Here is a 56,533-nt window from a genome sequence, read left to right as displayed (position 1 = left end):
CGATCGCCGGCGCCGGTCCCCTCGTCGGACCCGTGCTCGCCGCGCAGATGGGCTACCTGCCCGGCACGATGTGGATCATCATCGGCGTCGTCTTCGCCGGAGCTGTGCAGGACTTCCTGGTGCTCTGGATCTCGACTCGCCGTCGCGGCCGCAGCCTCGGTCAGATGGCCCGCGAGGAGCTCGGCGTGGTCGGCGGTATCGCCGCCCTCATCGGCGTCTTCGTCATCATGATCATCATCATCGCGGTGCTCGCGCTCGTCGTCGTCAACGCGCTGGCCGAGAGCCCGTGGGGCGTCTTCTCCATCGCGCTGACCATCCCCATCGCCCTCTTCATGGGTGTCTACCTGCGCTACCTGCGCCCGGGCAAGGTCTCCGAGGTCTCCCTCATCGGCGTCGTCCTGCTGCTGCTCGCCATCATCTCCGGCGGCTGGGTCGCCGAGACCGAGTGGGGCGCCGACTGGTTCACGCTGTCCAAGATCACCGTCGCGTGGTTGCTCATCGCCTACGGTCTCGCCGCGTCGATCCTCCCCGTGTGGCTTCTGCTCGCCCCGCGTGACTACCTGTCGACGTTCATGAAGATCGGCACCATCGTGTTGCTCGCCGTCGGCATCCTCATCGCTCGACCCGTCCTGCAGATGCCGGACATGACGTCGTTCGCCAGCGAGGGCAACGGTCCCGCGTTCTCCGGCTCGCTCTTCCCGTTCCTCTTCATCACCATCGCCTGCGGCGCGCTCTCCGGTTTCCACGCGCTGATCTCCTCGGGCACCACGCCGAAGCTTCTCGAGAAGGAGAAGCAGATGCGGATGATCGGCTACGGCGGCATGCTCACCGAGTCCTTCGTCGCCATCATGGCTCTGGTCACCGCCTGCATCCTCGATCAGCACATCTACTTCGCGCTCAACGCACCGACGGCACTCACCGGTGGAACACCCGAGACCGCTGCGACGTACGTCAACGGGCTCGGACTGTCGGGCGGGGACATCAGCGCGGCCGAGCTGTCGCAGGCCGCGACGGACGTCGGCGAGGAGTCGATCATCTCGCGCACCGGCGGCGCCCCCACACTCGCGTTCGGTATGTCCGAGGTGCTGCACCAGGTCTTCGGCGGCGAGAGCTTGAAGTCGTTCTGGTACCACTTCGCGATCATGTTCGAGGCGCTGTTCATCCTCACCACCGTCGACGCCGGCACGCGTGTCGCCCGTTTCATGCTGTCGGACTCGCTCGGCAACCTCGGTGGCGGCGCGAAGAAGTTCCGCGATCCGTCGTGGCGCGTCGGTGCCTGGATCTGCTCGGTCATCGTCGTCGCAGCCTGGGGCGCCATCCTGCTCATGGGTGTCACCGATCCGCTGGGCGGCATCAACACGCTCTTCCCGCTGTTCGGCATCGCGAACCAGTTGCTGGCCGCCATCGCGCTCACGGTCGTCCTGACCGTCGTGGTGAAGAAGGGTCTGCTGAAGTGGGCGTGGATCCCCGCGCTGCCACTGGCCTTCGACCTCGTGGTCACCATGACGGCGTCGTACCAGAAGATCTTCTCCGACGTTCCGGCCATCGGTTACTGGGCGCAGCACAGCGACTTCAAGGAAGCGAAGTCGCAGGGGCTCACCGAGTTCCGGTCCGCCGCCACCCCGGAGGCCATCGACGCCGTCATCCGCAACACCTTCATCCAGGGCACGCTGTCCATCGTCTTCGCGGTGCTCGTCCTCGTCGTCGCGCTCGCCGGGTTCACCGTCTGCTTCAAGGCGATCCGAGCCGGTGGACTGCCGAGCAGCGAGGAGGAGGACGTGCCGTCGAAGCTGTTCGCGCCCAGCGGTTTCCTTCCCACCGAGGCGGAGAAGTCGGTGCAGGCGGAATGGGACGTCCTCATCGCCGACGGCACGGTCCGTCGGCCGGGAACGGGCCACTGACATGAATGCCGTCCTGAAGTCCGTCCGTGCCGCCACGTGGTGGATCACCTCCGTCATGGGTGATCACGACTACGAGCGCTTCGTCGAGCACCGGAACCGGGTCCATCCCGGGCATCCGGTGCCCACCGAGCGCGAGTACTGGAAGGCACGTCATGCGGAGGCGGACGCGAATCCGGGCGCACGCTGCTGCTGAGATCATGACTGGGTGACGTCGCCGCGCTGGACCCTCGACACCTCCGAGCTGCCGTACTCCGCTCCGTACGACACGGGGTGGATGCGGTGGTTCCTGGCGGGTCACGCGGTTCCGGGCATGGAGACCTTCACGGACGGTGTCTACCGCCGGGCTCTGCGCCTCGATCATGGCCCCGCCGTCGTGACGTGCCGGTTCGTCCCGGGTGCGGGCGGTGCGGGAGTCGTCCGGGTGGAGACGCGAGCCCGGGACGAGTCGGACGTCCCCACCGCGCTGTCCCGAGTGCGGCGGGTGCTGGCCCTGGACGTCGACGCGGCTCCCGTCGACGCTGCGCTCGCGGCAGACCCGGCGCTCGCTGCGTCGGTGGCCGCGGCCCCGGGGATCCGCGTTCCCGGGGCGTTCGATGCCGCGGAGGTGCTGCTTCGCACGATGATCGGACAGCAGATCTCGCTCGGAGCCGCGGCCACGCACACCGCCCGGCTCGTCGCGGCCCTCGGAGATCCGGTGGGCGACGACGAGGGCGAGGCCGAACACGGCATCACTCACCTGTTCCCCACTCCCGAGGCCGTGGCCGCACGCGGCACCGAGATCCTCACCGGTCCGGCGCGGCGGGTCGCCGCGATCGCGTCGACGGCCGACGCAGTGGCATCGGGCGCCGTGGACGTGCGCCACGACGGCGACGCGGCCACCCAGGAGCGGGCACTACTGGCCCTGCGCGGTGTCGGTCCGTGGACCGCCCGCTACGTGTCGATGCGGTTGCTGGGCGACCCCGACGTGCTTCTCGACACCGATCTGGTGGTCAGGCAGGGCGCGGCCCTCCTCGACATCGACCTGTCGGACACCACCCACTGGGCACCGTGGCGGTCCTACGCCTCGATGCACCTGTGGCGGACCGCCCTTCTCGCCCGCGGGCTCACCATCGGGTAGTCCCTCCGTCGCCCTGCGTGCGGGACCGGCTTCCCGGGTACAGTCACAGCGCGTTCGACTCTGCGTTCGCCGCACCATCGTCAGACGAGAGGACACACGTGAGCGAGAACGCGCCCACCACATCCGGCGGCTCCGCGTCGAGCCGTGATCGCAGCGACCTGTTCGGCGCCGGCGGACTCTGGCTGGCCAAGTGGTCCGCGGTGCTGCTCGTCGTCTCGGCGGCGCTGTGGATCGCCGGCTGGTTGGTCGGCCAGCTGTGGGTGATCATGCTCCCGGTTCTGCTGGCCCTGGTGGTCGCGACGGTGCTCTGGCCGCCCACCAGGTTGCTGCGCCGCATCGGCTTCCCGCCCGCGCTCGCCGCACTGACCACACTCGTCGGCTTCCTCGCGGTTCTCGCCGGTGTGGTCGCATTCATCGTCCCCTCCGTCATCAGCCAGGCTCCCGATCTCGCGGACAGCGCCACCCTCGGCGTCTCGCAGGTCCAGGAATGGCTCGAGGGCCCGCCCGTCAATCTGGACGACGAGCAGATCGACAACGCCGTCCAAGCCATCGTCACGCAGCTGCAGGACAGCGGCACGGCGATCGCCTCGGGTGTCTTCGCCGGCGTCGCCACCGCCGGGTCGATCCTGGTCACCCTCGGTCTGGTGCTCGTCCTGAGCTTCTTCTTCATCAAGGACGGCCCGCGCTTCCTCCCCTGGCTGCACGGACTGGCCGGACGCAAGGCCGGTGGTCATCTCGCCGAAGTACTCCGACGAGTGTGGGACACCCTCGGTGGCTTCATCCGTACCCAGGCCATCGTCAGCGCGATCGACGCGATCTTCATCGGCATCGGTCTGTTGATCCTCGGCGTACCGCTGACCCCGGTGCTGATGACGCTCACCTTCCTCGGTGGCTTCATCCCCATCGTCGGTGCCTTCGTCGCCGGTGCCCTCGCCGTCCTGGTCGCGCTGGTGGCCAACGGTTTCACCACCGCGGTCATCGTCCTGGCGATCATCCTGGCCGTGCAGCAGATCGAAGGCAATGTCCTGCAGCCGATCCTGCAGAGCAAGTCGATGAACCTGCATGCCGCGATCGTGCTGCTGGCCGTCACCGCCGGCGGTTCCATCTTCGGCATCATCGGGGCATTCCTCGCGGTCCCGGTCGCCGCGGCCACCGCGGTGCTGCTGCGCTACATCAACGAGCAGATCGAACTGAGGTCCGACGAGGACCCCGGCGCGAACGACATCGCCGAACGCATCCACGACGATCTCGGCACCCCCGGTGACGACGCGCCCGTCGTCGTCCACGACGAGAAGACCCGGTACGCGCCGGCGCCCTCGGACCAGTCCGACGACGTGGCACCGACTCCGATCGACGTCGACGCGCACGAGGACGGCGAGAAGAAGGACGACTGAGCGGTCACACTCCCGCGTGCACTCGTAGCGTGGATCCGTGACGTTCGCGGATCACCTCGAGGCGTGAGGGCACCCGGTCACGGATCTCGTCGACGTGACTGACGATGCCCACCGTGCGCCCACCGGACCGGAGTTCGTCGAGCACTCCCATGACGGCGTCCAGTGATCCCGAGTCGAGGCTTCCGAACCCCTCGTCGATGAACATCGTGTCCAGGGTGATGCCGCCCGCCTCGGCCGCCACGACATCGGCGAGACCCAGCGCGAGCGCGAGCGACGCGCAGAACGCCTCGCCGCCCGACAGGGTGCCTGCCGACCGGACCACCCCGGTGTAGTCGTCGCGTACGTCGAGACCCAGCCCGCCTCGGGTGCCTCGGGGGCCCACGTCGTCGGAGTGCACGAACTCGAACCGACCCTGCGACATCAACCGGAAGCGCACGGACGCCGCGGTGGCGACGTCCTCGAGCCTCGCGGCCAGCACGTAGGACCGCAGCGACATCCGACGCGCGTTGGCGCCCTTGCCGGCCACCACCTCCGCCAGCTGCTCGAGTTCCGCGTGCTCGAGGTGGGCGGGTCCCAGACGGTCCGCAGCGGCCCACAGTTGGGCGACGAGGTCCTCGAGCATGCGCAGCCGACTGTCGGCGTCTCCGGCCGAGGCGATGGCCTCGTCCAGCAACCCTCGCAGTCGGATCTCTTCCGCATCGACGGCAGCGGTGTCGACGACGTCCCCCGCCATCGCCTCTGCCACCTCCGGCTCCGCGAGGACGGCCGCGGCCGCGGAGCGCTGCTTCTCGGCATCGAGAACGGCGTTCTCCAGCACCGTGCACCGAGCCCTGTCGCGGACAGCAGCGAGAGCGTCGGTCACCTCGGTGAATCCGTGTTCGCGCGCGCATTCCGCCAGGTCGGTCTCGAGCCGCGTCACCGCCTGATCGGCCGAGTCGGCGTCGCGTCGAGCGTCGCGCCACGCCACCGCGGCTGCGATGGCCGCGTCGAGTGCAGCACGCCGTTCCGCCACGGTGGACGTCGTCCCCACGGCGGCCGTGATGCGCGCCGTGGCCTCCGCGATCCGAGTCTCCAGCGCCTCCGTCCGCCCGCGAGTGACGCCCAGTTCGGCGGTGATCGCATCAGCCCGCACCCGCAGACCAGCGGTCTCCTCGTCCAGTGCCGCCAGCGCGGTGTCGATCGCCGTGAGACGATCCGCGGCGCGACGCGCCTCCGCCAGTGCCGTCGTGGCTTCGTCCAGTTCGGCGGCGAGTTCGGCTGCGGTGCGATCCGCGCACCGGGTCGCGAGCTCGTCCACACGCTGTCGGCAGCGCTGCACCGCGGCGTCCGCCGTGGTGCGCTCCACCTCGGCTGCAGAGACCCGCTGTCCCGCGCGATTCTCGTCGTCCTTGGACACCCGCCCCGCAGTCGGTGATGCGGGCGCCGGATGTTCCGTCGCGCCGCAGACTCCGCAGGGGGCGCCGTCCTCGAGTCCTGCAGCCAGCTCGGCGGACATCCCTTCGAGACGTCGTTCCCGCAGGTCCAACCATTCGGTGCGCAGATCGTCGTATCGGGTCCGGGCACGCTCGGCCGTCGTGACGGCCGCAGCGAGGCGCTCGGACTCGCGAGCCCACTCGACGTGTGCGCGGGCAGCGTCCTCGGCACCCTGATGCCGCGCCTCCAGGCCGGGGAGACCCGCACGAGCCGCGACAGCTACCCGATGGTCGGCGTCCAGTCTCGCGCGTTCCGCAGGCACCGCGTCGAGACGTACCCGTACCGCCCGCAGGTCCGTCTCCAGACTGCGCACCCGGGCAAGGGCACGTTCCCGGTCGGCCACCGCCGTCCTGCGATCGGACTCGTCGCCCGCGACACTGTCGAGCACCGCACGCTCGCCGCTCCACCGGTGCACCGCGGCATCGAGCACCTCCGCATCGGCGGGACGGGGCGGCCACGACAACGTCCCGACCAGCACGGCGGCGTCGGTCTCCGCAGCTGCCTGCTCCCGGCGCCGCATCGTCGCGGCGGCGACGGCCGCGCGCTGACGGTGCTGGTCGAGGGTGACGGCACGATCGCGCACCGGCAGCGCTCGACGCGCACGGTCCAGTTCGGCGATCTGCTCGGCGCGCTCGGCGTCACCGTCCGCCAGCACTGCGAGCCGCGCTGCTGCCGCGGCCCCACGCTCGCGTGCCTCCCGGCGGCGGTGCGCGAATCGAGCGGTCTCACGAGACACCGCGTGTTCGGCGCGCGCTGTCCGCAGATGCTCCGTGCGCGCACGAGCCTGCTCTCGCGCACCGTCCAGCAGATCGGTCCCCCACTCCACCACGTCGGTGCCCGTGAAGAGGTCCACGCCGGCGGCGGTGGCCACCTGTGCGGCCAGTCTGTCGACGGACTCCGATCGCCCCGCCAGACGCTCCGCGCTGGCGCGACGCTGGTCCTGGAACCACGTCTCGATGTCGCGGAACCGATCGGTGTCGAACAACTGCTCGAGAAGCGCGCCCCGTTCCTCGTTGCGCGCCCGCAGGAACCGCGCGAAGTCCCCCTGCGGCAACAGGACGACCTGGAAGAACTGGTCCACCCGCATGCCGAGCAGGCGCTCGACCTCGAGCGCGATCTCGTCGATGCGCGTGAGGTTCTCGCCCCGACCGTCGTGCCACGTCAGCGTCGCCTTGGCGTTCTGTTTCGTGGTTCCCACCCCGCGCCGCTTGGGGCGCAGGAACTCCGGCTGCCGAACGATGGTGAGGCGCCGGCCACCCAACGTCGCGTCGAGTTCGACACACGGAACCACACCCGGCGCAGCATGATCCGACAACAGGCGTCGACTCTCGCGCCGCGAGCCGGGGAGGACGCCGTAGAGAGCGAAGGCGATGGCGTCGAGGACGGACGTCTTTCCCGCTCCGGTGGGGCCGTGCAGGAGGAACAGGCCGTCGGCCCCGAGATGGTCGAAGTCGACATCGACCGTACCGCCGAACGGCCCGAACGCGGTGACCGACAACGCATGCAGTCTCACGCCGAGCGCACCCACTCGTGCTCGACGGGCGATGCGGACGTCGAATCCTGCTGACCCGTGACGTTCTCGACCGCACGATCGAGCAGCTCGACCTCGGACGACGAGGGCGCGCTTCGCACGTCCGCGAGGAAGCTGTCGAGCACCTCACGATCCGACCTACCCTGCACCTTCTCGCGGTAGCTTCCGGAATCGACACCGGCCGGGCGCTTCCACTCGAGATGCACCGCATGGGGAAATCGCTCCTGCAGACGGCGCATCGCGTCGACGGGCCGCACCGCATCGGTGAGCACAGCGGAGACGTAATGCTCTGTCGCGAAATCGAACCGGTCCTCCGTGCAGAGATCCTCGAGCGTTCCCTCCAGGACGGACAGGCCCCGCACCACCGGTAGATCGACGCGTGTGACGACGCGGCCACCCGAGCCGTCGATGTCGACCAGCCACGCAGCCTTGCGATGCGAACGCTCACCGAACGAGTACGGCAGCGGCGATCCCGAGTACCGGATGTGGTCGTCGATGGTCTGCGGAGAGTGCAGGTGCCCCAGCGCGACGTAGTCGATGCCGCCGAAGAGCGAGGCCGGCACGGTCTCGACGCCACCGACGGAGATCGAACGCTCGGAACCCGTACCCTCGCCGCCGATCACGAAGGCGTGCGCCAGCACCACCGAGCGGACCGACGAGTCGCGCGTCGCCAGATCGGCCGCGATGCGGCCCATCGCCGCCTGCAACACCGCGGCGTGCGAACGAGCGCCGGGTACTCCGAGCTCGGTGCGGGTGGCGTCCGGCTCGAGGTACGGAATGCCGTAGAACGCCACGTCGCCGTGCTCGTCCGTCAACACGACCGGTCGATCGACGGCGTCCACGGTGGTGAACAGATGCAGACCGCCGGCAGCGGAGAACGCCGAGCCGGCACCCAGCCGGGCGGGCGAGTCGTGATTGCCCGACGTGGCGACGATGACGGCCCCCGCGTCGCGGATGGCCTCGAATGCCTTGTTGCACAGCCGGACCGCGTCCGCATTGGGCACAGCACGGTCGTAGATGTCCCCGGGGACCACGACGACGTCCACGCTCTGCTCCCGGACGACGGTGGCGAGAGCCTCCAGGGCACGACGCTGATCGGCCAGCAGGTCGACACCGTGGAAGGTGCGCCCGATGTGCCAGTCCGAGGTGTGCAGGATTCTCATGTCGCCGACGCTAACGGAGACCTACGACAAAGACGCTCGGGCCGAAGGTGTGTCGGTACCCCGGTTCATAGTGAGCCTCATGACCGCCCTCACTGCCGTGACCACCCTCGTCACCCTTCTCGTCGGCCTGGCGTTGGGCTGGTGGTTGCGTGCCGCGCGCGGCGATGTCGAACTCGCCCGCGCGGGTGAGCGGCTCGCAGTCTCCGCAGACAACGAGGAGACGTTGCGGCGCTCGTTGTCCCTGCTCAACGAGGACTCCGCGCGGCGCCATTCCGGTGCCATCGGCCAGCAGGTCTCCCATATGGTCGACCCGCTGCGGGAGGCGGTCGACGCGCTCGAGGAACACGTCCGGCTCGTCGAGCGCGATCGTGTGCACGCGTACGCGGGACTGACGGAGCAGGTCGCCGGGATGCACCGCGCCTCGCGGCAGCTGGCGTCGCAGACGGACCAGCTCGTCACCGCGCTGCGGGCGCCGCAGATCCGCGGCCGGTGGGGTGAGATCCAGCTCGAGCGGGTCGTGGAGCTGGCCGGCATGACGCGCCACTGCGACTTCGACACCCAGGTCGCCGCGCCCGGCGTACGCCCCGATCTGGTGGTCAAGCTCGCCGGTGGCAAGCGCATCGTCGTCGACGCCAAGGTTCCGCTCGTCGCCTTCCTCGACGCGAGCGCCGAGCAGGATCCCGAGACCATCGATCGGCATCTCGAACGCCACGCCAAGCACCTGCGCACACACGTCGACCAGCTCGCCGACAAGAAGTACTGGCACGCGTTCGACCCGTCGCCGGAATTCGTCGTCCTGTTCGTTCCGGGCGATCCGTTCCTCGACGCCGCGTTGACGCGCGACCGCGGCCTGCTCGAACACGCCTTCTCCCGCAACGTGGTGCTCGCCACCCCGACGACTCTCATCGCCCTGCTGCGGACCGTCGCGTACACGTGGAAGCAGGACGCGCTGGCCGAGGACGCCGCTCGCGTACGCGTGCTGGGCCGTGAACTGTACGAGCGCCTCGGCACGGTCGGCGCCCACGTCGATCGACTGGGATCACAGCTGGGCAAGGCCGTGGACTCGTTCAACGCGGCGGCAGGATCGTTGGACGCCCGGGTCTTCGTCACAGCACGCAAGCTGCACGAGATGTCCCTCTTCGACGGTGAACCGCCGCAGGTCACGAGTGTGGATCAGCGGCCACGCACCATGACCGCGACTGCGATGGAGAGCACCTCCTCGACGTGTCGCGAGCATGCCGACGACGCAAGTCGTTGAATAAACGCTAACCTCGCTGTGTGTCTTCCCCCCAACGCGCACGCTCGGGAGTGCCTCTCGACCAGCGCTCGGCTGTGCCGTCGGTACCCGGTATCCCCGCATGGGGCGCCGTCGCGGTGGCAGTGGGCGCAGCCGTCCTGGGCTTTCTCGTCGATGCCATGCGTGGTGACGAGCTGGGATCGACGTTCGCCGTCCTGTACGTGCTCGGTGCACTCATCGCCGTCGTCGCGGTCCGCCATCGTGGACTCTTCACCGCCATGGTGCAGCCGCCGCTCATCATGTTCCTCGGCGTTCCCATCGCGTACCAGATCCTCACCGACGGAGCGGGCACCTCGATCAAGGACATCGTCCTGACCGTCGCCGTGCCGCTCGTCGATCGCTTCCCGCTCATGGCGCTGACCACGCTGTTGGTTCTCGGGGTCGGTGGCGCCCGGCTGGCGCTCGATCGTCGGCCGACGCCGGTCCGGAAGCCGGCGCGCGCAGCGCGACCGGCCGCGGCGGCGCGCGACGCCGCACCCCGGCGGTCCCGCTCCGAACGCCCCGCCGCTCGCGAGACGGCAGGACGAGCGGACGACCGCCGCAGGGCGCGCCAGGAACCGCGGACCGTGTCACCCGACGCTCGACACGAGCGCACCCGGCGGGCACGGCCCGCCGCACCGCAGCCGCGCGAAGAGTCGCGCGCTGCTCGGCCCGCCCCTCGCGCCTACGAGGGCCAGGTCACGGCCTCCGACACCGGTCGCCCGCGGGAGGCTCGCCCCCGGTACGAGGCGACACCGTACGAACCCAAGCAGTACGAGGCCGCGCCGTACGAACCCCGTCGCACCGGTGCGGAGAATCTGTCGCCGTACCCGGCGCCACGAGTGCGTTACCGCGACCGGGACTGAGCCGGCCGCGGTCGGTTCACACCCTGCTGGTGGTTCGCAGCTCGCGAGGAAGCGCGAAGACCAGCGTCTCGTTGGCCGTCGTCACCGACTTCACGTCACCGAAGCCATGCGTCTCGAGCAGATCCAGTACTCCCCGCACCAGCACCTCCGGCACGGACGCGCCGGAGGTGATGCCCACCGTGCGGGCGCCCTCGAGCCAGGCGAGATCGATGTCCTTGGCGTAGTCGACCAGGTAGCTCGCCCGCGCGCCCGCGGCGAGCGCGACCTCGACCAGGCGCACCGAGTTCGACGAGTTCGTCGAGCCGACCACGATCACGAGATCGCATTCGGGTGCCATCGCCTTGACGGCGACCTGACGGTTCTGGGTGGCGTAGCAGATGTCGTCGCTGGGCGGATCCTGCAGGTTGGGGAACTTCTCCCGCAGTCGGGCGACGGTGGTCATGGTCTCGTCGACACTGAGCGTCGTCTGTGAGAGCCAGATGACGCGGTTCTCGTCCCGGACGGTGACGGCGTCGACGGAGTCCGGCCCGTCCACGACCTGCACGTGGTCCGGGGCCTCGCCCGCGGTGCCCTCGACCTCCTCGTGACCCTCGTGGCCGATGAGCAGGATGTCGAAGTCGTCGCGTGCGAACCGCTTGGCCTCCTGGTGCACCTTCGTCACCAGCGGGCACGTCGCGTCGATGGTCCGCAGGTTCTTGGCGGCCGCGGACTCGTGGACCGCCGGTGAGACACCGTGTGCGGAGAACACGAGGAGTGCCCCGTCCGGCACCTCGTCGGTCTCGTCCACGAAGATGACGCCCTGATCGGACAGTGTCTCCACGACATGGCGGTTGTGCACGATCTCCTTGCGCACGTAGATCGGGGCGCCGTGCTTCTCGAGCGCCTTCTCGACCGTCTCCACCGCTCGGTCCACGCCGGCGCAGTACCCGCGCGGCTCGGCGAGCAGGACGCGCCGCGGGCCGTCGTACACCTCACCGGTGACCGCCGGCCGGGCGATACCCAGCTCGAGCGGGATGGCGGAGGAGGTGGTGGAAGACGAGGACACCGGAAGAGCCGAAGACATACCACGAGGATACGGGTAGTCGGGCGGGCGTCGCTTCCCGCGCACGTCGACTGGGAAAAATGCGCGACGTGGGGCACTCTGTGAGACATGATCCGTCCACCCTTCGCCGCCCGCGTCGCGCTCGGAATCGCCGTGACCGTCGTCGAGGAGGCCCGGCGTCTTCCCACCACCGCCATCTCCCTGCCGATGACCGCCGTGAGCGAGGTCCTCCAGACCGCGATGCGTCTGCAACAGACCGTCACCGAACTGGCCATCAAGGGCGACCAGGTGTTCTCCCTGATCGGTTCACGCCCGGTCGAGACCGCGGAGTGGGCGACCTTCGACGACGACGCGGACGTCGCACCCGCGCGGTACACACAGGTGCCGCTGTCCACCGAGCCCGAGCAGGTCGGTGACCCGGCAGGAGAGATCGACGTGCCGGAGCCCGGTGCGCCCGCGGGGCGGTTCGCCCTGTACTCGACCCCGCCGTCGGAGATCGAGACGACCGAACCCGTCCCGGCCCCGGCTCTCGCGACCGCGCCGACCGCGACTCCCGAGATCGTGGAGTACCTCGACTACGACGCCCTGACGCTGGCCCAGCTGCGTGCGCGACTGCGGTCGCTGTCGGTCGAGGACCTCACGTCACTTCTCGAGTACGAGACGTCGGCCTCGGACCGCGCGCCGTACCGGACCATGCTCGAGAACCGCATCACCACCGCCCGAGCGAAGTGATTCTCGGACCACGATGACCACGGCCGCCACCAGCACCGCGGAGAACCCGCTCCCCGTCCGCACGGTCGCGACGAAGGTCGCCGGGTGGATCGATCGCCTCGGTAGCGTGTGGGTCGAGGGCCAGATCACGCAGATCTCGGTGCGTGCGGGAACGCGCACGGCGTTCCTGACGCTCCGCGACCCGTCCGCGGACATGTCGCTGTCCGTGACGTGCTCACCGATGCTCATCCAGAACTCCCCCGTGCCGTTGACCGAGGGCGCTCGCGTCATCCTCTACGGCAAGCTCAGCTTCTTCACCGGTCGCGGCACACTGTCGTTGCGCGCCACGGAAATTCGAGCGGTGGGAGTCGGCGAGCTCCTCGCCCGCATCGAGCGCCTGCGCGGTCTTCTCGCGGCCGAGGGACTGTTCGATCCGCGGCTGAAACGGCCGCTCCCCTTCCTGCCTCGCGTCGTCGGGCTCATCACCGCACGCGCCAGCGCCGCCGAACGCGACGTGCTCAGCGTCGCGGAGCGACGGTGGCCCGCGGTGCGCTTCGAGGTACGCAACACTCCCGTGCAGGGCCCGTCGGCGGTACCCGGAATCCTGCGGGCGCTGGCCGAGCTGGACGAGGACCCCACGGTCGACGTGGTGATACTCGCCCGTGGCGGCGGCAGTGTCGAGGATCTGCTGCCGTTCTCCGACGAGGCGCTCTGCCGCGCGATCTCCCGTGCGACGACGCCGATCGTGAGCGCCATCGGACACGAACCGGACAGTCCGCTCAGCGATCACGTGGCGGATCTTCGTGCCGCCACCCCCACCGATGCCGCCAAGCTCGTGGTACCCGACGCCGTGGCCGAACGGGAACTGGTCACCGAGCTGCGGAGCCGCAGCGCCGCGGCGCTGCGCAGCTGGGTGCAGCGCGAGGCGCGCGCCCTCGACGCCCTGCGGCACCGGCCCGTGCTGGCCGATCCCCTCTCCGCTGTCGCCCGCCGCGAGGAGGAGATCGCCGAGATGCGCCGCGTCGTCCGCCGCGACGTGGAGCGGGCGGTGTCGCGAGAGGCGACCACCGTCGAGCACATGCGCGCGCGTCTGACCACGCTCGGACCGGCGGCGACCCTGGCCAGGGGCTACTCGGTGGTGCAGCGCATGGTCCCCGGATCCGACCCCGAGGTGCTCCGGTCGGTCGACGACGCCGCACCGGGTACACAGCTCCGGGTCCGCGTCGCGGACGGCGTGGTCACGGCCGTCACGATGGGTCGCAGTTCCGCCACCTGACTCGTCCGCTGTCGGACTCTCGAGGCAGCATGGGGACTCATGAACGAGACACCGATCGCCGAGCTGGGCTACGAGGACGCGCGCGACGAGTTGGTCGACGTGGTCAAGCTGCTCGAGCAGGGCGGCCTGGATCTCGATGCCTCACTGGCGCTGTGGGAGCGCGGCGAAGCACTGGCCACGCACTGCGAGCAGCACCTGGCCGGCGCGCGCACGCGCATCGAGAAGGCGCTGGCCCGCGACGAGGAGTGAGCGAGCGCGTCAGCGCTTGTCGAGGACCGGAGCCGTCGCCGTGGCGGACGCCAGCGCGACGAACTCCTCCTGCGACCCGGATCCGGTGAGCATCGCGCGGGTGTCGCCGAGATCGGCCACCCAGTACGGCTCCGTGTCGTCGTTGCCGTAGACCACCCAGTTCAGACCGGCGATGGCCTCCGCGCCGCCGGCGGACACCCGTGACCCCTCGGTCCTCGAGCGGACCAGCTCGTCCTCGGAGGCATCGCTCTGGGAGAGCGAGAGGAAGTTGCCGTTCTCGGTGACGAAGCCGACGGTGCTGGACTGGAACTCCGAGCCGGAGACCGGGCCACGGTTCGCCGAGTTCGGGATCCACTGGTCGGGGACGTCGGGACTGCGCACCGGGAAGGCCAGTGCGTTCGCGTCCGCCTGCAGGGACGCCCCCAGATCGATGCGAGGAACCTCACCCGCCTCGGGGCCGCCCACACGCAACGAACACTGACCGGCGATGGCCGCGATCACCAGGCATGCGAGAAGAAGCGGGATCAGGGACCAGGCCATGTCCTTGTTGTTCTGCAGGTACCTGGGTTTCTTGTCGGCCACCTCTCCAGTATCGCACCGAGCGCGCGGGGGCTCGCCATCCGCGCAGCTCCGCGCTTCCCCCGGCAGGCCGGGGCCGTACGACTAGTGCGACAATCACGCCGAGTCTTTTTCGCCCGAGTCGATGTTCATTCCGTGCGGACGACGCCCGTCAGTCGGGCTGCGAACCGCGCCATGTGCAAGGAGGCACAGCCCCATGACGGCCAACACCGACGTTCCCACGCAGATGGCGCCGGATCGAAACCTCGCGCTCGAACTCGTCCGCGTCACCGAGGCCGGGGCGCTCGCGTCCGGGCGTTGGGTCGGCCGCGGCGACAAGGAGGGTGGCGACGGCGCTGCCGTGGACGCCATGCGCCAGCTGGTGAGCTCGGTGTCGATGCGCGGCGTCGTGGTCATCGGAGAGGGCGAGAAGGACGAGGCGCCCATGCTCTACAACGGCGAGCAGGTGGGCAACGGCAACGGTCCCGAGGTCGACTTCGCCGTCGATCCCGTCGACGGCACGACGCTGATGGCCAAGGGCATGCCCAACGCGATCTCCGTGCTCGCGGTGGCGGAGCGCGGTGCGATGTTCGATCCGTCGGCCGTGTTCTACATGGACAAGATCGCCGTCGGCCCCGACTACGCCGATGCCATCGACATCACTGCTCCGGTCGCCGAGAACATCGCCCGGATCGCGAGGATCAAGAAGGGGTCGTCCTCGGACGTCACCGTGTGTGTGCTGGACCGTCCCCGCCACACCGAGCTGATGCAGCAGATCCGGGACACCGGCGCCCGTATCCGGCTGATCTCGGACGGTGACGTCGCCGGCGCCATCGCGGCTGCCCGTCCCGATTCGGGCACCGACATCCTGATCGGTACCGGCGGCACGCCCGAGGGCATCATCGCCGCGGCCGCCATGCGCTGTATGGGTGGAGCACTGCAGGGCCGGCTCGCCCCGACGGACGACGACGAGCGCCAGAAGGCGGTGGACGCGGGCCACGATCTCGATCGCATCCTGAACACCAACGACCTGGTCGCCGGGGAGAACGTCTTCTTCACCGCGACCGGCGTCACCGACGGCGATCTGCTGCGCGGAGTGCGCTACTCCGGCGGCGGTGCCCACACGCAGTCCATCGTCATGCGCTCCAAGTCGGGCACCGTGCGGATGATCGACGCGTACCACCAGCTGAACAAACTGCGGGAGTATTCGTCCGTGGACTTCGACGGGGACACCTCCGGCGCCGTCCCGTCCTTCTGACACGCACTCCGACTTCCCGACCCATCTACCGAGGCACGAGGTACATGACAGACAACGATCAGCAGTTCCGCATCGAGCACGACACCATGGGAGAGGTTCGCGTACCCGTCGACGCGCTGTGGCGTGCGCAGACACAGCGCGCCGTCGAGAACTTCCCCATCTCGGGCCGCCCCCTCGAGCGCACCCAGATTCGTGCGATGGGGCTGCTCAAGGCCGCATGCGCACAGGTCAACAAGGACCTGGGTCTGCTCGATGCGGACAAGGCCGACGCCATCATCGCGGCTGCCGGCGAGATCGCGGACGGCAAGCACGACGATCAGTTCCCCATCGACGTGTTCCAGACCGGCTCGGGCACCAGCTCCAACATGAACGCGAACGAGGTCATCGCGAGCATCGCGAAGAACGCGGGCGTCGAGGTGCACCCCAACGACCACGTCAACATGTCGCAGTCGTCCAACGACACGTTCCCCACCGCGACGCACGTCGCCGCGACCGAGGCCGCGGTCACCAGCCTGATCCCGGCCCTCGAGTACCTGCACACCGCTCTGGCTGCCAAGGCGACCGAGTGGAAGACCGTCGTGAAGTCGGGCCGCACCCACCTCATGGACGCGGTGCCCGTCACGCTCGGCCAGGAGTTCGGCGGCTACGCACGTCAGATCGAGGCCGGCATCGAGCGCGTGCAGTCCACGCTCCCCCGCCTCGGTGAACTCCCCATCGGCGGCACCGCCGTCGGCACGGGTCTGAACGCTCCCGACGGCTTCGGCCCGAAGGTCGTGGCCGAGCTGGTGAAGTCGACCGGTGTCGACGCCCTCACCGCGGCGAAGAACTCGTTCGAGGCCCAGGCGGCTCGTGACGGTCTGGTCGAGGCGTCGGGCGCGCTGCGCACCATCGCCGTCTCGTTGACCAAGATCGCCAACGACATCCGCTGGATGGGGTCGGGTCCGCTCACCGGTCTCGGCGAGATCCGGCTCCCCGACCTGCAGCCCGGCAGCTCGATCATGCCCGGCAAGGTCAACCCGGTCCTCCCCGAGGCGGCCACCCAGGTGGCGGCGCAGATCGTCGGCAACGACGCGGCGATCGCGTGGGGCGGCGCAGCCGGCGCCTTCGAGCTCAACGTCTACATCCCCATGATGGCGCGCAACCTGCTCGAGTCGTTCACGTTGCTCGCCAACGTCTCCCGCCTGTTCGCCGACAAGTGTGTCGACGGCCTCGTCGCCAACGAGGAGCACCTCAAGCAGCTCGCCGAGTCGTCGCCGTCCATCGTGACGCCGCTCAACAGTGCGATCGGCTACGAGGAGGCTGCGGCCGTGGCCAAGCAGGCCTTGAAGGACAAGAAGACCATTCGCGAGGTCGTCCTCGAGCGTGGACTCGTCCCCGAGAAGCTGTCGGAAGAAGAGCTCGACAAGCGCCTCGACGTCCTGGCGATGGCCAAGGTCCAGGACTGACCCAGCACTCCCCGCCTCGCATCACGGCGAAACGCCGTGGTGCGGGGCGATCAGGAGGAGTGTGACGTGTCATGAAGAGAACTGCAGTGACACTCCTGGGCTGCACCGCCGCGATCGGCGCAGCGTTGGCCGCCCCGGCACTGGCGTCCGCCGGCCCCGTTCTCGACGGCGTCTACGTCGGCACCACGCCCGAGGGCGCTCCCGTCCCGCTGTGGGACGGCAAGACCATCACCGGCGACACGACAGTGAATCGGCTTCTCGGCGTGAACGCGATCCCGGGCGACGTCTACCGCGCCCCGAGCATCGCCACCGGGGCCGATGTGGTCCACGTCGACTATTCGCGCCTGTCCCCCGCCTTCGGAGCCGTCTTCCACGACGAGATGACGCTCGATGCCGTGAACCCGAACCGCTGGAACGGCACCGTGTACTTCGTCGGTGCCGGTCAGCCCGTGGTGGTGGGCGGGTTCGCGATCACGCGCTGATCAGGAGGCGGCAGTGGCGAGCGCACTCTCGAGCTCCGCGCGGGCCGCGAGGCCGTCCTCGCCGAGGCCGTCGAGGGTGAACACGTTCCACGCCTCGAGCAGTGGCTTGATCACCTCTTCGGTCTCGATGGTGCGGTCGTAGAGCCCGATGCCGGCGAGCAGTTCGGCGCTGCCGCCGCGGCCGGGGAGATCGACGGTGGGGACCGAGAAGGACGCGACGGTGTCGGCGATGGCGCGGACGGCACCGTCGGCGTCGATGCGGATCGCGGCGGAGACCAGGTCGGTGAAGAGCGTGGTCTGCAGCTCGTCGTCCTCGGCGATGCGGTCGAGGATGCTCGACAGGAGAGCGTCCTGCGACGATGCGGAGGCACGACGGTGGCGCACGGCCGCTGCGCGCTCGTCGAAGGCGAACTTCGCGAGAATGTGCAGCACGTGGAGCGACGGTGCGGAGTAGCCGGTGGTCATGTGCTCGATGCGCACGCGCTCGAGATCCACCGGGTCGACCGCGCGAGTGGTCATGAGGTAGTTGCGCAGCACGATGGCGTGCCGGTTCTCCTCCGCGGTCCACCGGCCGATCAGCTTCCACCAGACGTCGCTGCTCCGGAGCGCGAACGCCAGGTCGCGGTGGTACTCGGGCAGGTTGTCGGCGACCAGCACGCTGACGGTGGCACCGACGACCTCCGCGTCGCCGAGCGTCACCTGCTCCGGAGACCAGTCCTCGCCGCCGAGGAACGCGAAATTGCGGCCCGAGTCCCACGGAACGTAGTCGTGCGGCTGCCAGTCCCGAGCAGCGTCGATGTGCTTCTGCAGCAGGTGCGCGGCATCGGCTTCGAGCTCGCTCAACAGGTCCTGGTCACTCTTCGGCATCACAGCAGCATAACGGCCGTAGGTGTCCACTCCGAACCTTCGGACCTCGCGACGCGGATTCCGGTGATCTCCCTGACAAAGAGGGCAGTGATAGTTCGGCGTCACATCGCGCCGGGCGGTACGTGTCGCCCGGCGCGAACGGTGACTCAGGCCGGCCCGAACTCCTCGAGCATCTCGGTGACCAGTGCCGCGATGGGCGAACGCTCCGAGCGGGTCAACGTGATGTGGGCGAAGAGAGGATGCCCCTTCAACTTCTCGATCACGGCAGCGACACCGTCGTGGCGTCCGACCCGCAGGTTGTCGCGCTGCGCCACGTCGTGCGTGAGCACCACGCGCGATCCCGTACCGAGCCGCGAGAGCACGGTCAGCAGGACGTTCCGTTCCAGCGACTGCGCCTCGTCCACGATGACGAACGAGTCGTGCAGCGACCGTCCGCGGATGTGCGTGAGCGGCAGCACCTCGAGCATGCCGCGCGCGGTGACCTCCTCGATGACCTCCGGGCTCGCGAGACCGTCGAGCGTGTCGAACACCGCCTGCGCCCACGGACCCATCTTGTCGCTCTCGCTGCCGGGGAGGTAGCCGAGCTCCTGGCCGCCGACCGCGTACAGCGGCCGGAACACGACGACCTTGCGATGGGTCCGTCGTTCCAGGACGGCGTCGAGGCCGGCCGTCAACGCGAGTGCGGACTTGCCCGTCCCCGCCTTGCCGCCCAGCGACACGATGCCGATGCTCTCGTCGAGCAGCAGATCCAGGGCGACGCGCTGCTCGGCGGACCGGCCGTGCAGGCCGAACGCCTCACGCTCGCCGCGCACCAGCTGAACCTGCTTGTTCGCCGTCACCCGCCCCAACGCGCTGGACGTGCCGCCGAGCAGTCGAACTCCGGTGTGGCACGGCAACTCTCGTGCTTCGTCGATGTCGGCGAATCCCTCGGCGAACAGGCCGTCGATGGTCGCGCGCGACGCCTCGATCTCGGCCATGCCCGTCCATCCCGACGGGACGACGTCGTGAGCGTGGTACTCGTCGGCCGGCAGGCCCACCGCACCGGCCTTGACGCGCAGCGGGATGTCCTTGCTGACCAGCACCACGTCCTTGCCCTCGGCGGCGAGGTTCAGCGCACACGCGAGGATCCGCGAGTCGTTGGAATCGGTCCGGAAGCCGACGGGGAGCACGGCGGGGTCGGTGTGATTGAGCTCGACCTGCAGGGTGCCGTTCTCGGTGCCGATGGGCACGGGCTGATCGAGACGCCCGTGGCGGATCCGCAGGTCGTCGAGCATCCGCAACGACTCGCGCGCGAACCACCCCAGTTCGTGATGATGCCGCTTGCCCTCGAGCTCGCTGATGACGACGAGTGGAAGGACGATCGCGTGCTCGGCGAACCGAGTCACGGCCCAGGGGTCCGAGAGCAGAACCGAGGTGTCCAGCACGTAGGTGCGGACGGAAGTACCGGAGCGAGCTGCAGTCACGTGGGGCTCCTAAGGACGCGCGGTCACCGCGCATCCGTCGATCGCTGGACCGGTCGATCCCGACACCGCAGGGACCGGGGCCGGCCCCTCCCGACCGAATGACTCAGTCATGTGTGAGGACCTCCCGTACGGACGGCTTCCCCGCCACCCGCACTGCTGACGCTAGACCGGATCGGGGGCGCAGGCTCGGCGACACGTGGGGACGTGTGGGTGAACTCTGCGTTACACGCCCGTGCGCCTTTCGCGCATCCAGGAGTACGCAAAAGGCGCACGGGGCCGCAGGCCACGGTGTTAACTTCGGCCGATGCAGAACGCGCAGGAAATGCAACAGCTCAGGGGAACCCACGGCACCGTCGCCTACCGTTCCTGGCCGTCCACCACCCCGGGATTCGTCGCGCTGCTCGCGCACGGGTACGGCGAGCACTCGGGCCGCTACGGTCACCTGGCGTCGACCCTCACGTCGGCCGGTGCGGCGGTGTACGCCCCCGACCATCACGGTCACGGGCAGTCCGACGGGACGCCCGCGGAGATCTCGGACGTGGACGGCATCGTCGCCGATCTGCACTCGATCGCGGACATCGCCCGCGGCGAGCACCCCGATCTACCGGTGATGCTGCTGGGCCACTCGATGGGCGGTCTCATCGCCACGCGCTACGCGCAGACCCACCCCGGCGAGCTGGCCGCACTCGTGCTGTCCGGCCCGCTGGTCGGGCAGAACCCGGCGTTCTCGATGCTGCTGTCGATGGACGAGATCCCCGAGATCCCGATCGACCCGTCCGTGCTGTCCCGCGACCCCGAGGTCGGCGCCGCGTACCAGGCGGACCCACTCGTCTTCCACGGCCCCTTCGCGCGCGTCACCCTCGAGACCTTCACCGCCGCGGTGGAGACGGTGGCGTCCTCCGGCACTCTCGGCGACCAGCCGACGTTGTGGCTGCACGGCGGCGACGATCAACTGGTGCCGCTGGAGCCGACGACCGAGGCGATGCGCACGCTGCGCGGCCCGTCCTTCGAGGAGAAGGTCTACCCCGGTGCGCGGCACGAGATCCTGAACGAGACCAACCGCAGCGAGGTCGAGTCGGACATCCTCGACTTCCTGGGCCGCGCGGGCCTGCCGCTCACTCGCGACTGAGGTCGCGGACGATCGACGAGTAGAGGCCGGGGCGGCGGTCCACCAGATACGGGTTGTCTCGATGGGCCGCCGCCACGACGTCGGTGTCCACCGTGCCGAGAATCAGGCCGGTCTCCTCGTCGAGCCGGTCGATCACCTCCGCGTCGGGGCCGACGATGCTGCTGTGGCCGACGTAGGTGGTGGCACGCTCGGTTCCGACGTGGTTGACGTACGCGACGTAGAGCTGGTTCTCCCACGCGCGCGTGCGGATCACGACGTCGGCCACGAACGTGAACGGCACCATCTGCGCGGTGGGAACGAGCAGGGCGTGCGCGCCCGCGAGGGCCGCGGCACGGACGTTCTCGGGGAACTCGACGTCGTAGCAGATCATCAGACCGAGCCGCACGCCGCGGAAGTCGACGACCGTCACCGCGTCGAGCCCGGGCGTGTACCACTCCCGGTCGAGCTCGCCGTAGAGGTGCGACTTGCGGTGCTGCGCAACCAGACTGCCGTCCGCGTCGACGAGTGCGACGGTGTTGTACACCGCTCCCGCCTCGGTCTCCGGCAGACCCACGAGCAGCGCGATGCCGCGGCGGCGCGCCAGTGCGCACACCTCGGACAGAAGGTCCCGTGACGTCAGTTCACCGAGGCGGTCGCCGATGTCGTACCCCGTCAGGAACATCTCGGGAGTGACCAGGAGGTCGGCTCCGCGCGCCAGAGCCGCCCCCGCGGCACCGTCGAGTTCCGCGAGGTTGGCGTCGGCGTCACCGGGTGACCCCGCCGTCTGCAGACCCGCCACGGTGAGCCGCATGTCGGATCAGCCCAGCAGTCCCCAGCCCTCGAGTCCCTCGTACAGCGGGAAGTCGTGGGCGAGCGTGCTGACACGACCGCGCAGATCGTCGGTGGCCTCACCGGTGGCGAGTGCCGTCGCGATGATGTCCGCCACCTCGGTGAACTCGGCCTCGCCGAACCCACGGGTCGCGAGCGCCGCGGTACCGATACGCAGACCGGAGGTGACCATCGGCGGGCGCGGATCGAACGGCACCGCGTTGCGGTTCACGGTGATGCCGACCTCGTGCAGGAGATCCTCGGCCTGCTGGCCGTCGAGCTGCGAGTTGCGCAGGTCCACCAGCGCGAGGTGGACGTCTGTTCCGCCCGTCAGCACCGAGACACCCTTGTCGGAGACGTCGGCGCCGGTCAGTCGCTCCGCGAGCAACGATGCACCGAGCAGGGTGCGCTCCTGACGCTCCCGGAACTCGGGGGTGCCGGCGATCTTGAAGGCGACGGCCTTGGCCGCGACGGCGTGCATGAGCGGACCGCCCTGCTGGCCGGGGAACACCGCGGAGTTGAGCTTCTTCGCCCACTCCCTCTTGGCGAGGATGATGCCGGAGCGGGGCCCGCCGAGGGTCTTGTGGACGGTCGAGGACACGACGTCCGCGTACGGCACCGGCGACGGGTGCACACCGGCCGCGACGAGTCCGGCGAAGTGCGCCATGTCGACCCAGAGCAGGGCACCGACCTCGTCGGCGATGGAGCGGAACGCGGCGAAGTCCTGGTGCCGCGGGTAGGCCGACCATCCGGCGATGAGCACCTGCGGGCGCGCGTGCAGCGCCTGCTTGCGCACCTCGTCCATGTCGATGCGGTGGTCTTCCTTGCTCACGCCGTAGGACTCGACCTCGTAGAGCTTGCCCGAGAAGTTCAGCTTCATGCCGTGCGTCAGGTGGCCGCCGTGCGCCAGGTCCAGACCCATGATCTTGTCGCCCGGGTTGATCAGAGCCATGAGAACGGCGGCGTTGGCCTGGGCGCCCGCGTGCGGCTGCACGTTGGCGAACTCGGCGCCGAACAGCTCCTTCGCCCTGGTCCGAGCCAGATCCTCGACGATGTCGACGTGCTCGCACCCGCCGTAGTACCGACGACCCGGGTACCCCTCGGCGTACTTGTTGGTGAGGACGCTGCCCTGCGCCTGGAGCACCGCGCGGGGAACGAAGTTCTCCGACGCGATCATCTCCAGGGTGTCGCGCTGGCGACCCAGCTCGCCGGCCATCGCCGCGGCGACCTCGGGATCCACCTCGGCGAGGGAGGCGGTGTCGATGTTGGTGGCAGAGACAGGCGCAGCAGTCATGCCGCCGAGTCTAATGCCCGTGATCAGCGCAGCTGAGATGGGATGAGGGGTTCGTCGAGCAGCCGCTCGAAGCGGTCGGCTCGGCCGTCCGCCGAGTCGGCCTGGTGCAGCCACGAGCGCAGCAGGCGATACCCCTCGACGTAGGTGCTGGTGTAGGCACGCCAGAGCGGCGAGGACAGGAACCGCAGCATCTGACGGGCGCGTTCCGGTGTCGCGAGCGACCACTGCCCCAGGAAGGCGGCCACGTCGTCCTGACTGCGGTGCTCGTCGTGCAACAGCAGTGCGGCGTCCTGACGCACCCCCAGCAGCTGTGCCGACGCCGTCTGCAGCGCCTCGGCGCGTTCCCCGTCGAATCGCAGCCCGAGGTCGGCGTAGATCTCCTGCGCCCACACTCCCCAGCCCGGCCCGACGATCGACTCGAGCGCCAGGTCCGCGAGGCCCTCGGCCATCAGACACTGCGGAGTGTTGACGACGAAGAGCGTCTGCTCCGCCTGCCCGGCACCGCGTACCAACCCGGCCTCCTTGCGGCAGTGCTCGGTGTGGTGGCCCGGATACGACTCGTGCGCGATCAGATGGGGCAGATGCGCCATGTGCTGTTTCAGATCCGAGTTGATCGCGACGGTGGACCGGTAGTCGCCCAGGTAGTAGTTGAACCCGGACCACGGCTTGTCGCCCACCACCTCGTAGGTGACCTTCTCGGTGTCGGGCAGCGGATACCGGCCGCGCACCTTGTCGCGCAACGCACTGGAGAACGCCTCGACGCACTCGGCGAGCCGCTCGGGCGGGATCTCGTCGGCCACGCGGTGAGCGCGCACCCGCTCCCCCAACGGCCCCGCCCCGGCCAGCACCTCGTCCATCAGACGATGGGCCTCGCGGTAGTCGTCGGTGTCGCCCGGTGCGATCGCGACGTCGAAGTAGTCGTGCACCTCGTCGACGAATCCGATCTCGTCACCGGCCAACTTCCGCGCCGACGTCTCGAGCGCGCGCAGGTGGACGTCGAGGAACGCGGCGCGGTCCTCGGAGAGCCCCGACGAGGGCAGTTCGGTCCGCAGTTCCGCCGCACGCCGCGCCAGCGCGCGGGGTTCGGGCGGGGGCGCGTTCTCGACCTCGCGTCGCAGAGCGGGGTCGCCGGTGTAGGCGTCGACGAACCCCTCCTCGAGGCGATCGAAGGACAACCCCAGCACCAGGTAGTCGTGGACGAGAGTGTCGGCGTGCATGACGCTCGACTCTAGTCACGCACCACCCGGCTGTCGGTTCGCCGGAGCCACCCAGCACAATTCAGTCATGGAGGCAGCGTGTCCCGAGTGAGCGAGTCGAGTCCGTACGTCGAATTCGACCGTCGACAGTGGCGCACTCTCCGCAACGCGACACCCCTGGTCCTGACCGAGGACGAGCTCACCGGTCTGCGCGGCCTGGGCGAACAGATCGATCTCGACGAGGTCGCGGAGGTCTACCTCCCCCTCGCTCGACTCATCCATCTCCAGGTCGCCGCTCGTCAACGCCTGTTCGCGGCGACGGCCACGTTCCTCGGGGAGAAGACGCCGGACCGCCAGGTCCCGTTCGTCATCGGCATCGCCGGCAGTGTCGCCGTCGGCAAGTCCACCACCGCGCGCGTGCTGCAGGCACTGCTGGCGCGATGGGAGCACCACCCGCGGGTGGACCTGGTGACGACGGACGGGTTCCTCTACTCGTCGGCCGAGCTGGTGCGTCGAGGAATCATGCACCGCAAGGGTTTTCCCGAAAGCTACGACCGGCGCAAGCTCCTGCGCTTCGTCACCGAGGTGAAGTCCGGCGCTGAGTCCGCCCGCGCACCCGTGTACTCGCACGTCTCGTACGACATCGTGCCGGGCAAGTACACCGAGGTGCGCCAGCCGGACATCCTCGTCATCGAGGGACTCAACGTCCTGCAGACCGGTCCGCGCCTCATGGTCTCGGACCTCTTCGACTTCTCCATCTACGTCGACGCCCGCATCGAGGACATCGAGAAGTGGTACGTCGACCGCTTTCTCGCCCTGCGCTCCACGTCGTTCGCCGACCCGGCCTCGCACTTCCACCACTACTCGGGACTGTCCGACGAGCACGCCAGGATCGCGGCCGCGGACATCTGGCAGTCGATCAACCGGCCCAACCTGGTGGAGAACATCCTGCCGACGCGCCCCCGCGCCACCCTGGTGCTGCGCAAGGACGCCGACCACACCATCAACCGTCTACGCCTGCGCAAGCTGTAGCTCTCGCTCAGGTACCGAATCTCCGGTGCCGCGCGGCGAAGTCGCGCAGCGCGCGCAGGAAGTCGACACGGCGGAACTCGGGCCAGTAGGCCTCGGTGAACCAGATCTCCGAGTACGCGCTCTGCCACAGCAGGAACCCGGACAACCGCTGCTCCCCCGACGTGCGGATCACCAGATCCGGATCCGGTTGGCCCGACGTGTAGAGGTGCGAGTCGATGCCCTCCACGGTGACCGAGCGGAGCAACTCCTCCCCGTCGGCACCGTCGGACAACCGTTCCGCGATGAGCGACTGCACGGCGTCGGCGATCTCCTGACGGCCGCCGTACCCGACCGCGACGTTGACGTGCGTTCCCGAACGACCTGCCGTGCCGGCGGCGGCTTCCTTGAGGCGGCGGGCGGACTCGGCGGGAAGCAGATCCATCGTGCCGACGATCTTCACGGACCAGTTCTTTCCCGGTCCGCTGATCTCCTCGACGACATCGGTGATGATCTCGAGCAGCGAGTCGAGCTCGTCCGGTGACCGGCGCAGGTTTTCGGTGGACAACAGGTAGATGGTCGCCATCTCGACGCCGGCCATGTCGCACCACGTGAGCAGCTCCGCGATCTTGAGCGCGCCCATCCGATGCCCGTGGCTGACGTCGGTGAAGCCGTTCTCCCGAGCCCAGCGACGATTCCCGTCGCACATCACGGCCACGTGCCGAGGGTGCTGAGCGCCCTCGAGCTGACGCAGCAGGCGCCTCTCGTAGAGCGTGTACAGCAGACCGCGAGCCTTCACCCAGCTCCCCACTTCGACAGAATTGTTCAGCAGGTGATCACCCTACGCCCGCAGTACGACGCGATCGGCGTGACCGACTCGTCACCGCGCCCCATGATGGTTCCGTGGCGTACGGGGTACCCGGCACCGACCGCACACGAGAGACAGGAGCAGTCATGACTGTTGTCCGGGACACCACGGCGAGCGTCGATGCCGTGTGGAACGTGCTCTCCGACGGGTGGAGCTACGCGACGTGGGTGGTGGGTGCCTCGCGCATCCGCGCCGTCGACCCCGAGTTCCCCGCACCCGGTTCGCGGATCCACCACTCGGTCGGACTGTGGCCCGTCGTACTGAACGACGAGACGCGGGTTCTGAGCATGACGGAGGGACGCGAGGTGACACTCGAAGCGCGCGGGATGCCGGCAGGCAAGGCGACGATCGTCCTGCGCCTGACGCCGCGAGGCTCGGGGTGCCGGATCGAGATGATCGAACACGCCCGGACCCTCCCGTTCTCGCTCGTTCCCGAGTCGGTCCAGCACGCACTCGTGTATCCGCGCAACACCGAGGCGACGCGGCGACTCGCGCTGCTGGCCGAGCGTTCCGCGGTTCCCCGATGACCACCACGACGGTGGACGCCGTCGTGATCGGAGCGGGTCACAACGGACTCGTCACAGCCTCCGTGCTCGCCGACGCAGGATGGGACGTCGTCGTCCTGGAATCTGCCCCGGTGCCCGGCGGCGCAGTGCGCAGTGCCGAGCTCACCCCGGGATACGTGAGCGACCTGTTCAGCGCCTTCTACCCCCTCGGTGCGTCGTCCCCGGCGTTCACGGCGCTCGAGCTCGACCGCCACGGGCTCCGCTGGACCCACTCACCCGTCGTCTTCGGTCACCCGCGCTCGCCCGACGACGAGAACGCCCCGGTGGTCCACCACGATCCCGAGGACACCGCCGCCATGCTGGCGGAGCACGATCCGCGCGACGGCGAGTCGTGGATGTCCGTGGTGGATCAGTGGAACCGGATCCGCGATCCCCTGCTGCACTCGCTGTTCGGCAGCTCCTTCCCACCGGTCAAGGGTGCCGCGACACTTGTCCGTCGCCTCGGGACCGCGGAGACGCTGCGGTTCCTGCGTTTCGCGGTGCTCCCCGCCCGAGCGATGGCGCACGAGTTGTTCCACAGCGAGGCGGCGCGGTGCCTGCTGCTCGGCAACGCCATGCACGCCGACGTCCCCACCGACGCACCCGCGAGCGGCATCATGGGCTACCTGCTGACGATGCTCGCGCAGGACGTCGGCTACCCCGTCCCGGTCGGCGGTGCGCAGGAGCTGACCAGCGCGCTCGTGCGCCGCGCCGAGAGCTCCGGGGCGCGGGTCGTCTGCGGTACCGAGGTGACCTCGATCGACGTCTCCGGCGGTGTCGCCCGCGGCGTGCGGACGGCAGGCGGCGACACGTACGTCGCACGACGCGCCGTCGTCGCCGACGTGTCCGCTCCCGCGCTGTACGGCTCGCTGCTGCCGCGCGACGCGGTTCCCGCGCGGGTGCACGCCGATCTCGAGAAGTTCGAGTGGGACACCCCGGTGGTGAAGATCAACTACGCGCTCGACTCCCCGATCCCGTGGCGCTCGAAGAGTCTGAACGAGGCCGGCACGGTGCACGTCGGCGCCGACGACGACGGTCTGGTGCGGTGGAACGCCGACCTGGTGACGGGCCGCATCCCGGAGCGGCCGTTCATGCTGTTCGGTCAGATGACGACTGCGGACGCCACCCGCTCCCCGGCCGGGACGGAGAGCGCGTGGGCGTACACACACCTCCCCCGCGGTGTGACGGACGACGCCTCGGGCGACCTGCTCGCCGAGCGGGTCGACACCGTCCTCGAGGAGTACGCGCCCGGGTTCGCGGCGTCGATCGTCGGCAAGCACGTTCAGCGGCCGGGCGACCTGACAGCGGACGACGCCAACCTGTTCGGTGGGGCGGTGAACGGCGGAACGTCACAACTGCAGCAGCAGTTGGTGTTCCGGCCCGTTCCCGGACTCGGACGTGCGGAGACCCCCGTCGGTAGGTTGTTCCTGGGGAGCGCGTCCGCCCATCCGGGCGGCGGCGTGCACGGGGCACCGGGACTGGCCGCGGCGAGGGCCGCATTGGCGAGCGACGGTGTGCGCGGATGGGTTCACCGCAAGACGATCAGCGCACTCATGGATCTGACTCTCGGCGACCGCTAGTTTCACCACGGTCGGATCACGAACCTACGGTACCGTAGGTTCGTGACTGTCTTCGGGCTCGACGAACTGCCGGTGAAGCCGCGCATGCGCGGATGGATCCACCTCTACGCCTTCGGCGTGTCGGTGGTCTGCGGGATCGTGCTCGTGGTGCTCGCCTACTCGGCGGTGTCCGTCCGGGCCGGCCTCGCGATCACCGTCTACGCGGTCGCGACGTGTGGTCTCTTCGGTGTGAGCGCGACGTACCACCGCGTCCACTGGCAGACCGTGCGCAGCCGGACGTGGATGAAGCGCGCCGATCACTCGATGATCTTCCTGTTCATCGCCGGCAGCTACACGCCGTTCGCGGTGCTCGGGCTGCCGAGCCGCACCGGAACCCTCGTGCTGATCGTGGTCTGGACCGGTGCGCTGGCCGGGGTCACTCTGAAGATGCTGTGGCCCACGGCCCCTCGCTGGCTGGGCGTGCCCCTGTACCTCGTGCTGGGCTGGGCCATCGTGCCGGTCGCGGGCGAACTCACCCATCGTGTGGGCGTCGGACCGATGGCACTGCTGGTGGCCGGCGGCGTGTTCTACAGCATCGGCGCGGTCCTCTACGCCACCAAGTGGCCCAACCCCTGGCCCACCACGTTCGGCCATCACGAGTTCTTCCACGCCGCGACGGTCGTCGCCGCGGTGTGTCACTACATCGCCGTGTGGCTGGTGCTCTTCACCTGATCCGGCGTCACCGGACCAGCAGTGCGGTGAGGTCCTCGGGGTCGGTGACCGGTCGGTCGCACACGAAGCCGTGACACACGTACGCGGCCGACTCGCCGCTCACCAGCGGGCGATCCGCGAGCAGCGGGACCGAGTCGGGCGGACCCGCGACCACCACCGTGCCGCCGGCGGCGACGCGGCGGGCGGTGCGTACGAGGTCGTCGTCGACCGACTCCGTGGCGATCGCCACCTGCACCGGTCCCGCCACCGCGGCTTCCGCGACGGTCAACCAGTGGCCGGCTGACCGGGGTGCCCGCTCGAGCAGGATCGACGCTCGCGCCAGCGACCTGTCCGCCGCCGCACCGAAGCGCGAGGAGTTCTCGCTGGACGCGGCCACCGTCAGCAGAGCCTCGGTGATCAGTGCCGCTCCGGACGGGGTCGCGTTGTCGAGTGGATCGCGAGGCCGGGTCACGAGCGTCTCCGCGTCGTCGGCGGTGTCGAACCAGCTGCCCGGCTGCTCAGGATCGGCGAAGTGGTCGAGCGCGACGTCGAGTACCTCCTCCGCCGCCGTCAGCCAGCGTGCCTCCCCGGTCGCCTGGTGCAGCGCGGCGAGAGCGACGGCGAGTGCGCCGTGATCCTCCGCGATAGCCGCCGCATCGCCCACGACACCGCCCAGTGACGCACGCCGTAGTCGGCCGTCGACGCGGTGCAGGTCCAGGATGCGGTCCGCGCAGCGTGCTGCCGCATCGACCCAGTTCCGGTACCCCAGCGCGGCGCCGCCCTCGGCCAGCGCCGTGATCGCGAAGCCGTTCCAGGCGGTCACCACCTTGTCGTCGCGCCCCGGCTGAGGACGCGTGGCCCGCGACGCGGCAAGGGCGGAACGCACACGCGCGAAACGTTCGGGGTCCGTCGGTTCGGCCCGCAACTGCAGCACCGACGCACCCTCCTCGAACGTGCCCGTGTCGGTCACCCCGAACACCTGTGCGGCCATGGCTCCGTCCTCGGGGCCCAGCACCTCGACCAGCTGCGCGGGTGTCCACGCGTAGGTCAGTCCCTCCACTCCGTCGGTGTCGGCGTCCAGGGCCGAGGCGAAGCACCCGTCGTCCGTGCCGAGATCGCGCAGGAGGAAGTCGGCGGTGTCGACGGCCACACGATGAGCGAACGCATCGCCGCGGCGCGCCAGGTGAGCGTAGAAGCGCAGCAGCAACGCGTTGTCGTAGAGCATCTTCTCGAAGTGCGGCACCACCCAGTCCGCATCGACGGAGTATCGCGCGAAACCGCCCCCGAGCTGGTCGTACATCCCGCCGCGGGCCATGGCGTCGGCGGTACGGCTCACCGCGGCGCGCGCGGGTTCCGACCCGGTGCGCTCGACGTGACGGAGCAGACCCTCGACGAGAGACGACGGCGGGAACTTGGGGGCTCCACCGAAGCCGCCGCGCGGCACGTCCTCGTCCGCCAGGACGCGCGCCACCGCCTCGTCGAGCAGGGCGGCGTCGACGACGCGGTCGCCCTCCGGGATGCCCGCGGCGGTCCTGCGCAGTTCCGCCACCACCGATGCCGATGCCTGCTGCACCTCGCCCCGACGGGTGCGCCACGTCTCGGAGATGGCCTCGAGCAGCTGCGTGAACGACGGCATTCCCTGGCGAGGCGTGGGCGGGAAGTAGGTGCCGCAGTAGAACGGTTCCGCATCGGGGGTGAGGAACGCCGTCATCGGCCAGCCGCCCTGACCCGTCATCGCGACCGTCGCGTTCATGTAGACGGCGTCGATGTCGGGGCGTTCCTCGCGGTCGACCTTGATGCACACGAAGTTCGCGTTCATGATCTCCGCGATCGCGTCGTTCTCGAACGACTCGTGCGCCATCACGTGACACCAGTGACACGCCGAGTAGCCCACCGACAGCAGAACCGGGACGTCTCGTTCGCGAGCCCACGCCAGAGCATCGTCGCCCCACTGCTGCCAGTGCACGGGATTGTCTGCGTGCTGGCGTAGGTAGGGGCTCGTCGAGTCGGACAGGGTGTTGCGCTCACGGGTGGCCACCCCTGCAGTGTCCCCCGTGACACCGACCGCAATCACCGCTCGGGTCGGAAGCCTCTCACCGCTCGGGTCGGAAGCCTCTCACCGCTCGGGTCGGAAGCCTCCGCGGTCCGTGCCCTCGTCCGCCGCCTGGTCCGGCGTCGGATCCTCCGGCTCGAAGGACGCCGGAAGCTTCTTGAAGTGCGCGTTCATCGACCGCACCAACAGGGCGGTACCGATGAGCAACAGCACGATGATGACGAGACCGACGGGTGACGCCTTACCGAACTCGGGCCCGGTGTTGTTCTGCGCCAGCATGATCGACGCGCTGAGCACGGTCATCTAGGACTCGATCCCGGCGAACAGGTCGGTCTCGGGCAGCGACGTGCGCACGCGGGTCCGCGCCAGCTCGTACTCCTCGGTCGGCCACAGCTTCTTCTGCACGTCGACCGGGACCGCGAAGAAGCGGCCGTTGGGATCGATCTGGGTGCGGTGCGCACGCAGTGCGTCGTCGCGCTGCTGAAAGTAGTCGGCGCACTCCACCTGGGTGGTGACGCGCTCCATGATCTCGCCGCGATCCTTCGGCCACTGTGCGAGCCACTCGGTGAACGGCCCCTCCTGACCGGCGGCGATCATCTCGTCGTCGAACAGCTGCATGCGCTGACGGATGAAGCCGTGGGAGTAGTACAGCTTCGAGACCTCCCATGCCTCGCCCGTTCCGGGCAACTGCTCGGGATCGCCGGCCGCCTCGTACGCGGCGACCGACACCTCGTGGCAGCGGATGTGATCGGGGTGGGGGTAGCCACCCTTCTCGTCGTAGGTCGTCATGACGTGCGGCTTGAAGTCGCGCACGACGCGCACCAGAGCCTCGGTCGACTCCTCGAGCGGGACCAGCGCGAAGCATCCCTCGGGAAGGGGCGGCAGCGGATCGCCCTCCGGCAGACCGGAGTCGACGAACCCGAGCCACGTCTGACGCACCCCGAGAATGGCTGCGGCAGCAGCCATCTCCTCCTTGCGCACGTCGGACATGCGCTCGCGCACACCGGGGATATCCATGGCCGGGTTGAGGATGTCGCCGCGCTCACCGCCGGTGAGCGTGACCACCAGCACCTCGTTGCCCTCGGCCGCGTACCGCGCCATGGTGGCGGCGCCCTTGGAGGACTCGTCGTCGGGATGGGCGTGCACTGCCATCAGTCGCAGTCCGCTCACGTGTGCCTCACTTCAACTATCGATGGTGCTCCGGTTCCGGTCCGGGCACCTCCAATAGTTCCACTTCGTCCGGTACCCCGCCGAGGCGGGACCGGGTCCGCGGGTAAGTTCGACGGCGATGTCCACCACGCCGCAGAGCCTCCCCGAGGGTCGCTACCCCACCAGTCGGGGAATCGCTCCGTCCCGTGTCCTCGCCGTGGCTCTGACGCTGCTGGTCATCGCGCTGGGCGTGGCTGTCGCCTACCTCGGATACACCAAGTTCACCACCCCCGACGTGGACGGGACCATGGTGTCGTTCGACATCGTCGGCGAGGACCGCGTCGACGTGCGTCTGAACGTGACCAGGGACGACCCGTCGCAGCCCGCGGTCTGCATCATCCGATCTCGATCGCGCGACGGGACCGAGACCGGGCGACGCGAAGTGGTGATCCCGGCGTCCGAGAACGGCACCGAGGACGTCCGCAGCTTCGTGATCACCTCGGCCGCGCCGGGCCTCGCCGACCTCTACGGATGCAGCCTCGACGTGCCGGAACATCTCACACCTCGGTGACCGTCGGGTGCCGACCAAGAAACCGCGAAGTTCTTTCGTGGTAAAATCAGTTCGTACACGGCTCACCCAGTGGGGCCGTGTATTGCTGCATTGACGGGCGTAACGCGAGCACTCGAACCAAGGGCCGTTCGCGATGACCTCGTTCCGCCCCGGCGGAACGCCCTGCTCGTGACCGAGCTCGCGCACCAGCGCGGGCTCTCTTTCACGTGTGGGCTCGGTGACACCACCGCACGCCGCCTACGAATACCGGAGCCGAACGGCTCTGAAGAACACGAGGGAGTGATCGAGATGAGCGAGACCCAGGTGACCTGGCTGACCCAGGAGTCGCACGACAGGCTCAAGGGCGAACTCGACCAGCTCATCGCCAACCGACCCGTCATCGCCGCGGAGATCAACGAGCGACGGGAAGAGGGCGACCTCAAGGAGAACGGTGGATACCACGCCGCCCGCGAGGAGCAGGGCCAGCAGGAGGCGCGTATCCGCCAGCTGCAGGAGCTGCTGAACAACGCCAAGGTCGGCGAGGCTCCCACCCAGTCGGGCGTCGCGCTCCCCGGGTCGGTCGTCAAGGTCTACTACGACGGTGACGAGTCCGATTCCGAGACGTTCCTCATCGCCACCCGCGAGGAGGGCGCACGGGACGGCAAGCTCGAGGTCTACTCCCCCAACTCGCCCCTCGGCGGCGCGTTGATCGACGCCAAGGTCGGCGACACGCGCGAGTACTCGCTGCCCAACGGCAAGACCATGAAGGTCACGCTCGCGAGCGCAGAGCCGTACCACAACTGACCTCGTACGACGCATGTCCGTTCGGCCCCGTACGTTCGCGTACGGGGCCGAACTGCGTTGTCCCATCCGTGTGGCCGCCGGGCTCGAAGCCCTCGTGTAACGGGCACGCGCTCGCCGAGCGATGAACGCCATGGAGGTGCCACCAGATGAGTCTCGCCACGAAGGCATTCGCAGGGTTCGACATCGACGACCGCCACGTGCGGGTCGTCGTCACCGACGCCGCCGTGATCACCGACGCGGCAGCCGCGGCGCGCACCGCCCTGGACTCGTGGCTCGACATCGTCTCACTCACCCGTACGGACTCCGAACTGCAGCGACTGAACCGCTCCTTCGGCCGGACCGTGCGCGTCTCCCCTGCCCTGGCGGACCAGGTGCGTCACGCTCTCGCCGCCGCAGTTCTGACGGCCGGCGCCGTCGATCCACTTCGCACCCCGGGCACGGACACTCATGCCGCCATCGAGATCGACGGTCTCGGCGTGCGTCTTCCCGGCTGGGCCACAGTCGATCTGGACGCGACAGCGCTCGCCGTCGTCGTGGAGCGCATCGCCGCGGCGATCGCACACCGCTTCGGCTGCGGCGCACTGGTGTCGGTCTCCGGCGCGAACTCGGCCGACACCCACATCGCCGTGGCCGGGACGGAACCCGTACAGGGATGGCAGATCTCGGTGATCGACGGCTCGACCGAACGCCTCGTCCCGATCGCCTCGGGAACCACGGTGGTGACCAGCACGGCCACCACCACGGCCACGGTGGCCGCGTCCTCCCCCGTGGTGGCGGCCGCGCTGTCGCGCGCCGCGGCAGCGGGCTCCGACACGCTGGTCGATCGCGCCTCGGCCGCGGTCTTCATCGCGGCCTGATCACTCCTGAACTGTCTGATCACTCCTGGACTTCGGCCTCGTATCCGGCGGCCGCGAGACCCGAAAGCACGGCCGCACGGTGATCCGGGCCGCGGGTCTCCAGGGTCATCATGATCTCCACCTCGTCCATCGCCAGCCGCCCTGCCGTGCGCGCGTGCACCACGTCGACCACACTCGCGGCGGTGTCGCGTGCCACGCCGAGCACCCCCACCAGGCCGCCCGGGCGGTCGGGAATGACGATGCGCACCGTCAGATATCGACCCGCCGCCCGCAACCCGTGCGCGACGACGTGTGTCAGCAGGAGCGGATCGATGTTGCCGCCGGACAGAACGGCGACGATCGGCCCGTCACCGTGGAACTGCTCGGGGTGGTCCATGAGCGCAGCGACGGCCGCCGCTCCGGCGGCTTCGACGATGAGCTTGGCGCGCTCCATGCACAGCAGCAGCGCCCGCGACAGCGCGTCTTCGCTGACGGTGATCACGCTGTCCACCATCTCGGTGACGTGTGCGAAGGGAACCGCTCCGGGACGCCCCACGGCGATGCCGTCGGCCATCGTCGACATCCGTTCGGCGGAGATCGGCATGCCGGCCTCGAGCGAACCGGGCCACGCGGCGGCCTGTTCCGCCTGCACCCCGACGATGCGAATGTCCTTGCCGCTCAACGCGACGGCGGCAGCGATGCCCGCGACGAGACCGCCGCCGCCGGTCGGCACCACGATCGTGCCCACATCGGGCATCTGGTCGAGGATCTCGACACCGACGGTGGCCTGGCCCGCGACCACGTCGATGTGATCGAACGGGTGAATCAGCACGGCGCCGGTCTCGTCGGCGAAGGCCATGGCCGCGAGGAGCGCCTCGTCGATGGTGGTGCCCACCTGGTGAATGGTGGCCCCGTACGCCTTGGTGGCCACCAACTTCGGCAGCGGAGCACCGTTCGGCATGAACACCGTCGACGCGGCCCCGAGTTCCGACGCCGCCCACGCGACGCCCTGCGCGTGGTTGCCGGCACTGGCCGCGACCACCCCGCGAGCGCGCTCCTCGTCGGTCAGACCGGCGATGCGGTTGTACGCACCCCGCGGCTTGAACGATCCGGTGCGCTGCAGGTTCTCGCACTTGAGCCACACCTGACGGTCGGTGCGGTCGGACAGGACACGGGACGCCACGAGGGGTGTGCGGCGCATGACCGGGGCGAGCAGCGCGGTGGCGCGATCCAGCCGATCGGCGGTGAGGAGATCCATGGCTGGAACCCTAAACCCGAATGCTCCTAGGCGAGCGCCTGTTCTATGTCTCCCACCAGGTCTGCGGCGTCCTCGATGCCGACAGACATGCGCACCAGGTCGTCCGGCACCTCGAGCAGCGAGCCGGCGGTGGAGGCGTGGGTCATCGCTCCGGGGTGCTCGATGAGCGACTCGACGCCGCCGAGCGACTCCGCGAGCGTGAAGATCTCGGTGCGGGCGCACAGGTCGAGCGCGGCCTGGCGGCCACCCTTCAGACGGACCGACACCATGCCGCCGAACCGACGCATCTGCTTCGCGGCGACGGCGTGGGACGGGTGGCTCTCGGATCCCGGGTAGATGACGGAGGAGACGGCAGGGTGACCCGTCAGCAACTCGACGATCTTCTCGGCGTTGTCGCTGTGCCGCTCCATGCGCAGGGCGAGCGTCTTGATGCCGCGCAGCGTGAGGAACGCGTCGAACGGTCCGGGAACACCGCCGGCGCCGTTCTGCAGGAAGGCGAACGACGCGTCCAGTTCCTCGTCGTTGCACACGAGGGCGCCGCCGACCACGTCGGAGTGTCCACCGATGTACTTCGTCGTCGAGTGCAGCACCACGTCGGCTCCGAGCGTGAGGGGCTGCTGCAGGTACGGCGACGCGAACGTGTTGTCGACGACGATCTTCGCTCCCGCCTCGTGCGCGACGCCCGACAGGGCTTCGATGTCGCCGACGTTGAGCAGCGGGTTGGTGGGCGTCTCGACCCAGACCAGCTTGGTGTTGGGGCGAATGGCCTCGCGCACGGCGTCGACGTCCGACACCGCGGCCACCGAGTACTCGATGCCCCACTGCGTGAACACCTTGTCGATGAGCCGGAAGGTGCCGCCGTACGCGTCGTTCGGGATCACCAGGTGATCGCCCGGGCGCAGCGACGCCCGCAGGAGGGCGTCCGTCGCGGCCATGCCCGAGGAGAACGCGCGACCGTAGTGGCCGTTCTCGAGGGCTGCCAGGTTGGCCTCGAGCGGGCGTCGGGTCGGGTTGCCGGTGCGGGCGTACTCGAACCCGCTGCGCATACCACCCACGCCGTCCTGGGCGAAGGTGGAGCTCGCATAGATCGGAACGTTGACCGCGCCCGTGAGCGGATCGGGCTCGTACCCGGCGTGCACCGCGCGAGTGGAGAACCCCTGCCAGGACGTCGTGTCGGACTTGCTGCGCTGCTCACTCATGCGCACCAGCCTAACGAGCGGGCAGGCCGGAGGCCGGTCGGGATGGGTCAGTAGTTCCGTGTGTCAGGACGCGGTGGTGACGAATCCGAGCAGATCGTGGCGGGTGATGACGCCGACCGGCTTGCCGTCGTCGACGACCATGACGGCGTCGGTGTCGCCGAGCGTCTTCGTCGCTGCCGAGACCGGCTCGCCGGCACCGATGAGCGGGAACGGCGCACTCATGTGCGTCTTCACGGCGTCGGACAGGTTCGCCCGGCCCTCGAACACGGCACTGAGCAGATCGCGCTCGCTGACACTGCCCGCGACCTCGCCCGCCATGACCGGCGGCTCGGCGCCGACGACCGGCATCTGGGAGACGCCGTACTCACGCAGGATCTCGATGGCGTCGCGCAGCGTCTCGGACGGGTGCGTGTGCACGAGGTCGGGCAGTGCACCGGACTTGCCGCGCAGCACGTCACCGACGGTGGGCTCGGCGGTGCCGCCGTCGAGCCGGGTGCGCAGGAAGCCGTAGGAGCTCATCCACTTGTCGTTGAAGATCTTGCCGAGGTAGCCGCGACCACCGTCGGGCAGCAGGACGACGACGAGGGCGTCCGGGCCCTCGCGCTTCGCCACCTGCAGCGCGGCGACCATGGCCATACCGCAGGATCCGCCGACCAGCAGGCCCTCCTCGCGGGCGAGGCGACGCGTCATCTCGAACGAGTCGGCGTCGGACACGGCGATGATCTCGTCCGGGATCGACGGGTCGTACGCGCTGGGCCAGAAGTCCTCGCCCACGCCCTCGACGAGGTACGGCCGACCGGTCCCGCCCGAGTAGACGGAACCCTCGGGATCGGCGCCGATGATCTTCACCGCCCCGCCCGACATCTCCTTGAGGTAGCGACCGGTTCCGGTGATGGTGCCGCCGGTACCGACGCCGGCGACGAAGTGCGTGATCTTGCCGTCCGTGTCGTTCCAGATCTCGGGTCCGGTGGTCTCGTAGTGGCTCTGCGGGCCACCCGGATTGGCGTACTGGTTGGGCTTCCAGGCACCGTCGATCTCGCGCACGAGGCGGTCCGAGACGCTGTAGTAGCTGTCCGGATCCTCGGGGGCGACCGCGGTGGGGCACACCACGACCTGCGCGCCGTAGGCACGCAGGACGTTGCGCTTGTCCTCGCCGACCTTGTCGGGGCACACGAAGACGCACTTGTAGCCGCGCTGCTGTGCGACGAGGGCCAGGCCGACTCCGGTGTTGCCGGAGGTGGGCTCGACGATGGTGCCGCCGGGCTTCAGTTCACCGGACGCCTCGGCCGCCTCGATCATCTTGACGGCGATGCGGTCCTTCGAACTGCCACCGGGATTGAGGTACTCCACCTTGGCGGCGAGGAGTGCGGACCCGGGGGCGACGACGGTGTTCAGCTTCACCAGCGGGGTGTTGCCGATGAGGTCGACGACGCTGTTTGCAATGCGCATGTGTCCATCCTCCCAGATGTCCGGCCGGGCACCCACCGAGCCTCGTCGTGCTGCGGCGATCGCACTGCACGGCACCACCGTCGGCGCACCTAGAATCGGACAGGTGAGCGGAGGTGCGATGCAGCAGGGCGGCTCGGGTCGCGGTGGGTGGCGACAGGCAGCGGTGGCGGGAGCCGCCACCGTCGTCGCGGGATCCGGCGCGGGAACGCTGTCCTGGGCCGCGTACCGGCATCTGTTGGCGCAGGCGGCCGCCGCCCGGACGGTGATCGGCCGCAGCACGGACCGGCCGCCCGAGGCCGACGGTGTGTACGCCCCGGGTGCGCGCGTCCCACAGCGGTGGCGCCCAGGCGTCCAGTCCGACCTGCACCTGATGATCTTCGGCGACTCGACGGCGGCCGGCATGGGCTGTGTCGTCGCGGACGAGGTGCCGGGCGTGCTGATCGCGCGGGGTCTCGCCGACGAGAGCGGGAAGCGGATCCGTTTGAGCACCAAGGCCATTCCCGGCGCGACGTCCAAGGGACTCGAGGGTCAGGTCGATGCGATGCTCGTCGCCCACCACGACAGACCCGATGCGGCGGTCATCTTCATCGGTGCGAACGACGTGACCAAGAAGCATGCGGTGGCGGCCTCGGCGGAGCGTCTGCGTACCGCGGTGCGCCGCCTGCGGGCGGAGGGCACCGTCGTGGTCGTCGGAACGTGCCCGGATCTCGGTGTCGTCACCGCCATTCCGCAGCCGCTCCGAGCGGTCGTGCGGACATGGGGCCACCGACTCGCGCGGGCTCAGACATCGGCGACGCTCGCCGCCGGTGGCCACCCCGTCGCGCTGGCGGATCTGCTCGCCCCGGAGTTCCTCGCGGCGCCGGAGCGGATGTTCTCCGCCGATCGTTTTCACCCGTCCGCGGCCGGATACGAACTCGCTGCCCAGCAGATCCTGCCCGTGCTGGCGGCCGCGCTGGGCGAATGGGCGGGCGGCCCCCTGCCCACGTTGCCCACCGTGTCGGACGTCGCCGAGCAACGTCGCCTCGTCTCTCGCCTCACCGCCTCGGCCAACCGCCACGTGTCGCGGCTACGGCCGCGAGACGCCCTGCAGTGACCGGGGGCCGACCGGACGAGAGTTACCCTCCAGTCATATCGTCGCCAACCCGAGGAGTCCTCCCATGCCAGAAGCAGTGATCGTGTCCGTGGCCCGTTCGCCCATCGGGCGCGCGATGAAGGGATCGCTCGTCAGCATGCGCCCCGACGACCTCGCAGCGCAGATGGTCAAGGCAGCCCTCGACAAGGTGCCCGCCCTCGACCCCACCATGATCGACGACCTTCTGATGGGCTGCGGACTGCCCGGCGGCGAGCAGGGCTTCAACATCGGCCGCAACGTCGCCATCCAGCTCGGCTACGACTTCCTCCCCGGCACCACCATCACCCGCTACTGCTCCTCGTCGCTGCAGACCACCCGCATGGCCCTGCACGCCATCAAGGCCGGCGAGGGCGACGTGTTCATCTCCGCCGGCGTGGAGACCGTCTCCCGCTTCGTCAAGGGCAACTCCGACTCCTACCCGGACACCCAGAACCCCATCTACGCCGACGCGCAGGCCCGCACCGAGAAGATCGCCGAGGGCGGTCAGACCTGGTCCGACCCCCGCGAGAACGGCAACCTCCCCGACGCCTACATCGCGATGGGCCAGACCGCGGAGAACGTCGCCCAGCTCACCGGCATCAGCCGTGAGGAGCAGGACCACTGGGGCGTCCGCAGCCAGAACCGCGCCGAGGAAGCCATCGCCAAGGGACACTTCGAGAACGAGATCACCCCGGTCACGCTGCCCGACGGCACCGTCGTCAGCACCGACGACGGCCCCCGCGCCGGCACCACCTACGAGAAGATCTCGCAGCTCAAGCCGGTCTTCCGCCCGGACGGCACCATCACCGCCGGCAATGCCTGCCCGCTCAACGACGGCGCCGCGGCACTGGTGATCATGTCCGACACCAAGGCCAAGGAGCTCGGGCTGACCCCGCTCGCCCGCGTCGTGTCCACCGGCGTCTCGGGCCTCTCGCCCGAGATCATGGGCCTCGGCCCGATCGACGCGTCGAAGAAGGCGCTCGCGCTCGCCGGCAAGACCATCGACGACATCGACCTCGTCGAGATCAACGAGGCCTTCGCCGTGCAGGTGATCGGCTCCGCCCGAGAGCTGAAGATCGACGAGGACAAGCTCAACGTCTCCGGCGGCGCCATCGCCCTCGGACACCCCTTCGGCATGACCGGTGCCCGCATCACCGCGACCCTGCTCAACAACCTGCGCGCCCACGACAAGCAGTTCGGTCTCGAGACCATGTGCGTCGGCGGCGGACAGGGCATGGCCATGGTACTCGAGCGCCTCAGCTGAGTCGGTCCCGCCACGGAAGCCGGTCCCCCTGTCGGGGGCCGGCTTTCGGCGTATCGGGGTGAGACGTAGATGGAACCGCCAGTCCAGGTCGCTGTTCGAACATACGTTCGACTCATCGGTCGATTCGGGGTAGTGTTCCACCTGATCCCGGGGGGGGTGATCGAGTTGGACACGGTGACGGTGGAGTCGCTGATCGCGGACAAGACAGCGGCGCAGGCGCGGTATGCAGCAACCGTGCTGCATGCCGCCGAGTACGTCGAGACCGTGACGCTCCGGGAACTATCGGGTGACCACACCCTCGTCCCCGACGATGTCGAGGCCTCTGCTGCCGCGGAGGTCGCGGCCGCGTTGTCGGTCTCGGGGTCGGCCGTATCGGAGTGGCGGGCTCTGAGTGCGTCCGCACGTCCCGCGGTGCGAGAAGCATTCGCCGCCGGCCGCCTCGCCTACCCCGCCTTCCGAACCGTCGTGCGCTCACTCGCCGGCGTACCCGGGTTGACGGAGGCGAACGTGCAGGACATCCTCACCGCCGCTCAACGATGCACGACCGGCGCTGTCGCGGCAGCGGTCGACCGCATCCTCGCCCGCGTTGATCCCGAGTGGCACCGCACGGCCCGGAACCGCGCAACCGCAGAACGGACGCTCACCGTTCGCCGCCTTGCGCGCGGTCAGGCCGAGTTGCGCCTGCGCGGGCCGCAGGAACAGATCGCAGCCGCACGCCGCGCTGTCGTGGGCACCGCCCGAACCCTGTGCCAGGCAAAGCACGTACCCGCCAGTGCGAGGTTGTTCGACGCGGCTGTTGCCACCCTAACCGGTGAACGGCCCGCGTGCACGTGCACGATGCCCGAGTGCAGCAGCCCGGGCGGCGACGCCGAGAAGCCGAGGATGCTGGCGTGCATCGTGCTCGACGCGGCCACCGCTGCCGGACTCGCAGGTGAGCCGGGCCACCTCGTCGGGTGGGGTCCGGTTCCCGCTGACGTCGCCCGCGCGCTCGCCGCCGACGCCACCTGGCAAGCCCTCATCACCGACGCGCTCACCGACGACACCGACACCCGCCCCGACCTCCGGGAGGTGCGGCGCAGCCGCCGCCACCCACCCGGGTGGACCCCGCGCGGCGGTGAGATCCGCAGCAGAGTCACCGACACCGTCGACACACATCTGCGCGAATTACGGATGCTCGCCGACAGATACCCCGACGATCTTGCCCGCCGCAGAGGCCCGAACCCCGACGGTCATGGTGGCCGACACATTCCACCGGCCGGGGCACTGACCTACCGACCTTCCGACGCTGTGGTCATGGCGGTCACCACCCGGTACTCGTCGTGCGTGCACCCGGGTTGCGGCGTGCCCAGCGCCGACTGCGATCTCGACCACATCGTCCCGTTCGACCACAGCGACCCGCTTCGCGGCGGGTGGACGATCATCGACAACCTCGAACCCCTCTGCCGCCACCATCACGGACTGAAGACCCGCGGCCAATGGACCTACCGCGCACTGGAACACGGGATCATCCACATCCGTGATCCGCGCGGTCGCGACTACTTCACCGCGCCCGAACTGCCCGTGCGTGGACACAGTCATTCTCTGGAAGAGAGAACCCTCGATGCACCGAAAGACGGGCCGGAGGACACCCTGCGGTGGAGCGCGTGAGAACTACAGCGGACACGACAATGCCCCTGCCCTGCGCAGCGCGCAGAACAGGGGCATCGGAGTTACTGACGTCAGTCGTTGTTGAAGTAGCTCAGCAGTCGCAGGATCTCGACGTACAGCCAGACCAGGGTGATGGTCAGACCGAGCGCGACGCCCCAGGCGGCCTTCTCCGGAGCCTGTGCCCGGATCAGTTGGTCGGCCTGGTCGAAGTCCAGCAGGAAGCTGAACGCTGCGAGGCCGATGCAGACGAGGCTGAAGATGATGGCGATCGGTCCGCCGTCGCGCAGACCGAAGCCGCCGTCCATGAAGAAGCTGGCGATCAGGTTGCCGAGCATCAGCACGACCACGCCGATGAGGGCGCCGACGATCATGCGGGTCAAGCGAGGGGTCACGCGGATCGCGCCGGTCTTGTAGACGATCAGCATGCCGAAGAACACGCCGAACGTACCGAGCACCGCTTGCACGATGAGGGAACTGCCATTGCTGACACCGAACATCGGACCCGTGAAGAGAAGCGACAGGGCACCGAGGAACACGCCCTCGAAGGCCGCGTACGCGAGCACCAGGGGCGCGCTGTCCATCTTGCGGCCGAACGTCGCCACGAGGACGAGGACGAAGCCGATGAGTCCGCCGCCGATGACGAACATCGGGGCCAGGCCGGGGTTGTTGCTCGCGAGCACGTAGGACGCGATGGCGAACACCGTGAGGACACCGAGGGTGGTGGCCGTCTTGGTGACGACGTCGTCGATCGTCATCGCACGCTGCTGCGGACCGGTCTGGTACGGCTGCGGCTGTCCCTGCGGGGAGCCGTACTGCTGGGTGACCGCACCGGCACCGGCGGCGGCCGAACCGAAGGAGGCATATCCGCCTCCCGCCTGCTTGGGCAGATTGCGGAACACCGGGTTGCTGGAAGTGCGCACCGTGTCTCATCCCTTTCGTGTGGTGGAGCCTGTGTATCTCTCAACGTTCGGATGCGACGGAAAAGTTCCCATCGGACAAAACGGACTGTACCGGGCGAACGTCGCCGTTCCCCCAGCGCAGTACCGCATCAGTACACACGGTCCGCACACGTTTGTCCGCTCACGTTTGTCGCTCGAGTGATCCGGGCACCTTCTCCCTCATGAGCATCGAAGACGGACCCGGAGACACGCTGGACCAGAGTGAGAGTCTCGACTCGGACGAGATCCGAGGCACGGACGACGTCGACGACGTGGTCACCCCGCCGGACTCGTGGACCGAGGCCGACAAGTTCGGCACCACCGAGCGTGAGGCACGGGAGGGTGAGAGCCTCGACCAGAAGCTGGCCGAGGAAGTGCCGGACGTCCCGCTCGAGGAGGAACTCGACGTCCCCGTGGCGGCGACACCCGACGACGACCTGACCGAGGAACTGGTGGACCGAGTCGTCGACAGCGACGACGAGAACGACTACATCGCGGATGCCACGGAGGACGACGGCACCGACGGTACCGCAGTGAAGGACGCGGACGTGGTGGACGGTGTCGTGGTGGAGAACTCCGCGACACACCGTGGCCAGATCGACGGGACCCCCGAGGACGCGGGCTCCTACTTCGACTGAGTCACGCCCGCCTGATCTGTGCGGCCGACCGGTTCACCGTCACCTGATCGACCGGGTGACGGTGAATTTGTCGTTGCGGCCCATCACCTCCGTCGGCCCCACCATGCGCGCGAGCATGGAGCGGAATCGCAGGTGTGAGTTGTGCACCGCCCACAGCTCGCCGCCGGGGCGCAGGACGGTCCGTGCTGCTGCGAACAGCTTCTCTGCTCCCCCGGTGTGCACGGCCGCGTTCTCGTGGAACGGCGGATTGCACAGGATCACGTCGGCGCTCGCGGGCGCCTCCGACGCCATGGCGTCGTCCCGACGCGCCGTCACTCGCACGCCGGACGCCTCCGCAGTGGCCGCCGCCGACGCCACCGCCGCGGTCGAACGATCTGTGGCGACCACCTCCGCGTCCGGCCGTAGGCGCGCGGCGAGGGCTGCCAGAATGCCGGTCCCGCACCCCAGGTCGACGATGCGGCGCGCGTCGGGCGCCATCCGGTCGAGGAACGTGCACAGGTACCGCGTGCCGATGTCCAGCCGGTCCCCGGAGAAGACGGCGCCGTGGGCGACCACGGTGAGGTCCAGATCGGCGAGGACGGTCGACACGGGGTACGTCGCGTTCTCGCGAGGTAGCGGCCCGGTCGCCACCAACCCGCGGGACTTCTGCACCGCGCGGGTGGCCGCCACGTCGGTGAAGTTCGCGGCGAGGACGTCGTTCATCGACCGACTCATGTGTTTGAGTCGACCCGCCGAGATGACGCGGACAGACGGATCCGCCCATCGGGCAACGGCTTCGGCGATCTCGGTGAGCTCGGCGAGGACGCGGGGAAGCTGCAGCAGCACCACGGTCGCACCGTCGAGCAACTCCCGATCCAACGCGTGGTTCGTGTACACGTCGCCAAGGCCGAGCGTGCCGGCGTTGCGAGCCAGCGCGAGCTCCGAGGTGAGGGGATCCTGGTGCACGCGAATGCCGGTGAGGCCGTGCGCGGCAGCGGCCCCGAGGGTCAGCGCGCCGTACCGGTCGCCGATCACCACGACCGTCCCGGGCGCGGCGGTGGAGGTCGACTCGGCGGCCTCGGCCAGGATCAGCCGGTCGGAGGCGTCGACGGCATGGAGATTGGGCGCCTCGACGTCGGGAGAGCGACGCAGCGCGCCGAGAACATGGTCCGGATCCTGCATCGTCGCAGTCTCCCACTCCGACCGAACCCCGCGTGAATCTCGACGTCAGCGGGCATCATCGACCCATGGGACTCACAGTGGCAGTGACCGGTCCGACCGGCGAGATCGGGATGTCGGCGGTGGACGCGCTCGAGCGCGATCCCGCCGTGGACCGCATCCTCGGCATGGCGCGACGACCGTTCGACGTGGCCGAGCACGGCTGGACCAAGACGGAGTACCGGCAGGGCGACATTCTCGATCGTGAGGCGGTGGACGCCTTCGTCGCCGAGGCGGATGTCGTGGTGCACCTCGCCTTCCTCATCATGGGGTCTCGTGCCGAGAGTTCACGGATCAACCTGGCCGGAACGCGCACCGTCTTCGAGGCGACGGTGGCCGCCGCGAAGCCGACACGGCTCGTCTACACCTCGTCCGTCGCCGCGTACGGCTATCACTCGGACAACCGGGTGCCGCTGACGGAGGACACGCCGACGCGCGGATCGAAGGAGCACTACTACTCCGAGCAGAAGGCCGAACTCGAGGAGGTCCTCGACGAGGTCACCGCGGGATCGGACCTCGAGGTGTACGTCCTGCGGCCGTGCATCGTCGCCGGCCCGAAAGCGCCCGCCCTGGCCGACTCCATGCCGTGGCGCTCGATCGCGGCCCAGCTCCCCGCACCACTGGGGGCCGTGGTCGGCGCGGTGCGTCCGGTGTTCCCCGACCCGGGGCATCCGCTGCAACTGGTGCACCACGACGATGTGGCGACGGCCATCGCGCTCGCTGCGACCACGCACGCACCTCCCGGCCCGTACAACATCGCGGGCGACGGGGTGGTGTCCCTGTCGCAGGTGGCGGCCGCGCTGGGCGCCTTCCCGGTGCGGGTGCCGTCCCTCCTCGGGTCCGCGGCCTCGGCGGTGATCCGCACCCTCCCCTTCGTCCCGTCAATGGTGGAGTGGGTGCACGTGGGTCGGACGTCCGTCGTCATGGACACCTCGAAGGCCAAGCGCGACCTCGGGTGGCACCCCGCGCACAGCAGCTCCGCCACTCTGAACGCCCTCGTCGCGTCGCTGTGACACGACGGGGAGTTGCACCGCGCGCAACCACACCACTAGCGTGACTCCGCGCACTTGAACACCGTTCAAGTGGTTCTCGCTCACGCCACGCACAGGAGTCCCGACCGTGTCCCCTCGTTTCTCGGCTCGTGACCTCGCTCAGGTCGCCGTCTTCGCGGCTCTGATCGCGGCACTCGGCCTTCCCGGCTCCATCACGGTCGGCATCAGCGGTGTGCCCATCACCCTGCAGACCCTCGGAGTCATCGCCGCGGGCGCGGTTCTCGGTGCCCGCAAGGGTGCGGCGGCGGTACTGGTCCTGCTCGCACTCGTCGCGATCGGCCTGCCGTTGCTCGCCGGCGGACGCGGCGGGCTCGGCGTCTTCGCTGCGCCCAGCGTCGGGTACCTCGTCGGGTGGGTCGTGGGCGCCTTCGTCATCGGCGCGCTCACGCGGCTGATCGTCCCGTCCTACCCGCTGTGGGCCGGTCTGCTCGTCAACGCCGTGGGCGGCATCGCCGTCATCTACGTCTTCGGCGTCCTCGGCCTCCTGGTGCGCACCGACCTCGGTGTCGGGGCGGCCATCGCGTCCACGGGCGCCTACGTTCCCGGCGACGCGGTGAAGGTCGTCGTCGCCACCGTCGTCGCGAAGGGCGTGCACCGCGCCTACCCCGGTCTCGTCGCGCCGCGGCGTCGCGCGACCGTCGGGTCCGCCGCCTGACATGGTGCGCTCGTCCCCGCGCGATCCGATCCTGCTGGCGGGAAGGCGGACGGCGATCGGCACGGCGGGGCATGCGTTCGCCGACCTGACGGCCGCCGATCTCGCGGCACCCGTCATCGCCGACGTCGCTCGCCGGGTGCAGCATCTCGGGCGCATCGACGACGTGGTCCTGGGCAACTGCCTCGGTCCCGGCGGCGACCTCGCTCGGGTCGCTGCGCTGCAGGCCGGTCTCGGTCACCACGTCCCCGGCGTGACGGTCGACCGCCAGTGCGGTTCGGGCCTCGACGCCGTGGCCGTGGCCTCGTCCCGTGTCCGCGCGGGTGACGACGCCCTGATCCTCGCGGGGGGAGTCGAATCGGCGAGCACGGCCCCGTGGCGCTTCCACGCCCCGGTCGGCGACGCGGGTCCGCAGCGGTACACGCGCGCACCGTTCACCCCGCGCGGTCATCCGGACCCCGACATGGGCACGGCCGCGGACGATCTCGCCCGCACCCTCGGCATCGACCGGGCACGACAGGACGCGTACGCCGAACGCTCGCACCGACTCGCGTCGCAGACGGACTTCTCGGCGGAGATCGTCACCGTCGCCGGGATCGACCGGGACGAGCGGGTGCGCAGCGGACTCACCGCGGCGCGTCTGAGCAGGCTGCGCCCGGCGTTCTCCCCCGAGGGCACCGCCACCGCGGGCAACTCGTGCGGCATCTCCGACGGCGCGGCCGTGCTCGCCGTGACGACCGCGGACCGGGCCGACGGCCCTGCCCTTCGGGTACTCGGCTGGGCCGTCGCCGGGACGGATCCCGCACTCCCCGGACTGTCCCCCGTGCCCGCGGTCCGCGCCGTCCTCGACCGTTGCGGAGCGGCTCTGTCCGACGTCGGCATCGTCGAGATCACCGAGGCCTTCGCGTCGGTGGCCCTGGCGGCCGTCGACCGGCTGGGCATCGATCCGGACATCGTGTGCCCGCACGGAGGTGCCATCGCGCTCGGGCACCCGTGGGGCGCCTCCGGAGCGATTCTCCTCGTCCGGTTGGCTGGGCAGATGACCGCGACCGACTCCCCTGCTCTCGGTCTGGCGGTGTGCGCCATCGGCGGCGGTCAGGGCATCGCCATGCTCGTGGAACGAGTCGGAGCATGAGCGTGATCCGGTTCGATCACGTCTCGCACGGATACGGCGATCGGCCCGTGCTGCGCGACATCGACCTCGAGATCACCGAACACCGCGTCGGCATCGTCGGATCCAACGGCTCCGGGAAGTCGACATTGGCCCGCATGATCAACGGTCTGGTGTCGCCGAGTTCCGGCACCGTCACCGTCGACGGCCTGAACGTCGCGCGCAAGGGTGGACAGGTGCGACGGAAGGTCGGGTTCGTGTTCACGGACCCGGACAACCAGATCGTGATGCCGACCGTCGCCGAGGATCTGGCGTTCTCCCTGCGCCGCACCGGGGCGTCGAAGGAGGAGGTGTCCGGCCGCGTCGCCGACATGCTCGACCGTTTCGGGCTGGCCGGTCACGCCGATCATCCCGCGCACCTGTTGTCCGGCGGACAGAAGCAGATGTTGGCGATCGGCGCGGTGCTGATCCGCCGACCCGAGGTCCTGGTGGCCGACGAACCCACCACGCTTCTCGATCTCCGCAACTCCCGCAAGGTCGGTGCGGTGTTCGACACTCTCGAGCAACAGGTCGTCGTGGTGACGCACCACCTCGATCTCCTGACGAACTTCGATCGCGTCATCGTGATCCACGACGCTCGGGTCGCCCACGACGGACGGCCCGCCGACGCCCTGCCCGCGTACGAGGCGCTGCTCGAATGATCGGCCTCTACCGCCCCGGTCACTCGCTCCTGCACCGGCTTCCGGCCGGGTGGAAACTTCTTCTCCTCATGGTCGGCGTCATCGCGGTCATCGCCCTCGTGCGCCGGCCGGTCGATGTCGCGGTCGCTGCCGGCGTGGTCGCCGTTCTCTTCGGGATCGGCGGCATCGGCCCGCGGACCGCCCTCGCGCAGATCCGGCCGCTCTTCTGGATGATCGCGATCATCGCGGTGTTCCAGGTGATCATCACGACCCCGGCCCGCGCCGTGGTCGTGTGCGGGATCCTCGTCGTCACGGTGGCCGCGGCGAGTCTGGTCACCCTCACCACTCGGGTGACCGCGATGCTCGACGTGTGCGGACGGGTCCTGGAACCGTTGCGGCGCTTCGGCGTCGACCCCGACCGCATCGGATTGCTGTTGGCACTGACGATCCGGCTCGTCCCCCTCCTCACCGGCATCGTGCACGAGGTCTCCGACGCGCGGAAGGCCCGCGGACTGCAGTGGTCGATGACCGCGCTCGCGACACCCGTGGTGGTCCGTGCGCTGCGGACCGCGGACGCGTTGGGAGACAGTCTCGTCGCCCGCGGTGTGGACGACGACCGGGACGAGGACGCGTGACCACGGACTCGATCGACCAGCGCATCGGTCGTCGCGCCCGTGATCGTCCGGACTCGCTCGCGGTCGTCGCCGCGGACGGCAGCCTCACCTACCGCGAGATGTGGGATCGCTCGGGACGCGTCGCCGCACGCCTGGTCGGCGCGGAGCGAGTGGCCGTCCTCCCTGCGTCCGATCTCGGTTCCGTCGTCACGGTTCTCGGTGCGATCCGCGCGGGTTGCTCGCTCGTGCTCCTGCACCGCCACCTGCTTCCCGACCACCTCGCATCGGTTCTCGAGATCGGTCGCCCCGCTGCGGTGATCGCCACCGAGCGCGGACGGACCCGGCTGCGCCGACTCGGCGTCACCGGCACGCTCACCTCGCCCGAGGACCTCGCGGCCGCGCCCGCGGTACCCCTCCCGGCACCGGACGAGGCCGGAGAATTGTTGGCGGGGTTGACGTCCGGCACGTCGGGCACCCCCAAGCTGTTCGTCCGCTCGCGGCGGTCGTGGTCGCGCACGCTCGATCGGTCCGACGAGGAGTTCACCGTGGACCGGCACTCCCGGGTGGCCGCACCGGGCGTCCTGGACCACACCCACTTCCTCTACGGACTGGTGCACGCGCTCACGCGAGGTGCTGCCGTGGACCTACGGCCCCTCGAGTCGTGGTCCGCTGCGAAAGACGTCGACCCGACGCACATCTACACCGTGCCCACCCTCGCGCACGACATCGCCGTGTCCACCCGACCGCGGCTCGCGCAGGTCCGGGAGGTGTTGTCCTCGGGTGCTTTCTGGCCGCGCTCCGGTCGCGACGCCCTGTTCGCTCGCGTTCCCGGCGCTCGGCTCGTGCACTTCTACGGCGCCTCGGAACTGTCGTTGGTGGCCGTGGACTCCTCCACCGAACCGGTTCCCGACGGCTCCGCCGGGCGGCTCGTCTCGGGTGTCCGCACGAGAACCGTGGACGGCGTGGTCAGCGTGCACAGCGACATGCTGTTCGACGGATACCTGACCCACCCGGGTCACGCGGAACCGTCCGACGGGCCGGTGGACGGGTGGACGAGCGTGGGTGATCGGGGCGAGATCCGCGGCGGGTGGCTGTTTCTCGCGGGCCGCAGTTCCGACACGATCGTGCGCGGCGGCCTCAAGGTGGAGCCACTCGATGTGGAGACCGCCCTGCGCGGGTTTCCCGGCGTGCTCGACGCGGCCTGTGTGGGCGAACCGGATCCGAGGATGGGGCACGTCCCGGTCGCGGCGATCACCGTCTCGGAGCCGGTCGACCGCACCGCCCTACGGCGTCATCTGCGCGCGCACCTCGAGGCACCCGCGATGCCCACCCGCGTGGTCACGGTGCCGGCACTCCCCCGCACGGCCCGCGGCAAGCTCGATCGCCCGGCCGTCCTGGCGATGATCGCGGCCGGGCCTGGATCCTGACGGCTCGCCTCGCTGCGGACGTATTGTCCGAACAAACTATTGACTTCCCTTGTGATGTGGATTACACATATGTCGGGCCGTGACCGAACAGGTCACCGGCTCGATCCATTCCAGTCGTACCCAGCATGTCGCCGCGTTGTTCTCTCGTCGGCGTTCGAGAAAGAGACCGAATGACACGTCATTTCACCCGTCGGGGCACTGCTGTCGCTCTCGGCGTGGCACTGAGCGTCAGCCTGGCAGCGGGCTGCTCCAGTTCGGGCGGCGCACCGGAGTCCTCCGGTGACGGCGGCGGCAACGCCGGCACGGCCGACACCCCGCGCGCCACGATCGCGATGATCACGCACGAGGTTCCCGGTGACACGTTCTGGGACCTCATCCGCAAGGGCGCCGAGGCGGCTGCGGCCAAGGACAACATCGAGCTGCGCTACTCGGCCGATCCCGAGGCACCGAACCAGGCCAACCTGGTGCAGAGCGCCATCGACTCCGACGTCGACGGCATCGCGGTCACACTGGCCAAGCCCGACGCCATGGCACCCGCCGTCGAGGCCGCCACGGCCGCCGGCATCCCGGTCGTCGCCTTCAACTCCGGCTACGACGCGTGGAAGGACCAGGGCGTCCAGCAGTACTTCGGCCAGGACGAGACCATCGCCGGCCAGGCGGTCGGTGCGCGTCTGACCACCGAGGGTGCGAAGAAGACCCTCTGCATCATCCAGGAGCAGGGCCAGGTCGCCCTCGAATCCCGTTGCGCCGGTGTGTCGCAGGGCTTCACCGGTGGTTCCACCGAGATCCTGAACGTCAACAGCAAGGACATGCCGTCCGTCGAGGCCACCATCACGGCCAAGCTGCAGCAGGATCCGACCATCGACCACATCGTCGCCCTCGGCGCTCCCATCGCACTGACCGCGGTGCAGTCCAAGGCGAACGCGAACTCCGAGGCCACGGTGGTCACCTTCGACACCAACGCCGCACTCGTCGAGGCCATCCAGAGCGGCGACGTCGCGTGGGCCGTCGATCAGCAGCCGTACCTCCAGGGCTACCTGGCCGTCGACTCGCTGTGGCTGTACCTGAACAACGGCAACACCATCGGCGGCGGTACGCCGGTCCTGACCGGCCCGGCCTTCATCGACTCGACGAACATCGACGCGATCGCCGAGTACGCCGAGGGCGGCACTCGCTAGCCTCCATGCACACGAGATCCGGTGCAGACATCCGCGGTGAACGCGGATCTCTGCACCGGATTCGTCGTCATGGGGTCAGGTCAGGTCGTTGTTCTTCGTCTCCACCAGCGCTCGCGTGCAGACCAGACTGAGCACCGACAGGAGCGCCAGCATGACGCCCACGGCGATACTGCCGAACTCCGCCGTCAAGGGCGCGGCCAGCAGCGGCGGGATCGCACCGCCCAGGACGCCGGCGAGGTTGTAGCCGAGACCGGCACCGGTGTACCGGAATCGGGTCTGGAAGAGCTCGGGCAGCAGCGCACCGGTGGGGCCGTAGGCGATACCGAAGATGGACAGGGTCACGCACATCGCGATCACGTACGCCGTACTCGAACCCGAGTCGAGGATCGGGAACAGGGCGAGCGACCACGGAACGGCCACCGCGCAGGAGACCATGATGACCTTGCGCCGACCCACCCGGTCCGAGAAGGTGGCCGACAACGCGATGGTGATGCCGAAGATCACCGCGCCGACGATCCCGGTCCACAGCACGAACGGCCGGTCGAAGCCGAGGGTCTTCGTGCCGTAGCTCGTGAGATACGCGGTGCCCATGTAGAAGAGCGAGAACAGCGACGCCAGCGCGCCGGCCGCGAGCAGCACCTCGCGCTTCTGCACGTGCCACGCCTCGAGCACCGGGAGCCGGGTGGGAGCGGACGGCGTCGCCGCTGCGGCGGCCTGATCGGCCTTGAACACCGGCGTCTCCTCGATCGCCAGGCGCATGTAGAGACCGATCAGCACCAGCACGGCGCTGAAGAGGAACGGGATCCGCCAGCCGTAGTCCAGGAACGTGTCGTTGGTGTCGCCGAACACGGCGCCGGTCACCAGGAACGTCGCGCTGGAGAGGATGAAGGCGGCGGCCGGACCGAGCTGCGGGAACATGCCGTAGAAGCCGCGCCGCTTCGCCGGCGCGTACTCGGCGGTCAGCAGCGTCGCTCCCGCCCACTCGCCGCCGACGGCGAAGCCCTGCCCGAATCGCAACACCACCAGGATGATCGGTGCGGCGACGCCGATGGTCGCGGCACCGGGGAGCAGCCCGATGACGAAGGTGGAGACACCCATCAGCAGCAGCGTCGAGATCAGCGTCTTCTTGCGACCGATGCGGTCGCCGAAGTGGCCGAACAGCACGGCGCCCGCGGGGCGCGCGATGAAGGCGACGGCGAAGGTGGCGAAGGAGGCCACGGTGCCGGCCGTCGATCCCAGTGCCGGGAAGAACACCGTCGGGAACACCAGCGCGGCCGCGGTGCCGTAGATGAAGAAGTCGTAGAACTCGATGGTCGTTCCGATACCGCTGGCGACGGCCACCTTGCGGACGCTCGTGGCGGGCGATGCCGCGACGGGCGGTGCCGAGGTGGCGCGCGCCGTCGCGTCGTCCGGCGAAACTGTGGTCATGGTTCTCCATCCGAGGTGAGGATCGTCCGAATCGTCGGACTCGAGGAGGAACGTATGTGACCTGAACCACTCCCACCACCCTCCGAAGAGGGGGGCGGGATCCGGTCGGAGGACGGTCGCCCGGCGCTACGCTCGACCGATGATCGTCGATGCCCTGCTCGCCGTACTCCCCGCCGATCGGGTGGTGCTCGATCCCGACGTCATGGCGTCCTACCAGCACGACGAGGCCGAGTGGGCGCCGTCCGCGACCCCTCTCGCGGTGGTGCGTCCCGCCACGGCCGACGAGGTCCAGGCAACGGTACGGGCGTGCCTCGACCACGGCACCGCCGTCGTGACCCGCGGCGCCGGAACAGGGCTCTCCGGGGGTGCGAACGCCACCGCGGGGTGCATCGTCCTCGCTCTCGACCGCATGACCGCGATCACCGAGATCGATCACCTCGAGCGGTACGCCGTCGTGCAACCGGGCGTGATCAACGACGATCTGCGCGCTGCCGTCGCGGAGGTCGGCCTCTGGTACCCACCGGATCCGGCGAGTTCGCCGTGGTCGACCATCGGCGGCAACGTCGCCACCAACGCCGGCGGCCTGTGCTGCGTCAAGTACGGCGTGACCCGCGACTACGTCATGGGCATGGAGGTGGTCACGGGCACCGGTGAGAAGGTCCGACTCGGCCGACGCACCGCGAAGGGCGTCGCGGGGTACGACCTCGCCGGACTGATGGTCGGCTCGGAAGGAACACTCGGCGTCATCACCGAGATCACCGTCAAACTGCGCCCCCTGCAGGACCCGCAACGGACCGTCGCCGGCTACTTCGACTCGATCGTCGACGCGGGCCGAGCGGTCGCCGCCGTCGCCGCCGCCGGGCTCACCCCCTCCGCTCTGGAACTGGTGGACAAACAGTGCCTCCTCGCGGTGGACGCGTGGAAGAACATGGGACTGTCCGTCGACGCCGAAGTGGTGCTGCTCGGCCGCGTGGACACCCCCGGGCAGATCGGTGACCAGGAGGCGGAGAAAATGCTCGCCTGCTTCGACGAGGGCGGCGCCACCTGGTCGGCGGTGTCCACCGATCAGGAGGAGGCGGACGCGCTCTTCGCGGCGCGGCGCCTGGCCTACCCGGCCATGGAACGACTGGGCCCGGTGCTCACCGAGGACGTGTGCGTCCCCAAACGGCATGTCCCGGAGATGCTCTCGCGGATCGAGAAGATCGGCATCGCCCACGACGTCGTCATCGCCAACATCGCCCACGCCGGCGACGGCAACCTGCATCCCCTGCTCATCACACCCCCGGGAGACGACGCCGCCCGAGCTCGCTCGCAGGCGGCGTTCGCCGAGATCATCGACGCCGCGCTCGCCCTCGGTGGCACGGTCACCGGCGAGCACGGTGTCGGCCTGCTCAAGATGCACGGACTCGTCCAGGAGCTCGATCCGGTGGTCCTCGCCATGCACCGCGCGGTCAAGGGAGCACTCGATCCGCAGGGCATCCTCAACCCGGGCAAGGTGTTCGACCAGCTAGGCTCGCCCGTGTGACCGACACCCCCGCACGTCCCGTCATGCCCGCCGACCTGCGCGAGTTCGCGGAAGCGGCAACAGGATTCATGCCCGCCGACGAGGGACTCGCACTCTTCGACGCCACCGCCGAGTTCCTGGGCGACGGCGTGGTGGTGGAGATCGGCACCTACTGCGGCAAGTCGACCGTGTACCTCGGCGCCGCGGCACGCGCCACGGGCGGCCGTGTGGTCACCGTCGACCACCACCACGGATCCGAAGAGCACCAGGTCGGCTGGGAGTACCACGACACCACGCTCGTCGACCCCGCCACCGGTGCGTTGGACACTCTCGGACGATTCCGGCGCACCCTGGCGGGGGCGGGCCTCGAGGACGTCGTCGTCGCCGTCGTCGGCCGTTCCGGCGACGTCGCCGCACTGTGGAAGCACCCTGTCGACGTGTTGTTCATCGACGGCGGTCACACCGACGAGGCGGCCACCGTCGATTTCCAGGGGTGGGCACCGTGGGTCGCGGTCGGAGGCGCCCTGCTCATCCACGACGTGTTCCCGGATCCGGCGGACGGCGGGCAGGCCCCGTACCGCATCTACCGGCGCGCCCTCGACAGCGGCATGTTCACCGAGAACCGCGTGATCGGCTCACTGCGCGTCCTGGTGCGGACCTCGGGTCAGCCGGGCACGCTCGCCGGGTAGAACTCCCCCGCGCAGCCGCAGCTGCGATGCGCACCGGAGAGTCCGACGGGCAGATCGTCTCCTCGGAAGATTCCGGATCCGGCACTGGACCGGGACAGGGCGTCGGCCGCCAGGATCATGGCTCCGGTGGTCCACGTCGTCCTCTCGACGGGCCACCGCTTGCCGTCCGCGTAGACCAGCCCGGTCCAGTACGACCCGTCGTCCTCCCGCAGGTGCTGCATGTTTCCGAGCAGGTCCGTGGCCACGTCGACCCGGTCCATCGCGTCGAGAGTCAGGACCAGTTCACACGTCTCGGCACCGGTGACCCAAGGCCGATCGTCGACACAGCGGATACCGAGCCCCTCCACGACGAAGTCCGACCACCGGTCGTCGATGCGCCGCCCGGCCGCCGGGCCGCGCACGGCGCCGCCCAGGATCGGGTAGTACCAGTCCATGGAGTACGACGGCTTCGGCGTGAAAGCCGAGAGATGATGCCGCAGAACATGACCCAGCCGGCCGACGGCGACCTCCCAGTCCGGCTGCGGGTCGCCGATGTACGCCGCGAGTGCCAACGCGCACCGCAGACTGTGGTGGATGCTGGCGTTCCCGGTGAGCAGCGCCTCGGCACGTGATCCGTTCGGCCCTGCGGCCCAGGCGATCTCGCCGCGGTCGGTCTGCAGGCCGAGGACGAAGTCGACGGCGCGGCGCACGGTGGGCCACAGGGCGAGGGCGAAGTTGTCGTCGCCGGTGACGAGGAAGTGGTGCCACACTCCCACCGCGATGTACGCGCAGAAGTTGGTGTCGGCGCCGGCGTCCTCCACGACGTCGCCGCGCAGCCGGATCGGCCAGGTGCCGTCACTGCGCTGCGTGCGCCGCGACCACTCGTACGCGGCGTCCGCCTCCTCGACGAGGCCCGCCGCACTGAGCGCCATCGCCG

General features: G+C 69.4%; 53 protein-coding genes (2 of these 53 cut by a window edge). 33 read left to right on the top strand and 20 right to left on the bottom strand.

The genetic code is table 11. The features are described 5' to 3' along the window. The 4 genes from JOE30_RS11270 to JOE30_RS11255 all read left to right on the top strand — a co-directional run. Window positions 1–1,901 carry the 3' portion of a carbon starvation CstA family protein gene (locus JOE30_RS11270; RefSeq protein WP_204866731.1) on the top strand. Its footprint begins 373 nt before the window's first position, so only the last 1,901 of its 2,274 coding nucleotides appear in the window; its start codon lies beyond the left edge, outside the window; its stop codon occupies window positions 1,899–1,901. Window position 1,902: 1 nt separating this feature from the next. Further along, on the top strand, window positions 1,903–2,094 hold the full coding sequence (locus tag JOE30_RS11265; RefSeq protein WP_371831664.1) for a YbdD/YjiX family protein: 192 nt from the start codon (window positions 1,903–1,905) through the stop codon (window positions 2,092–2,094). 12 nt (window positions 2,095–2,106) lie between these two features. Then, window positions 2,107–3,018, top strand: coding sequence for an AlkA N-terminal domain-containing protein (locus JOE30_RS11260; RefSeq protein ID WP_307806142.1), 912 nt, complete (start codon window positions 2,107–2,109; stop codon window positions 3,016–3,018). A gap of 98 nt (window positions 3,019–3,116) precedes the next feature. Next, complete coding sequence (locus tag JOE30_RS11255) at window positions 3,117–4,412, top strand: AI-2E family transporter (protein ID WP_204866730.1); 1,296 nt, start codon at window positions 3,117–3,119, stop codon at window positions 4,410–4,412. Between the two features lie 4 nt (window positions 4,413–4,416). Here the strand turns inward: JOE30_RS11255 and JOE30_RS11250 are convergent, their stop codons facing one another. Together JOE30_RS11250 and JOE30_RS11245 are read right to left on the bottom strand one after the other, a co-directional pair. Beyond that, window positions 4,417–7,398 (bottom strand): AAA family ATPase, encoded by a 2,982-nt coding sequence (locus JOE30_RS11250; protein WP_204866729.1) that lies wholly within the window; start codon window positions 7,396–7,398, stop codon window positions 4,417–4,419. Further along, window positions 7,395–8,579 carry an exonuclease SbcCD subunit D gene (locus JOE30_RS11245; RefSeq protein ID WP_204866727.1) on the bottom strand — a complete coding sequence of 395 codons (1,185 nt, stop codon included), beginning with the start codon at window positions 8,577–8,579 and terminating at the stop codon, window positions 7,395–7,397. The genes JOE30_RS11250 and JOE30_RS11245 overlap by 4 nt, the downstream gene beginning before the upstream one ends. Window positions 8,580–8,658: 79 nt before the next feature. On the opposite strand from JOE30_RS11245, the gene JOE30_RS11240 reads away from it, so the two are divergent. After that, entirely contained in the window at window positions 8,659–9,837 is a 1,179-nt protein-coding gene (locus tag JOE30_RS11240) for a DNA recombination protein RmuC (protein WP_204866724.1), read from the top strand. Between the two features lie 20 nt (window positions 9,838–9,857). Beyond that, on the top strand, window positions 9,858–10,721 hold the full coding sequence (locus tag JOE30_RS11235; RefSeq protein ID WP_204866722.1) for a DUF6542 domain-containing protein: 864 nt from the start codon (window positions 9,858–9,860) through the stop codon (window positions 10,719–10,721). A 16-nt stretch (window positions 10,722–10,737) separates the two neighbouring features. Here the strand turns inward: JOE30_RS11235 and JOE30_RS11230 are convergent, their stop codons facing one another. Beyond that, window positions 10,738–11,784 carry a 4-hydroxy-3-methylbut-2-enyl diphosphate reductase gene (locus tag JOE30_RS11230; RefSeq protein ID WP_204866720.1) on the bottom strand — a complete coding sequence of 349 codons (1,047 nt, stop codon included), beginning with the start codon at window positions 11,782–11,784 and terminating at the stop codon, window positions 10,738–10,740. Window positions 11,785–11,871: 87 nt separating this feature from the next. Between JOE30_RS11230 and JOE30_RS11225 the strand changes: the two genes are divergently transcribed. The 3 genes from JOE30_RS11225 to JOE30_RS11215 are packed head-to-tail and all read left to right on the top strand — an operon-like array spanning window position 11,872 to window position 13,999. Next, the gene (locus tag JOE30_RS11225; protein WP_204866719.1) at window positions 11,872–12,495 is read left to right on the top strand and encodes a lipid droplet-associated protein; all 624 of its coding nucleotides are present in this window, start codon (window positions 11,872–11,874) and stop codon (window positions 12,493–12,495) included. A gap of 13 nt (window positions 12,496–12,508) precedes the next feature. Further along, a complete protein-coding gene (xseA, locus tag JOE30_RS11220; RefSeq protein WP_204866717.1) occupies window positions 12,509–13,750 on the top strand; it encodes an exodeoxyribonuclease VII large subunit in 1,242 nt (413 codons plus the stop codon). Window positions 13,751–13,789: 39 nt separating this feature from the next. After that, window positions 13,790–13,999, top strand: a complete 210-nt coding sequence (locus tag JOE30_RS11215; protein ID WP_027503922.1) for an exodeoxyribonuclease VII small subunit — start codon at window positions 13,790–13,792, stop codon at window positions 13,997–13,999. 9 nt (window positions 14,000–14,008) lie between these two features. Here the strand turns inward: JOE30_RS11215 and JOE30_RS11210 are convergent, their stop codons facing one another. Then, entirely contained in the window at window positions 14,009–14,581 is a 573-nt protein-coding gene (locus JOE30_RS11210) for a DUF4245 domain-containing protein (RefSeq protein ID WP_204866715.1), read from the bottom strand. A gap of 193 nt (window positions 14,582–14,774) precedes the next feature. Here JOE30_RS11210 and glpX point away from each other — a divergent pair, with 193 nt between their 5' ends. From glpX to JOE30_RS11195, 3 genes are all read left to right on the top strand, one after another. Next, on the top strand, window positions 14,775–15,815 hold the full coding sequence (glpX, locus tag JOE30_RS11205; RefSeq protein WP_204866713.1) for a class II fructose-bisphosphatase: 1,041 nt from the start codon (window positions 14,775–14,777) through the stop codon (window positions 15,813–15,815). A 44-nt stretch (window positions 15,816–15,859) separates the two neighbouring features. Further along, a complete protein-coding gene (locus JOE30_RS11200; protein WP_204866711.1) occupies window positions 15,860–17,260 on the top strand; it encodes a class II fumarate hydratase in 1,401 nt (466 codons plus the stop codon). Window positions 17,261–17,331: 71 nt separating this feature from the next. Next, entirely contained in the window at window positions 17,332–17,742 is a 411-nt protein-coding gene (locus JOE30_RS11195; RefSeq protein WP_204866709.1) for a hypothetical protein, read from the top strand. On the opposite strand, the gene JOE30_RS11190 is transcribed toward JOE30_RS11195, so the two are convergent. Both JOE30_RS11190 and JOE30_RS11185 read right to left on the bottom strand, forming a co-directional pair. Continuing rightward, the gene (locus JOE30_RS11190) at window positions 17,743–18,609 is read right to left on the bottom strand and encodes an acyl-ACP desaturase (RefSeq protein ID WP_204866707.1); all 867 of its coding nucleotides are present in this window, start codon (window positions 18,607–18,609) and stop codon (window positions 17,743–17,745) included. A 146-nt stretch (window positions 18,610–18,755) separates the two neighbouring features. Further along, window positions 18,756–20,072 (bottom strand): PhoH family protein, encoded by a 1,317-nt coding sequence (locus JOE30_RS11185; RefSeq protein ID WP_204866704.1) that lies wholly within the window; start codon window positions 20,070–20,072, stop codon window positions 18,756–18,758. 322 nt (window positions 20,073–20,394) lie between these two features. Between JOE30_RS11185 and JOE30_RS11180 the strand changes: the two genes are divergently transcribed. Then, window positions 20,395–21,201, top strand: coding sequence for an alpha/beta hydrolase (locus JOE30_RS11180; protein WP_204866701.1), 807 nt, complete (start codon window positions 20,395–20,397; stop codon window positions 21,199–21,201). On the opposite strand, the gene JOE30_RS11175 is transcribed toward JOE30_RS11180, so the two are convergent. From JOE30_RS11175 to JOE30_RS11165, 3 genes are read right to left on the bottom strand one after another with little or no spacing between them, the layout of a single operon-like run. Continuing rightward, window positions 21,188–21,991, bottom strand: coding sequence for a carbon-nitrogen hydrolase family protein (locus JOE30_RS11175; RefSeq protein ID WP_204866699.1), 804 nt, complete (start codon window positions 21,989–21,991; stop codon window positions 21,188–21,190). The genes JOE30_RS11180 and JOE30_RS11175 overlap by 14 nt on opposite strands. 6 nt (window positions 21,992–21,997) lie before the next feature. After that, window positions 21,998–23,302, bottom strand: coding sequence for a serine hydroxymethyltransferase (gene glyA / locus JOE30_RS11170; protein WP_204866697.1), 1,305 nt, complete (start codon window positions 23,300–23,302; stop codon window positions 21,998–22,000). A gap of 23 nt (window positions 23,303–23,325) precedes the next feature. Next, window positions 23,326–24,519 (bottom strand): DUF885 domain-containing protein, encoded by a 1,194-nt coding sequence (locus JOE30_RS11165; RefSeq protein WP_204866695.1) that lies wholly within the window; start codon window positions 24,517–24,519, stop codon window positions 23,326–23,328. Window positions 24,520–24,597: 78 nt separating this feature from the next. On the opposite strand from JOE30_RS11165, the gene coaA reads away from it, so the two are divergent. Beyond that, complete coding sequence (gene coaA, locus JOE30_RS11160) at window positions 24,598–25,530, top strand: type I pantothenate kinase (RefSeq protein WP_027503933.1); 933 nt, start codon at window positions 24,598–24,600, stop codon at window positions 25,528–25,530. Window positions 25,531–25,537: 7 nt separating this feature from the next. On the opposite strand, the gene JOE30_RS11155 is transcribed toward coaA, so the two are convergent. After that, window positions 25,538–26,305, bottom strand: a complete 768-nt coding sequence (locus JOE30_RS11155; protein WP_204866693.1) for an isoprenyl transferase — start codon at window positions 26,303–26,305, stop codon at window positions 25,538–25,540. Between the two features lie 155 nt (window positions 26,306–26,460). On the opposite strand from JOE30_RS11155, the gene JOE30_RS11150 reads away from it, so the two are divergent. Genes JOE30_RS11150 through JOE30_RS11140 form a run of 3 tightly spaced genes read left to right on the top strand, consistent with a single transcriptional unit; the run spans window position 26,461 to window position 29,210 of the window. Further along, on the top strand, window positions 26,461–26,901 hold the full coding sequence (locus tag JOE30_RS11150) for an SRPBCC family protein (protein WP_204866692.1): 441 nt from the start codon (window positions 26,461–26,463) through the stop codon (window positions 26,899–26,901). Then, window positions 26,898–28,499, top strand: coding sequence for an NAD(P)/FAD-dependent oxidoreductase (locus tag JOE30_RS11145; RefSeq protein WP_204866689.1), 1,602 nt, complete (start codon window positions 26,898–26,900; stop codon window positions 28,497–28,499). Before JOE30_RS11150 ends, JOE30_RS11145 begins: the two co-directional genes overlap by 4 nt. 42 nt (window positions 28,500–28,541) lie before the next feature. Next, complete coding sequence (locus JOE30_RS11140) at window positions 28,542–29,210, top strand: hemolysin III family protein (RefSeq protein WP_204866687.1); 669 nt, start codon at window positions 28,542–28,544, stop codon at window positions 29,208–29,210. Between the two features lie 7 nt (window positions 29,211–29,217). Here the strand turns inward: JOE30_RS11140 and JOE30_RS11135 are convergent, their stop codons facing one another. The 3 genes from JOE30_RS11135 to mca form a co-directional block, all read right to left on the bottom strand. After that, window positions 29,218–31,227, bottom strand: coding sequence for a thioredoxin domain-containing protein (locus JOE30_RS11135; protein WP_204866686.1), 2,010 nt, complete (start codon window positions 31,225–31,227; stop codon window positions 29,218–29,220). Between the two features lie 78 nt (window positions 31,228–31,305). Further along, window positions 31,306–31,545: a hypothetical protein gene (locus JOE30_RS11130; RefSeq protein WP_204866685.1), complete on the bottom strand. Its 240-nt coding sequence runs from the start codon at window positions 31,543–31,545 to the stop codon at window positions 31,306–31,308. Then, the gene (gene mca / locus JOE30_RS11125; RefSeq protein ID WP_204870286.1) at window positions 31,546–32,394 is read right to left on the bottom strand and encodes a mycothiol conjugate amidase Mca; all 849 of its coding nucleotides are present in this window, start codon (window positions 32,392–32,394) and stop codon (window positions 31,546–31,548) included. Window positions 32,395–32,530: 136 nt separating this feature from the next. On the opposite strand from mca, the gene JOE30_RS11120 reads away from it, so the two are divergent. From JOE30_RS11120 to JOE30_RS11110, 3 genes are all read left to right on the top strand, one after another. Then, on the top strand, window positions 32,531–32,962 hold the full coding sequence (locus JOE30_RS11120; protein ID WP_204866684.1) for a DUF4307 domain-containing protein: 432 nt from the start codon (window positions 32,531–32,533) through the stop codon (window positions 32,960–32,962). A 288-nt stretch (window positions 32,963–33,250) separates the two neighbouring features. Continuing rightward, complete coding sequence (gene greA / locus JOE30_RS11115; protein ID WP_027503942.1) at window positions 33,251–33,745, top strand: transcription elongation factor GreA; 495 nt, start codon at window positions 33,251–33,253, stop codon at window positions 33,743–33,745. A gap of 146 nt (window positions 33,746–33,891) precedes the next feature. After that, the gene (locus tag JOE30_RS11110) at window positions 33,892–34,602 is read left to right on the top strand and encodes an FAD:protein FMN transferase (RefSeq protein WP_204866683.1); all 711 of its coding nucleotides are present in this window, start codon (window positions 33,892–33,894) and stop codon (window positions 34,600–34,602) included. Window positions 34,603–34,621: 19 nt separating this feature from the next. Here the strand turns inward: JOE30_RS11110 and ilvA are convergent, their stop codons facing one another. The 3 genes from ilvA to JOE30_RS11095 all read right to left on the bottom strand — a co-directional run bounded on the left by ilvA (window position 34,622) and on the right by JOE30_RS11095 (window position 38,487). Then, window positions 34,622–35,839 carry a threonine ammonia-lyase gene (gene ilvA / locus JOE30_RS11105; RefSeq protein WP_204866682.1) on the bottom strand — a complete coding sequence of 406 codons (1,218 nt, stop codon included), beginning with the start codon at window positions 35,837–35,839 and terminating at the stop codon, window positions 34,622–34,624. A gap of 26 nt (window positions 35,840–35,865) precedes the next feature. Continuing rightward, entirely contained in the window at window positions 35,866–37,038 is a 1,173-nt protein-coding gene (locus JOE30_RS11100) for a cystathionine gamma-synthase (protein WP_204866681.1), read from the bottom strand. A gap of 63 nt (window positions 37,039–37,101) precedes the next feature. Next, the gene (locus tag JOE30_RS11095; protein ID WP_204866680.1) at window positions 37,102–38,487 is read right to left on the bottom strand and encodes a cystathionine beta-synthase; all 1,386 of its coding nucleotides are present in this window, start codon (window positions 38,485–38,487) and stop codon (window positions 37,102–37,104) included. A 118-nt stretch (window positions 38,488–38,605) separates the two neighbouring features. Here JOE30_RS11095 and JOE30_RS11090 point away from each other — a divergent pair, with 118 nt between their 5' ends. The 3 genes from JOE30_RS11090 to JOE30_RS11080 all read left to right on the top strand — a co-directional run bounded on the left by JOE30_RS11090 (window position 38,606) and on the right by JOE30_RS11080 (window position 42,509). After that, window positions 38,606–39,580, top strand: a complete 975-nt coding sequence (locus tag JOE30_RS11090; protein WP_204870285.1) for an SGNH/GDSL hydrolase family protein — start codon at window positions 38,606–38,608, stop codon at window positions 39,578–39,580. A gap of 64 nt (window positions 39,581–39,644) precedes the next feature. After that, entirely contained in the window at window positions 39,645–40,862 is a 1,218-nt protein-coding gene (locus tag JOE30_RS11085; protein WP_204866678.1) for an acetyl-CoA C-acetyltransferase, read from the top strand. A gap of 156 nt (window positions 40,863–41,018) precedes the next feature. Further along, window positions 41,019–42,509 carry an HNH endonuclease signature motif containing protein gene (locus JOE30_RS11080; RefSeq protein WP_204866677.1) on the top strand — a complete coding sequence of 497 codons (1,491 nt, stop codon included), beginning with the start codon at window positions 41,019–41,021 and terminating at the stop codon, window positions 42,507–42,509. Window positions 42,510–42,580: 71 nt separating this feature from the next. On the opposite strand, the gene JOE30_RS11075 is transcribed toward JOE30_RS11080, so the two are convergent. Next, a complete protein-coding gene (locus tag JOE30_RS11075) occupies window positions 42,581–43,429 on the bottom strand; it encodes a Bax inhibitor-1/YccA family protein (RefSeq protein WP_027503947.1) in 849 nt (282 codons plus the stop codon). A gap of 200 nt (window positions 43,430–43,629) precedes the next feature. Here JOE30_RS11075 and JOE30_RS11070 point away from each other — a divergent pair, with 200 nt between their 5' ends. Further along, on the top strand, window positions 43,630–44,085 hold the full coding sequence (locus tag JOE30_RS11070) for a hypothetical protein (RefSeq protein WP_204866676.1): 456 nt from the start codon (window positions 43,630–43,632) through the stop codon (window positions 44,083–44,085). Between the two features lie 39 nt (window positions 44,086–44,124). Here JOE30_RS11070 and JOE30_RS11065 read toward each other — a convergent pair whose 3' ends face one another. Beyond that, window positions 44,125–45,246: a class I SAM-dependent methyltransferase gene (locus tag JOE30_RS11065; RefSeq protein WP_204866675.1), complete on the bottom strand. Its 1,122-nt coding sequence runs from the start codon at window positions 45,244–45,246 to the stop codon at window positions 44,125–44,127. Window positions 45,247–45,311: 65 nt separating this feature from the next. Here JOE30_RS11065 and JOE30_RS11060 point away from each other — a divergent pair, with 65 nt between their 5' ends. From JOE30_RS11060 to JOE30_RS11030, 7 genes are all read left to right on the top strand, one after another. Continuing rightward, window positions 45,312–46,295, top strand: a complete 984-nt coding sequence (locus JOE30_RS11060; protein WP_204866674.1) for an NAD-dependent epimerase/dehydratase family protein — start codon at window positions 45,312–45,314, stop codon at window positions 46,293–46,295. 106 nt (window positions 46,296–46,401) lie between these two features. Then, window positions 46,402–46,989 (top strand): biotin transporter BioY, encoded by a 588-nt coding sequence (locus JOE30_RS11055; RefSeq protein WP_204866673.1) that lies wholly within the window; start codon window positions 46,402–46,404, stop codon window positions 46,987–46,989. A gap of 1 nt (window position 46,990) precedes the next feature. Further along, window positions 46,991–48,121, top strand: coding sequence for a thiolase family protein (locus JOE30_RS11050; protein ID WP_204866672.1), 1,131 nt, complete (start codon window positions 46,991–46,993; stop codon window positions 48,119–48,121). Further along, entirely contained in the window at window positions 48,118–48,798 is a 681-nt protein-coding gene (locus JOE30_RS11045; protein WP_204866671.1) for an energy-coupling factor ABC transporter ATP-binding protein, read from the top strand. The genes JOE30_RS11050 and JOE30_RS11045 overlap by 4 nt, the downstream gene beginning before the upstream one ends. Further along, the gene (locus JOE30_RS11040) at window positions 48,795–49,412 is read left to right on the top strand and encodes an energy-coupling factor transporter transmembrane protein EcfT (RefSeq protein ID WP_204866670.1); all 618 of its coding nucleotides are present in this window, start codon (window positions 48,795–48,797) and stop codon (window positions 49,410–49,412) included. Before JOE30_RS11045 ends, JOE30_RS11040 begins: the two co-directional genes overlap by 4 nt. Further along, on the top strand, window positions 49,409–50,818 hold the full coding sequence (locus JOE30_RS11035; protein WP_204866668.1) for a class I adenylate-forming enzyme family protein: 1,410 nt from the start codon (window positions 49,409–49,411) through the stop codon (window positions 50,816–50,818). The genes JOE30_RS11040 and JOE30_RS11035 overlap by 4 nt, the downstream gene beginning before the upstream one ends. A gap of 170 nt (window positions 50,819–50,988) precedes the next feature. Further along, a complete protein-coding gene (locus JOE30_RS11030) occupies window positions 50,989–51,996 on the top strand; it encodes a substrate-binding domain-containing protein (protein ID WP_204866667.1) in 1,008 nt (335 codons plus the stop codon). 75 nt (window positions 51,997–52,071) lie between these two features. On the opposite strand, the gene JOE30_RS11025 is transcribed toward JOE30_RS11030, so the two are convergent. Beyond that, on the bottom strand, window positions 52,072–53,424 hold the full coding sequence (locus JOE30_RS11025) for an MFS transporter (protein ID WP_204866666.1): 1,353 nt from the start codon (window positions 53,422–53,424) through the stop codon (window positions 52,072–52,074). A 139-nt stretch (window positions 53,425–53,563) separates the two neighbouring features. Here JOE30_RS11025 and JOE30_RS11020 point away from each other — a divergent pair, with 139 nt between their 5' ends. Both JOE30_RS11020 and JOE30_RS11015 read left to right on the top strand, forming a co-directional pair. Beyond that, on the top strand, window positions 53,564–54,949 hold the full coding sequence (locus tag JOE30_RS11020; protein WP_204866665.1) for an FAD-binding oxidoreductase: 1,386 nt from the start codon (window positions 53,564–53,566) through the stop codon (window positions 54,947–54,949). Between the two features lie 23 nt (window positions 54,950–54,972). Continuing rightward, window positions 54,973–55,617, top strand: a complete 645-nt coding sequence (locus tag JOE30_RS11015) for a class I SAM-dependent methyltransferase (RefSeq protein ID WP_204870283.1) — start codon at window positions 54,973–54,975, stop codon at window positions 55,615–55,617. On the opposite strand, the gene JOE30_RS11010 is transcribed toward JOE30_RS11015, so the two are convergent. Further along, window positions 55,593–56,533: the 3' portion of a prenyltransferase gene (locus JOE30_RS11010; RefSeq protein ID WP_307806141.1), read on the bottom strand. Its footprint extends 157 nt past the window's final position; only the last 941 of its 1,098 coding nucleotides appear in the window; the start codon falls outside the window, past its right edge — the gene reads right to left on this strand; the stop codon is at window positions 55,593–55,595. The two genes, JOE30_RS11015 and JOE30_RS11010, sit on opposite strands and share 25 nt — an antisense overlap.

The sequence above is a fragment of the Rhodococcus sp. PvP016 genome (genome assembly GCF_017832185.1).
Classification (GTDB): domain Bacteria; phylum Actinomycetota; class Actinomycetes; order Mycobacteriales; family Mycobacteriaceae; genus Rhodococcoides.
The sequence above is the reverse complement of the archived record's forward strand: the minus strand, read 5'-3'. Positions and strand labels throughout refer to the sequence as shown.

Bases quoted from the DNA above. Each gene is read 5' to 3' on its own strand.
- JOE30_RS11240 (WP_204866724.1), top strand. From the start codon at position 8,659: ATGACCGCCCTCACTGCCGTGACCACCCTCGTCACCCTTCTCGTCGGC.
- JOE30_RS11100 (WP_204866681.1), bottom strand. From the start codon at position 37,038: ATGAGTGAGCAGCGCAGCAAGTCCGACACGACGTCCTGGCAGGGGTTC.
- JOE30_RS11175 (WP_204866699.1), bottom strand. From the start codon at position 21,991: ATGCGGCTCACCGTGGCGGGTCTGCAGACGGCGGGGTCACCCGGTGAC.
- JOE30_RS11030 (WP_204866667.1), top strand. From the start codon at position 50,989: ATGACACGTCATTTCACCCGTCGGGGCACTGCTGTCGCTCTCGGCGTG.
- JOE30_RS11095 (WP_204866680.1), bottom strand. From the start codon at position 38,487: ATGCGCATTGCAAACAGCGTCGTCGACCTCATCGGCAACACCCCGCTG.
- JOE30_RS11245 (WP_204866727.1), bottom strand. From the start codon at position 8,579: ATGAGAATCCTGCACACCTCGGACTGGCACATCGGGCGCACCTTCCAC.
- xseA (WP_204866717.1), top strand. From the start codon at position 12,509: ATGACCACGGCCGCCACCAGCACCGCGGAGAACCCGCTCCCCGTCCGC.
- JOE30_RS11015 (WP_204870283.1), top strand. From the start codon at position 54,973: ATGCCCGCCGACCTGCGCGAGTTCGCGGAAGCGGCAACAGGATTCATG.
- mca (WP_204870286.1), bottom strand. From the start codon at position 32,394: ATGGCAGTGCACGCCCATCCCGACGACGAGTCCTCCAAGGGCGCCGCC.
- JOE30_RS11070 (WP_204866676.1), top strand. From the start codon at position 43,630: ATGAGCATCGAAGACGGACCCGGAGACACGCTGGACCAGAGTGAGAGT.
- JOE30_RS11050 (WP_204866672.1), top strand. From the start codon at position 46,991: ATGGTGCGCTCGTCCCCGCGCGATCCGATCCTGCTGGCGGGAAGGCGG.
- JOE30_RS11225 (WP_204866719.1), top strand. From the start codon at position 11,872: ATGATCCGTCCACCCTTCGCCGCCCGCGTCGCGCTCGGAATCGCCGTG.
- JOE30_RS11025 (WP_204866666.1), bottom strand. From the start codon at position 53,424: ATGACCACAGTTTCGCCGGACGACGCGACGGCGCGCGCCACCTCGGCA.
- JOE30_RS11020 (WP_204866665.1), top strand. From the start codon at position 53,564: ATGATCGTCGATGCCCTGCTCGCCGTACTCCCCGCCGATCGGGTGGTG.
- JOE30_RS11040 (WP_204866670.1), top strand. From the start codon at position 48,795: ATGATCGGCCTCTACCGCCCCGGTCACTCGCTCCTGCACCGGCTTCCG.
- JOE30_RS11085 (WP_204866678.1), top strand. From the start codon at position 39,645: ATGCCAGAAGCAGTGATCGTGTCCGTGGCCCGTTCGCCCATCGGGCGC.
- JOE30_RS11215 (WP_027503922.1), top strand. From the start codon at position 13,790: ATGAACGAGACACCGATCGCCGAGCTGGGCTACGAGGACGCGCGCGAC.
- JOE30_RS11065 (WP_204866675.1), bottom strand. From the start codon at position 45,246: ATGCAGGATCCGGACCATGTTCTCGGCGCGCTGCGTCGCTCTCCCGAC.
- JOE30_RS11110 (WP_204866683.1), top strand. From the start codon at position 33,892: ATGAGTCTCGCCACGAAGGCATTCGCAGGGTTCGACATCGACGACCGC.
- JOE30_RS11130 (WP_204866685.1), bottom strand. From the start codon at position 31,545: ATGACCGTGCTCAGCGCGTCGATCATGCTGGCGCAGAACAACACCGGG.
- JOE30_RS11120 (WP_204866684.1), top strand. From the start codon at position 32,531: ATGTCCACCACGCCGCAGAGCCTCCCCGAGGGTCGCTACCCCACCAGT.
- JOE30_RS11265 (WP_371831664.1), top strand. From the start codon at position 1,903: ATGAATGCCGTCCTGAAGTCCGTCCGTGCCGCCACGTGGTGGATCACC.
- JOE30_RS11195 (WP_204866709.1), top strand. From the start codon at position 17,332: ATGAAGAGAACTGCAGTGACACTCCTGGGCTGCACCGCCGCGATCGGC.
- JOE30_RS11190 (WP_204866707.1), bottom strand. From the start codon at position 18,609: ATGCCGAAGAGTGACCAGGACCTGTTGAGCGAGCTCGAAGCCGATGCC.
- JOE30_RS11200 (WP_204866711.1), top strand. From the start codon at position 15,860: ATGACAGACAACGATCAGCAGTTCCGCATCGAGCACGACACCATGGGA.
- JOE30_RS11180 (WP_204866701.1), top strand. From the start codon at position 20,395: ATGCAACAGCTCAGGGGAACCCACGGCACCGTCGCCTACCGTTCCTGG.
- JOE30_RS11090 (WP_204870285.1), top strand. From the start codon at position 38,606: ATGCAGCAGGGCGGCTCGGGTCGCGGTGGGTGGCGACAGGCAGCGGTG.
- JOE30_RS11045 (WP_204866671.1), top strand. From the start codon at position 48,118: ATGAGCGTGATCCGGTTCGATCACGTCTCGCACGGATACGGCGATCGG.
- JOE30_RS11150 (WP_204866692.1), top strand. From the start codon at position 26,461: ATGACTGTTGTCCGGGACACCACGGCGAGCGTCGATGCCGTGTGGAAC.
- JOE30_RS11165 (WP_204866695.1), bottom strand. From the start codon at position 24,519: ATGCACGCCGACACTCTCGTCCACGACTACCTGGTGCTGGGGTTGTCC.
- ilvA (WP_204866682.1), bottom strand. From the start codon at position 35,839: ATGGATCTCCTCACCGCCGATCGGCTGGATCGCGCCACCGCGCTGCTC.
- glpX (WP_204866713.1), top strand. From the start codon at position 14,775: ATGACGGCCAACACCGACGTTCCCACGCAGATGGCGCCGGATCGAAAC.
- JOE30_RS11145 (WP_204866689.1), top strand. From the start codon at position 26,898: ATGACCACCACGACGGTGGACGCCGTCGTGATCGGAGCGGGTCACAAC.
- JOE30_RS11060 (WP_204866674.1), top strand. From the start codon at position 45,312: ATGGGACTCACAGTGGCAGTGACCGGTCCGACCGGCGAGATCGGGATG.
- JOE30_RS11230 (WP_204866720.1), bottom strand. From the start codon at position 11,784: ATGTCTTCGGCTCTTCCGGTGTCCTCGTCTTCCACCACCTCCTCCGCC.
- glyA (WP_204866697.1), bottom strand. From the start codon at position 23,302: ATGACTGCTGCGCCTGTCTCTGCCACCAACATCGACACCGCCTCCCTC.
- greA (WP_027503942.1), top strand. From the start codon at position 33,251: ATGAGCGAGACCCAGGTGACCTGGCTGACCCAGGAGTCGCACGACAGG.